Below are 56,497 nucleotides of genomic sequence, written 5' to 3'. Positions count from 1 at the left end.
GTTTACATCACTCAGAAGCGGAAGATTCAAGTCGGCGATAAGATGGCCGGTCGCCACGGGAACAAAGGGACGGTTTCGATCGTCGTGCCCGAAGAAGACATGCCATACTTGCCAGACGGCACGCCGGTTGACATTCTCCTGTCGCCAATGGGTGTGCCATCCCGGATGAACATCGGGCAGGTGCTTGAACTGCATCTGGGGATGGCGGCCCGCAACTTGGGCATCCACGTGGCTACACCAGTCTTTGACGGCGCCAACGATGATGACCTGTGGGCCACCGTCAAGGAAGCCGGCATGGCCAGCGATGGTAAGTCCATCTTGTATGATGGACGCACCGGTGAACCATTCGAAAACCGGGTCTCCGTTGGGGTCATGTACTACATGAAACTCGCGCACATGGTTGACGACAAGATCCATGCCCGTTCCATCGGCCCTTACTCCTTGGTCACGCAGCAGCCGCTGGGTGGTAAAGCTCAGTTTGGTGGCCAGCGCTTCGGGGAAATGGAAGTCTGGGCCTTGGAAGCCTACGGGGCGGCTTACACCCTGCAGGAAATCCTGACCTACAAGTCCGATGACGTCGTGGGCCGGGTCAAGACCTATGAAGCCATCGTCAAGGGCGAACCGATTCCAAAGCCTGGGGTGCCAGAATCCTTCCGCGTGTTGGTGAAGGAACTGCAATCCCTCGGGTTGGACATGAAGGTGCTCGACCAAGATAAGAATGAAATCGAACTGCGCGACATGGACGACGAAGACGATGACATTGTCAGCGTCGACGCCTTGGCGAAATTTGCCGCCGAGCAGGAAGAAAAGAAGGCTCAAGAGGCTGCCGCACAGGCAACCGACAAGCTGGACCCCACCGAGAAAAAATAGGAGGTTAGCCCTTTGATCGATGTCAATAAGTTTGAAAGTATGCAGATCGGTCTCGCCTCGCCTGACAAGATCCGCAGCTGGTCGTATGGGGAAGTTAAAAAGCCCGAAACGATCAACTACCGGACGTTAAAGCCAGAGCGTGACGGACTGTTCGATGAGCGCATCTTCGGGCCAACCAAGGACTGGGAATGTGCTTGCGGGAAGTATAAGCGCATCCGGTATAAGGGAATTGTCTGTGACCGTTGCGGCGTCGAAGTGACGCGCAGCAAGGTGCGCCGTGAGCGCATGGGCCATATCGAATTGGCTGCCCCGGTCACCCACATCTGGTACTTCAAGGGAATCCCAAGCCGCATGGGCCTGGTTCTCGACATGTCCCCACGGGCATTGGAAGAAGTCATCTACTTTGCGTCTTACGTTGTGATTGACCCAGCCGATACCGCGCTGGAGAAGAAGCAACTCTTATCCGAACGCGAATACCGTGAAAAGCGCGAGGAATACGGTCCCGGCTTCGTGGCCAAGATGGGCGCCGAAGCGGTCAAGGAACTGCTTGCCGCCGTTGACCTGCCGAAGGAAGTGGCTGAGCTTAAAGAAGAGCTGCATTCTGCCACTGGCCAAAAGCGGACCCGTGCGATTCGCCGCTTGGACATTTTGGATGCCTTTTACAAGTCCGGCAACGACCCGACTTGGATGGTCATGGACACGATTCCCGTCATTCCACCGGACTTGCGGCCAATGGTGCAGTTGGAAGGCGGCCGGTTTGCGACGTCCGACCTGAACGACTTGTACCGGCGGGTCATCAACCGTAACAACCGGTTGAAGCGCCTGTTGGACCTGAACGCGCCGAACATCATCGTCCAAAACGAAAAGCGGATGCTGCAAGAAGCCGTTGATGCCTTGATCGATAACGGGCGGCGTGGCCGTCCCGTTACCGGCCCAGGTAACCGGCCGCTGAAGTCCCTGAGCCATATGCTCAAGGGGAAGCAAGGCCGCTTCCGTCAGAACCTGCTGGGTAAGCGGGTTGACTATTCTGGCCGTTCCGTTATCGACGTTGGGCCAACGTTGAAGTTCTATCAATGTGGCCTGCCGCGGTCGATGGCGCTTGAATTGTTCAAGCCGTTTGTGATGCGTGAATTGGTGGCCCGCGACATGGCCAGCAACATTAAAAATGCTCGCCGCAAGATCGACCGTGAAGATGACGACATCTGGGATGTGCTCGAAGATGTCATCAAGGAACGTCCGGTTCTGTTAAACCGCGCGCCTACGCTGCACCGTCTAGGGATCCAGGCTTTCGAACCCGTCTTAGTTGATGGTAAGGCGATGCGTCTGCACCCAATCGTGTGTGAAGCTTACAACGCCGATTTTGATGGCGACCAGATGGCCATTCACGTGCCGCTGTCCGATGAGGCCCAGGCCGAAGCGCGCTTGCTGATGCTGGCGGCGCACCATATCTTGGCGCCTAAGGATGGCAAGCCAATCGTAACGCCGTCTCAGGACATCGTGTTAGGGAACTACTACCTGACGATGGAGCAAAAAGGGCGCGAAGGCGAAGGCATGATCTTCAAGGACACCAACGAAGTCTTGATGGCCTTGCAAAATGGCTACGTGCATTTGCACAGCCGCATTGGGATCGCCGTCAACTCCTTCCCGCAGAAGCCGTTTACTGACGACCAACGCGACAAGATCATGGTGACCTCTGTCGGCAAGGTGATTTTCAACGAAATCATGCCGACGGACTTCCCATTCCTGAATGAACCGACCCAAGACAACATCGTCAACGGGGTAGCGCCGAAGTACTTCATCCAAGCTGGTGAAGACATCCACGCCTACCTTAGCGATGCGCCGCTGATCGATCCGTTCAAGAAGGGCTTCTTGTCCGACATCATTGCCGAAGTGTTCAAGGTCTACAAGGTTCAACGCACATCCGACTTGTTGGATGACATGAAGACCCTGGGTTACACTCAAGCCACCACCTCCGGCTTGACCGTTGGGGTAGCCGACGTGCCGACCTTGCCACAAAAGGCTGCCATCGTCGATGAGGCCCATAAGAAGGTCGCGACGGTGTCCAAGCAGTTCCGGCGTGGGTTGATTACCGACGAGGAACGCCATGACCGCGTGATCGCGATTTGGAACGACGCCAAGGACGACATTCAGCAACAGCTGATCGACACTTTCGACGTGAACAACCCAATCTCCATGATGAGTGATTCCGGTGCCCGTGGTAACATCTCGAACTTTACTCAGCTGGCCGGGATGCGTGGCCTGATGGCTGCCCCTAACGGTGGGATGATGGAAGTGCCTGTTCTGTCGAACTTCCGTGAAGGCCTGTCCGTTATGGAAATGTTCATGTCGACCCATGGTGCCCGTAAAGGGATGACCGATACCGCGTTGAAGACGGCCGATTCTGGCTATCTGACTCGGCGGCTGGTCGACGTTGCTCAAGACGTCATCGTGCGTGAAGAAGATTGTGGTACGGATCGCGGGCTTGATGTTTCCGCCATTCGTGAAGGTAACGAAATGATCGAGCCGTTGTATGACCGCTTGGTTGGTCGTTACACCATGAAGAGTGTCTTGGATCCGAAGACCGGCGACGTTCTGGTACCAAAGGACACGCTGATGGATGAAGACATGGCGCAAAAGATTGTCGATGCCGGTGTAGAAACCGTCACGATTCGCTCCGTCTTCACTTGCAACACGAAGCATGGCGTTTGCCAGAAGTGCTACGGCCGGAACATGGCCACTGGCGAAGGCGTTGAAGTCGGCGAAGCCGTCGGGACCGTTGCGGCCCAGTCGATTGGCGAACCCGGCACGCAGCTGACCATGCGTAACTTCCATACCGGCGGTGTTGCCGGCGGCGAAGATATTACCCAAGGGCTGCCTCGTGTTCAGGAAATTTTTGAAGCCCGTAATCCAAAGGGGCTGGCGGTCATCAGTGAGGTCACGGGTGAAATTACCGCGATTGATGAGAACCCTGCCGAGCATACCCGCGAAATTACGGTGCAAGGCGCTACCGATACTCGGACTTACAGCGTGCCATACGCGTCTTCCGTTGCGGTTACCGAAGGTGATCACATTCACCGTGGCGAACGGCTCACGGGCGGCTCGATCGATCCGAAGCAATTGATCAAGGTGCGCGACGTGATGACTACCGAAAACTACCTGCTTAACGAAGTCCAAAAGGTCTATCGTATGCAAGGGGTTGAAATCGGCGATAAGCACGTTGAGGTCATGGTGCGGCAAATGCTGCGCAAGATTCGCGTGATGGATCCAGGCGACACCGACATTTTGCCGGGGACGTTGATGGACATCAGCGAGTTCAAGGATCGTAACACCGATACGCTGATTTCCGGTGGCGTGCCTGCCACTGGTCGCCCAGTTCTGCTGGGGATCACGAAGGCATCGCTGGAAACCAACTCCTTCCTGTCCGCCGCGTCCTTCCAGGAAACGACCCGCGTCCTCACCGACGCCTCGATTCGTGGCAAGAACGATCCGCTGGTCGGCTTGAAGGAAAACGTCATCATCGGGAAGATTATTCCTGCTGGGACGGGGATGGCGACCTATCGCCACATGGAACCAAAGACTGTTGGCACCGTGTCCGAAAATGTTTACTCGATTTCCGATCTCGAGAAGCAAATGAAGGAACAAGACGCCACACCATCGACTCCGGACAAACCGGAGGCGTAATGAAAAAGGGTGAACCCAAGCGGTTCACCCTTTTTTTGCGCGCGTAGAATTTTGGATCTGCCAACAGACCACGCTTGCTTCAATCACTAGGTTTCATGCGCCGACACAGCAGGCAGGCCCCAAGCTTGTTCCCAAATCAAACACTTCCTAGCAAGGCGAATCGCGCAAAGATTTAGATGAGGATGACGACGGCACTAGCGAAAGCTAGGTGCGCCAAGAACGGATAGGTGGCACTTGGCCGCACAAAGGCGTGCAGGAAAGTCGTCCCGCACGCCAGCAACACGAGCCACAGCGCCGGCAGCAGCGCATAGCGGGTGGCAATCACCCCTAGTAACCACACGTCAGCCGACCCTAACCCGCGGGTGACGCGGGCAAACAGGACAAACGCCACCGTCCACACCACTGGCCACCAGCCCGGGTGTAAGGTAAGATAGTCTAGTCCAGCGATCAAGAGACACCAGCTTGTAAACGGCCACGCCGGCACAGAGCGCAGCCGCCAATCCGCGTAGGCAAAGTACGTCAGGCCAATGAAAAAGGCGAGTGTGACCATGGCAATTCCCCCTTTATGGTGATTACGCGATGGCCGAGCGCCACCCCGCGGCGATTTTTGCCCGGAGTTTGCCAAGAAATTGCCTTGACACTGGGGGATTAGAAATAGTACACTATCAAAGGTGCTTTTTTCCAGTAGTGCGGACAAGTGGTCGCGGCTGGTGAAAAAACCTTGCCGCCATCTTGTTGGCCGTTTTTTTAGGCAAAAAAATGAACCGCCTGGATGTGTGGACTTAAAACTAGGAAATCATGGAAGGAGGATCTTTACATGCCAACCATTAACCAATTGGTACGTCAAGGTCGTAAATCTAAGACTACGAAGTCGGACTCCCCAGCCCTGAACTTCGGGTACAACAGTAAGAAGAAGAGTTTAACCAACACCCCTTCGCCGCAAAAGCGTGGGGTTGCCACTCGTGTCGGCACGATGACGCCAAAGAAGCCTAACTCCGCCTTGCGGAAGTATGCTCGTGTGCGTTTGTCTAACCTGATCGAAGTCACGGCTTATATCCCCGGTGAAGGCCATAACCTTCAGGAACATAGTGTCGTCTTGATTCGCGGCGGCCGTGTGAAGGACTTGCCAGGGGTTCGTTATCACATCATCCGTGGTGCGCTCGATACTGCTGGTGTCGACGGCCGGATGCAAAGCCGGTCCAAGTACGGCGCCAAGCGCCCTAAGAAGTAAGCCGTTAGAGTAACGCATGAGTCACTCATGCAAGATTAGAGGAGGCAAATCAGTATGCCACGTAAAGGCAGTGTTTCAAAACGCGACGTCTTACCTGATCCAGTTTACAATTCTAAGCTGGTGACCCGCCTGATCAACCACTTGATGGTCGATGGCAAGCGCGGTAAGGCGCAAACTATTTTGTACGATGCATTCGAGATCATTAAGAAGGATTCCGGTAACGAACCGCTTGAAGTCTTCGAACAGGCCATGAAGAACGTCATGCCTGTCCTTGAAGTCAAGGCCCGGCGGATCGGTGGATCCAACTACCAGGTACCAATCGAAGTGCGGCCAGACCGGCGCACGACGCTTGGCCTACGCTGGCTCGTTCAGTACTCCCGTGCCCGCGGTGAGCACACAATGGACGAACGCCTCGCGCGGGAAATCATGGATGCGGCCAACAACACCGGTGCCGCAGTTAAGAAGCGTGAAGATACCCATAAGATGGCTGACGCCAACCGGGCATTCGCACACTATCGTTGGTAATCAGGGGTTGGCTATGCATCTATTCGGGTACGTAGCCAATTTCTGTATCCAGCACAATTATTCGAGAGGAGTATTACTTTCACATGGCCAATAAACGTGAATTTCCGCTGGACCGGACCCGTAACATCGGGATCATGGCCCATATCGATGCGGGTAAGACCACGACCACTGAACGGATCCTGTACTATACCGGTAAGATCCATAAAATTGGTGAAACCCATGAAGGGGCTTCACAAATGGACTGGATGCCGCAGGAACAGGAACGTGGGATCACGATCACTTCCGCCGCGACCACGGCGTTTTGGAAGGATCACCGAATCAACATCATTGACACGCCAGGGCACGTGGACTTCACCATTGAAGTTGAGCGTTCCTTGCGGGTGCTTGATGGTGCCGTGACGGTGCTTGATGCCCAAGCCGGCGTTGAACCCCAGACTGAAAACGTTTGGCGTCAGGCGACGACTTATTCCGTACCGCGGTTGGTATTCGTCAACAAGATGGACAAAGTCGGCGCGGACTTTAAGTATTCCGTTGAGACGCTGCATGAACGCTTAGGCGCCAATGCTCATGCCGTGCAGCTGCCAATCGGTGCCGAAGACAACTTCGAAGGGGTCATTGACCTGATCGAAATGAAGGCCGACTTGTACGACGAAGACGAACTTGGTTCCGAATGGGATGTTGTTGACATTCCTGACGACTACAAGGAAGAAGCCGAAGCCGCGCATAACGAATTGGTTGAAGCGGTGGCCGACGTCGACGATGCCATCATGGACAAGTACCTGGAAGGCGAAGAGATTTCTAAGGACGAACTGAAGGCTGCGATTCGTAAGGCCACTTTGGCCCTCGAATTCTTCCCAGTCTTTGCCGGTTCCGCCTTCAAGAACAAGGGTGTGCAGATGATGCTTGACGGCGTTGTCGACTACCTGCCATCTCCGCTGGACGTGAAGCCGTACAACGCGACGGATCCTGAAACCGGCGACCCGGTTGAATTGTCTGCCGGCGATGACAAGAACTTTGCTGCCTTGGCCTTTAAGATCGCTACGGACCCATTCGTTGGTCGTTTGACCTTCATTCGGGTATACAGCGGGACATTGGAAGCCGGTTCCTATGTGCTTAACGCCACGAAGAACGTCCGTGAACGTGTCGGTCGTTTGCTGCAGATGCACAGTAACACGCGTCAAGAAATTCCAGAAGTCTTCTCCGGTGATATCGCTGCGGCGATTGGCCTGAAGAACACGACCACTGGGGATTCCTTGACGGATGTTGACCACCCGTTGATCCTCGAATCCCTCGAAGTGCCTGAACCTGTTATCCAGGTGTCCATCGAGCCTGATTCTAAGGAAGACCGCGATAAGCTGGATGTGGCCTTGCAGAAGCTGTCCGAAGAAGACCCAACGTTCCGTGCTGAAACCAACCCTGAAACCGGCGAAACGCTGATTGCCGGGATGGGTGAATTGCATTTGGACATCATGGTTGACCGGATGAAGCGCGAATTCAAGGTTGGCGCCAAGGTCGGTGAACCTCAAGTTGCCTACCGTGAAACCTTCACGAAGCAAGCTTCCGCCCAAGGTAAGTTCATTCGTCAGTCCGGTGGTAAAGGGCAATACGGGGATGTTTGGATTGAATTCACACCGAACGAAGAAGGTAAAGGCTTCGAGTTCGAAGACGCCATCGTTGGTGGGGTTGTGCCACGTGAATACATTCCAGCCGTTGAGCAAGGTCTGAAGGAAGCCATGGCCAATGGTGTTCTGGCCGGCTACCCACTGATCGACGTGAAGGCCAAGCTGTATGACGGGTCTTACCATGAAGTCGATTCCTCTGAAGCCGCCTTTAAGGTTGCCGCTTCTCTGGCCTTGCGCAATGCCTCCAAGGCAGCGGGCGCGGTCATCTTGGAACCGATCATGCACGTTGAAGTCGTCGCTCCTGAAGAATACCTCGGCGATGTCATGGGCCAAGTGACGGCCCGGCGTGGTAAGGTTCAAGCCATGGAAGCCCGCGGTAACGCCCAAGTCGTGAACTCGATGGTACCGCTGGCCGAAATGTTCGGTTACGCGACGACCTTGCGTTCCGCGACTCAGGGCCGTGGGACCTTCACGATGACCTTCGATCACTACGAACCAGTACCGAAGTCCATCCAAGAAGAAATCATCAAGAAAAATGGCGGCGGTGTCGCTACCAAAGAATAAACTAGGACGACCGACGCGAAAACAGCGACTTGCCAATTGGCAGGCCGCTGTTTTTATTTGGCTTAAGGGTGGGGGCTAGGCCGACAGCCAGGCGGTAAGTTGCGCCTGGGCGGCAGCAAAATCGGGTACCGGCAAGGCTAGCAAGCGGGCCACCTCGGGCAAGGTCGCCGTGTACAACGTCAACGCGGCTTGTAGGCTGGTGCGGGTCCCGGCGAGGCTGGCTTGATCATACGTGGCTGCGAGCTGGCGGCGTTCCGCCTCGCGCAGCGTCGGCCAGAGAAATTTGCTGCTGACGCCGGCATCGAATTGACCATTGGTCTTGGCACTGGCGCGCCAGGCCAGCAAGGTGAGCAGCTCGGGGCGGCAATGTTGGTTAAACTGCTCGTTGGCGTATAAGTAGTTTTGGCGCGCCAGACCCTTGCAGACGTTGCCGGCAATCCAATAAAACTCGTTGGCGTGCGCGGTGAACTCGGCACCATCGGGTAAGGGCACCCAATGTGTTTTGGCGCTGGTGGCGCGCGGCGCCAGCCGACCAGCGGCACGGGTCCAAACGATGGCGTTCAGGGTATCGGCTTGCTCATAGGCCGTGGTTTCAGCCGCCGGGGCAATTTTCAAGTCGATGCGCCGCGTGCCGGGAAACCGCGTGAGCCAGGTGTGCCACACATTGGTGCTAGCGGTAAACACGCCGACATTCGCCAGCCGCTGGACGATGGTTGGCGTGCCGAAGTGACCCAGCCACCAGTCACCGGCTTCCGCGGCCGGGTCGGTGGCAAACAAGGTGATGTCGAGATCCTGCCAGGCGTCAGGCGTCGTCGCCGGATTGTTGGTGGCGCCTTCCGTGCCGATGGCCACAATGTTCGGCCGCGTCTGCGCTAAGGTGATAAAGTCGTCGAGTAATGTCATGTTGATGCCTCCTGGAGGGATTATACCGCGCCATTGACATTGGCGGGGAAAATCACCACACTAAGGCCAAGTCATTTTTATTGGAGGCCGTGATGGTTGCATTTGATTTGAATCAGATTCAGACAGATTTTATCCGCTATGCCAAGGTCAACACGCGTTCGGACGCGGGCAGTACCACTGTACCGACGACGCCGGGGCAAACGACGCTGGCCAACATGCTCGTTGGCGAGTTGCAGGCGCTGGGCCTGACCGACGCCGCCTTGAACCCGGCCAACGGCTTCGTGACCGCGACCATTCCTGCCACCACCAGCAAGGCTGTGCCGAGCATCGGCTTCATCGCCCACCTCGACACCGCGGACTACGCGGCAGATGACGTGGCCCCTCAGCTGCACCCCGATTACCAAGGCGCGCCGATTCAGTTTGCCAACGGGTTAGCGCTGACGGTTGAGCAGTTTCCTGGGTTGCGCCGCTATTTTGGCGAGACGCTGATCACGGGTGACGGCACGACGCTACTCGGCGTCGACGACAAGGCGGGGATCGCGGCGGCCATGGCGTTGGCGCGAGTGCTCGTAGCGGAGCCGACGATTGAACACGGTGTCGTCAAGTTGGCGTTTGGCCCCGACGAGGAAATCGGCAAGGGCGCCGACCGCTTCGACGCCAAGGGGTTTGCCACGGATTTTGCCTACACGCTGGATAACGGCGACCTGGGGCAAATCGAGTACGAAACCTTCAACGCGGCCCAAGCCGTGGTCACGTTCACCGGCACCTCGGTGCATCCCGGCGAGGCCAAGGGCAGCCTGGTCAACGCCTTAACGCTGGCCGAGTGCCTGGACGCCGCTTTGCCAACCTATGAGCGGCCGGAGTATACAGCCGACAAGCAGGGCTTCTTCCTATTACTAGAACTCAGTGGGACAATCGGGACGGCGCAGGCCCGCTACATTATCCGCGACTTTGACCGCGCTAACTTTGCCGCGCGGAAGGCCACCTTGGCGCAGGCGGTGGCGAGTCTCAACGCGGGGTTTGCTGAGCCGCGCATCACTTATACGCTTGAGGATCAGTACTACAACATGGCCGACATCATCGCCAAGGACCAGACGCCGCTGCGCCTGGCCGAAGCGGGGATTCGCGCCGTGGGGCTGACGCCGCACACGATTCCGTTTCGCGGCGGCACCGATGGCTCAAAAATCACCTATCAAGGGATCCCAACGCCGAATTTGTTTAATGGCGGCATGAACTTCCACGGTCCCTATGAGGTCGTCTCCACCGAGGCGATGGGGAAGGTGGCAGAGACCTTGTTGGCCATCGTGAAGTTGAACGCCGAGCGTTAAAAAAAGCGCGTCTGCAGTGGCTGCTGCAGGCGCGCTTTGGCGTTACACGACGGTGGCGCCGAGAACGGTTTTGAAGTGATCGAGCGCCCAGTCCTGGCCCCCGGGCTTAAAGGTGGCGACGGCCGCCTCGTGAATCGTCAAGGCATAGTTCAGGTTGTAAGCATCAACGGCGGTGTGCAAGACGCAGATGTCGGTGCACACGCCGACGAGGTGGACGTCGTGAATGTTGCGCTCGCGCAGCCAAAGGTCGAGCGGCGTGCCGGCAAAACTCGAGTAGCGCGTCTTGTCGAACATCGTGACGTTGCTGTCGGCTTGGTGCTCGGCGTACCAGCCGGCCAGTGGCCCATAGAATTCCCGCCCCCAGGAGCCGCGCACATTGTGTGGCGGGAAGAGCTTGCTTTCCGGGTGATACGGGTCGTGCGGCGTGTGCACATCGGTGGGAAGGTAAACAAAGTCACCGGCGGCGCGGTAGGCTTCAGCTAAGTCGACGATGGCAGGGGCGATGGCTTGCGCCGGTTTGCCGGCAGTCAAGGCCCCGGTCGGCGCGACGAAATCGTTGGTATAATCGATAATCAGTAGGGCTTTTGTCATGGGGCTGCTCCTTACAAAATAAGTTTGAGGCAAGCATAGCGATTAGCAGGAAAGGTGTCAAGACAGCCACGGCGAAATCGCTGGCCCAGCAGTTGTGAAAACATCGCGAAAACCCCTTGTCACCGGGGCCATCGTCCTGTATACTAGTTCAAGTGTTGTGTAGTCCGTAGGGTTACTATGCACTTTTGGCCCCGTCATGGGCCAGACAGCGTGGATGTGGGAGATTGCGACACGCCCGGCCGCTTTGCCACGGCGGCGTGATCCGGGAACTTTCACGGAGCTAGTCTACTAACTGATAATAGACGAAGGAGGTAACACAATGGCAAAACAAAAGATTCGGATCCGGTTAAAGGCTTACGAGCATCGGATTCTTGATCAATCTGCAGAGAAGATCGTTGACACCGCGAAGCGGACCGGGGCTGCGATTTCGGGCCCGATCCCTCTGCCAACGGAACGCACTATCTACACGGTGCTGCGTTCCCCGCATAAGTACAAGGATTCGCGTGAACAATTCGAAATGCGCACACACAAGCGCTTGATCGATATTGTCAACCCTACGCCGAAAACGGTCGACGCTTTAATGAAGCTTGACTTGCCGAGTGGCGTCGACATCGAAATCAAACTTTAATCTAGATAGAAATTGGAGGTGTACCCATGGCACGTAAAGGAATCTTAGGTAAGAAAATTGGCATGACGCAAGTCTTCACGGAGAACGGCGAGCTCGTTCCCGTTACCGTCATCGACGTAACGCCTAACGTTGTCCTGCAAGTCAAGACTGTCGAATCCGACGGTTACGAAGCAGTTCAGCTAGGCTACGGTGACAAGCGTGAAGTGCTTAGCAACAAGCCAAGTGTTGGTCACGCCAAGAAGGCGGACACAACCCCTAAGCGCTTCATTAAGGAAATCCGTGATGTAGCGCTTAGCGAGTATGAAGTCGGTAAGGAAGTTAAGGCCGACGAATTTGCAGCAGGCGACATCGTGGATGTCACCGGTACGTCTAAAGGGCACGGCTTTCAAGGGAACATCAAGAAAGACGGTCAATCCCGCGGTCCTATGGCTCACGGGTCTCGTTACCACCGGCGGCCAGGTTCTCTGGGCGCGATTATCAACCGGGTCTTTAAGGGCAAGAAGCTCCCAGGCCGGATGGGTAATCACACCCGCACCATGCAGAATCTGACGGTTGTCTCCACTGATCTCGAGCACAATGTGATCTTGATCAAGGGCAATGTACCAGGTGCTAACAAATCATTCGTTACGATTCGTTCCGCTGTTAAAGCGGCTAAATAAGTCGAAGGGAGGACAATAACTAATGGCTAACGTTACTTTATACAAGCAAGACGGCGCCGAAGCCGGCACGGTTGAGCTCAATGATGCCATCTGGGCAATCGAACCAAATGACAACGTGGTCTTTGACGCAGTTGTGATGCAACGCGCTTCCCTTCGTCAAGGTACCAGCAAGGTTAAGAACCGCCACGAAGTTTCCGGTGGCGGCCGCAAGCCTTGGCGCCAAAAAGGGACTGGCCGGGCTCGTCAAGGGTCCATCCGCTCCCCACAATGGCGTGGCGGTGGGATCGTCTTCGGCCCACACCCACGTTCATACAGTTACACCATCAATAAGAAGGTTCGGCGCTTGGCGATCAAGTCCGTGCTTTCCCAGAAGGTCTTGGACAACGCTTTGGTCGTCGTCGACGGTTTGAACTTCGACGCGCCAAAGACCAAGGACTTCGCTGCCAGCCTGGCAGCCTTGAAGGTGAACGAAAAGGCCTTGGTTGTTCTGGAAGCCGGCAACGACAACGCTGCTTTGGCTGCCCGCAACCTGCCTAACGTGAAAGTGATTCCGGCAGACGGTGTCAATGTATTGGATGTTGTGAACTACAACAAGCTGATCTTGACGCAAGCTGCCTTGCAAAAGGTTGAGGAGGTGCTTGCATAATGGATGCACGCGACATCATTTTGCGGCCTATCGTGACGGAGCAATCCATGAGCGAAATGGACAACCGCAAGTACACCTTCGAAGTTGCGATCAACGCGGAAAAGACCGCTGTGCGCCGTGCCGTTGAAGAAATCTTCGACGTCAAGGTGGCCAACGTCAACATCGCCAACGTTCGTGGCAAGAAGAAGCGCCAAGGTAATTTTGTCGGGTTCACCCGCAAGCGCCGTAAGGCTATCGTGACCCTGACTGCTGATTCCAAAGAAATCAAGATTTTTGAAGATTAGCAACAAACTAATTTAGGAGGGAAAACACGTGGCGATTATTAAGTACAAACCAACCACTAACGGCCGCCGGAACATGTCTGGTTCTGACTTCGCCGAGATCACCAAGACGCGCCCTGAAAAGAGCCTGCTTGAAGATCAAAGCCATACTGCCGGCCGTAACGCTCATGGTCACATCACGGTACGTCACCGTGGCGGTGGTCACAAGCAGTTCTACCGCGTCATCGATTTCAAGCGTCAAAAAGACGGCGTGACCGCAACGGTTAAGGCAATCGAATACGATCCAAACCGCACGGCCAACATCGCGTTGCTTCACTATGATGATGGGGTTAAGAGTTACATCTTAGCACCTAAGGGCCTCAAGGTCGGCGACAAGATTGTCTCCGGCGAAGGCGCCGACATCAAGGTCGGCAACGCCATGGCATTGCGCGACATTCCTGATGGCACGACCATCCATAACATCGAATTGAAGCCTGGCAAGGGCGGCCAATTGGCCCGTTCCGCTGGTGTCTCCGCTCAGCTGTTAGGGAAAAACGATGACGGCAAGTACGTCACGGTGCGCTTGAGTTCCGGTGAAGTCCGCATGGTCTTGGCCGGCAACCGCGCCACGATCGGTGCGGTTGGTAACGAACAGCACGAATTGATCAGCATCGGGAAGGCCGGCCGCAAGCGCTGGTTAGGTTTCCGGCCAACGGTTCGTGGTTCTGTTATGAACCCTAACGATCACCCGCATGGTGGTGGTGAAGGTAAGGCCCCTATCGGTCGCCCGTCACCATTATCCCCATGGGGCAAGAAGACGTTGGGCAAGAAGACTCGTAGCCACAAGGCGAAGTCCGAGAAGTTCATCGTTCGTCATCGTAAGACTAAGTAATCAATTCCGATTAACTAGCTAAAGGAGGTCACACAATGGGTCGCAGTCTTAAAAAAGGACCTTTCGCCGACGCTCATCTGATGAAGAAGATCGAAGCGCAGGCAGACAGCGAAAAGAAGACCGTCATCAAGACCTGGTCTCGTCGCTCCACCATTTTCCCAAGTTTCATCGGCTACACCATCGCGGTATACGATGGTCGCAAGCACGTCCCAGTTTTCATCTCTGAAGACATGGTCGGCCACAAGTTGGGCGAATTCGTGCCAACGCGGACGTTCCGCGGGCACGCAGCTGATGATAAGAAGAGTAAAGCACGCTAGAAAGGAGCACTGAATAATGGCTGAACAAATTACGTCGGCAACGGCAACTGCCAAGACGGTTCGGATCGCTGCTCGCAAGGCGCGCTTAGTCATCGACCTGATTCGGGGCCGTGATGTTGCAGAAGCATTAGCAATTCTGGACTTCACGCCACGTGCGGGTTCTCCGATCGTCGAAAAAGTTCTCAAGTCCGCCATCGCGAACGCAGAACACAACTTTGACCTGGATGCACAAAACCTGTATGTCTCCGAGGCATACGTCAACGAAGGCCCAACCCTGAAGCGGTTCCGTCCTCGGGCCAAGGGTAGCGCATCGCCGATCAACAAGCGAACTAGCCACGTCACAGTGGTTGTGTCCGAGAAAGAAGCTTAAGGAGGGATAACGCGTGGGTCAGAAAATCAATCCTACTGGGTTCCGTGTTGGCGTTATTCGCGACTGGGACGCAAAGTGGTATGCCGATAAGGACTTTGCCACGTTCCTGCACGAAGACATCAAGATTCGTGAATTCATTAATAAGAAGCTCGCGGAAGCCAGCGTTTCGACCATCGAAATCGAACGTGCCGCTAACCGCGTGAACATTTCCATTCATACCGCCAAGCCAGGGATGGTGATTGGTAAGGGTGGTGCGGAAGTGGAAAACTTACGTAAGCAACTCAACGACTTGACTGGCCGTAAGGTACACATCAACATCGTTGAAATCAAGAAGCCAGACTTGGACGCCAAGCTCGTCGGCGAAAGCATCGCCAAGCAGCTTGAAGCCCGTGTCGCATTCCGGCGCGCGATGAAGCAAGCCATGCAACGCACCATGCGGGCAGGCGCCAAGGGCATCAAAACCCAGGCTGCCGGCCGCTTGAACGGGGCTGACATTGCTCGTCGTGAGCACTATACGGATGGCACTGTGCCATTGCATACCCTGCGGGCCGATATCGACTACGCCTGGGAAGAAGCAACGACGACTTATGGTCAAATCGGGATCAAGACCTGGATCAACCGGGGTGAGATCCTCCCAGATGCACCTAAGCACAACTCTGCGAAAGGAGGGAAATAAACATGTTAGTTCCTAAGCGTGTGAAGCACCGTCGCGAATTCCGTGGTAAGATGCGCGGTGCTGCCAAGGGCGGCAAGTCCGTCGCTTTCGGTGAATATGGTTTGCAGTCACTGGAAAGCCACTGGATTTCCAACCGGCAGATTGAAGCCGCTCGTGTTGCCATGACGCGTTACATGAAGCGTGGTGGCCGAGTATGGATTCGCATTTTCCCTCAAAAGTCCTACACCTCTAAGGGTGTCGGCGTCCGGATGGGTAATGGTAAAGGGGCACCAACAGGTTGGGTTGCCGTTGTGAAGCGCGAAAAGGTGATGTTCGAAGTCGCCGGTGTGCCTGAAGAGGTCGCCAAAGAAGCGCTGCGCCTGGCTTCCAACAAACTGCCTGTTCGCACTAAGATCGTGAAACGCGAGGAAGTAGGTGGGCAATCAAATGAAGGCTAAAGAGATTACTGCATTAACCACTGAAGAGATGCTCAACAAGGAAAAGCAGTATAAAGAAGAGCTGTTTAACCTGCGCTTCCAGCAGGCCACAGGGCAGCTTGAAAACACAGCGCGTCTCAAGCAAGTACGCAAAAATATTGCACGGATCAAGACGGTCCTTCGGCAACAATCACTCAATAAATAGCGGAAAGGAGAATCACCTTGGAAGAACGTAATCATCGTAAAGTTTATCAAGGCCGCGTGGTCTCTGACAAAATGGATAAGACCATCACTGTAGAAGTCGCTACCACCAAGACGCATCCTGTCTATGGCAAGCGTGTGAAGTACTCCAAGAAGTACTATGTGCATGATGAAGACAACACCGCTAGCGTTGGCGACCTCGTGCAGATCATGGAAACTCGTCCTTTGTCACGCAATAAGCGCTTCCGTTTATTGAGCATTGTCGAAAAGGCAGTCCGTGTCTAACAAATCGTAGTGACGAAAGGAGGACCAACCCGTGATTCAACAAGAAAGTCGTCTTAAAGTAGCGGATAACTCCGGCGCCCGCGAATTACTGGTGATCAAAGTGCTTGGGGGCTCGTACCGCAAGACTGGGAACATCGGTGACGTCGTTGTGGCAACCGTAAAACAAGCTACACCAGGTGGCGTTGTCAAGAAGGCTGATGTCGTGAAGGCTGTCATCGTGCGCACCAAGTTTGGTACGCACCGGACTGACGGTTCATACATCAAGTTCGACGAAAACGCCGCTGTCATCATCAACGCAGACAAGAGCCCACGGGGCACTCGTATCTTCGGACCAGTGGCGCGTGAATTGCGTGACGGCGATTTCATGAAGATCGTCTCCTTGGCGCCCGAAGTCCTGTAACCGAAGCGAATAGGAGGTGCGCAATTTATGAATATCAAGACTGGTGATAAAGTGCGAGTCATGCGCGGCAAAGATGCCGGCAAGGAAGGCACTGTAACCAAGATCCTGAAGAAGTCTGACAAAGTCATTGTGTCCGGCATCAACATGATCAAGAAACACCAAAAGCCAAACAACGCCAACCCACAAGGTGGCATTATCGACCAGGAAGCCGCAATTCACGTGTCCAACGTGATGTTGCTCGATCCTGAAACCAACAAGCCAACCCGGATCAGCAAAACCGTCGAAGACGGCAAGAAGGTCCGCGTGGCCAAGAAGTCCGGCAAAGCGCTGGCTAACTAATAAGGAAGGGAGGACATAAATTCATGACGAACCGTTTATTAGATCGTTACACGAAAGAAATCGCGCCAAGCATGATGAGCAAGTTCAACTTCACGAGCCCAATGCAGGTGCCGAAGATCGAAAAAATCGTGCTGAACATGGGTGTCGGTGACGCAACGCAAAACGCCAAGAACCTTGACGAAGCCGTTGAAGAGCTGAGCCTGATTTCCGGTCAGCAGCCGCTGATCACCAAGGCCAAGAAGTCCATTGCGAACTTCCGCCTGCGTGAAGGCATGCCAATTGGCGCCAAGGTCACCCTGCGTGGCGAGCGCATGTATGACTTCCTCGACAAGCTGATCAACGTCTCCCTTCCCCGGGTCCGTGATTTTCACGGGATTTCCGCTAAGTCCTTTGATGGCCGCGGGAACTACACGCTCGGTGTTAAGGAACAACTGATCTTCCCCGAAGTTGATTACGATAAGGTTAATCACGTGCGCGGGTTGGATGTTGTGATCGTGACGACAGCGAATACTGATGAAGAAGCTCTCGAATTGCTCACGCAAGTCGGGATGCCATTCGCCAAATAAAGGGGGTCCACTACTTGGCTAAGAAGTCTATGATCGTTAAAAACAGTCGGCCTGCAAAGTACAAGGTGCAGGAATATACGCGTTGCCAACGTTGTGGCCGGCCACATTCCGTTTACCGGAAGTTCAAACTCTGCCGGATTTGCCTTCGTGAATTAGCCCATGCCGGCCAAATTCCTGGTATGAAAAAGGCTAGCTGGTAAATCACTACCCAGTCAAAGGAGGTTAAATCAATGGTCCTGACCGATCCAATCGCAGATTACCTGACTCGGATCCGTAACGCCAACATGGTGCGTCACGAATCCCTCATCGTACCTGCATCTAAGATGAAGAAAGACATTTCCGAGATCCTCAAGCGCGAAGGCTTCATCCGTGACTACGAAGTCATCGATGACGACAAGCAAGGCGTGATCCGGATCTTCCTGAAGTACGGGAAGAACAACGAACGCGTGATTTCCGGCTTGAAGCGGATTTCCAAGCCTGGTTTGCGTTCCTACGTGAAGAGCGACGCTGTGCCAAAGGTCTTAAACGGCCTCGGTATCGCCATCATCTCCACGTCCGAAGGTGTGATCACCGACAAGGAAGCACGCGCAAAGAATGTTGGCGGCGAAGTGCTCGCCTACATCTGGTAATCATCCACAATAAAGGAGGTGCCCACAAGTGAGTCGTATTGGTAATAAAGTGATCACTGTCCCAGCTGGCGTTACGGTCAGCCAAGACGGCGAAAACATCACTGTAAAAGGGCCAAAGGGCGAATTAACCCGCCACTTTGCCCCAGAAATTAAGATGAGTCAAGAAGGCAGCGAAATCACGATGACGCGCCCGGATGATTCCTACAAGGCCATCCACGGGACGTCCCGCGCTAACCTGAACAACATGATCATCGGCGTGACCGAAGGGTTCACAAAGAAGTTGACGTTAGTTGGGGTTGGTTATCGTGCCGCTAAGCAAGGCACGAACCTGGTGTTGAACGTTGGTTACTCTCACCCAGTTGAGATGCCAGCGCCTAAGGGCATCGAAATCGATGTCCCAAGCAACACTGAGATCAACATCAGCGGCATTTCGAAGCAGAAGGTTGGCGAATTTGCCGCCGATGTCCGTGCCGTTCGTTCCCCAGAACCTTATAAGGGTAAGGGGATCCGTTACGTTGACGAATACGTCCGGCGTAAGGAAGGTAAGACTGGGAAGTAATCCTAGTTTTCGTTAATCAAGTCAAAAACAAGAGGTGAACATTGTGATTTCTAAGCCAGATAAGAATAAAACTCGGCAACGGCGTCACGCCCGCGTACGAGGGAAGATTTCTGGTACGAGCGAGCGCCCACGCTTAAACATTTTCCGTTCCAACAAAAACATCTACGCGCAAGTAATTGATGACGTAGCGGGTGTGACGCTAGCAAGTGCCTCCACTCTTGATAAAGAAGTAACGGGTTCCACGAAGACCGAGCAAGCCGCAAGCGTCGGGGCATTAGTTGCCCAACGCGCCGTTGCTGCCGGTCAAAAGGTAGTTGTGTTTGACCGTGGTGGGTACCTCTATCATGGTCGCGTGCAGGCTTTAGCAGAAGCAGCACGTGAAAACGGCCTTGAATTCTAATACAAAGGAGGAATACCCACACATGGCATCGTACATTGATCCAAACCAATTGGACTTAGAAGACCGCGTTGTCGCGATCAACCGGGTCACCAAAGTTGTTAAGGGTGGCCGGCGCCTGCGTTTCGCCGCTATCGCCATCGTTGGTGACAAGCATGGTCACGTCGGCTTCGGGACCGGTAAGGCCCAAGAAGTGCCAGAAGCCATCCGCAAAGCGGTTGACGACGCACAAAAGAACTTGATCGAAGTGCCGATCGTTGGCACGACGATTCCTCATGAAGTGATCGGTCACTTCGGCGCTGGTGAAGTTTTACTGAAGCCAGCCGTTGAAGGGTCCGGGGTGGCAGCTGGTGGCGCCGTTCGTGCCGTCATGGAATTAGCCGGCATCGTTGACGTGACCAGCAAGTCGCTTGGCCGCAACACGCCGATTAACATGATTCGCGCGACGATGGCAGGCCTTGAACAACTCAAGACCAAAGAAGCCGTCGCCGAACTGCGGGGCATTTCTGCTACGCAGCTGCAAGACTAGGAGGGAGTACACAATGGCTCAATTAAAGATTACTTTGACCCGGAGTGCTGCTCACCGCTTGCCTAAGCAACGTAAAATTGTGAAGGAATTCGGTCTTGGCCGGGTTAACAGCACTGTTGTTAAGCCGGACAACGCAGCGACTCGTGGCGTTATCGCGCTTATTTCTCACTTGGTTTCCGTTGAAGAGATCAAGGACTAATTCACTGATAAGGAGGTGTCTCACAGTATGAAGTTGCATGAATTAAAACCATCCGCGGGTTCCCGCTCGAATGCGAAGCGTGTCGGCCGTGGTACTTCTAGCGGCACAGGTAAAACCGCTGGTAAGGGCCAAAAGGGTCAACTGGCTCGCCAAGGCGGCAAGACTCGGCTGGGCTTCGAAGGTGGCCAGATGCCACTGTTCCGGCGCATGCCGAAGCGCGGCTTTAACAACATCAACCGGAAAGTCTACGCTGTTGTTAACATCAGCGACTTGAACCGGTTTGAAGACGGTACTGAAGTGAACGCAGCATTGCTCGTTGAGTCCGGCTTAGTTAAGAAGGAATTGGCTGGCATCAAGCTGCTTGCTAACGGGACGCTGGACAAGAAGCTGACCATCAAGGTGGCCAAGGCTTCGGCAGCTGCTCAAGCAGCAGTCACTGCAGCAGGCGGTTCGATTGAGGTGATCTAATGCTGAAAACCCTCAAAAACGCATTCAAAGTTAAAGAGATTCGCAATAAGATCCTATTTACTTTAGGCGTTTTGCTGGTTTATCGGTTAGGGGCGCAAATCTCTGTTCCGGGCATCAACGCGCACGCGCTGACGCAAATTAGCAAAACGGGGTTAATCCCGTTGCTGGATACCGTGAGCGGTGGGGGGCTTTCTAATTATTCGATCTTCTCAATGGGGGTTTCACCATATATCACCGCGCAGATCATCATTCAACTGCTGCAAATGGACATTGTCCCGAAGTTTGTTGAATGGGGTAAGCAAGGGGAAGTGGGTCGGCGTAAGCTGAACCAAGTCACCCGCTATTTGACCATTGCCTTGGGCTTTTTCCAGGCGATTGGGATTACCGCGGGGTTCCAAACCCTCAGTGCCATGAAGCTGGTGACCGCGCCAACTTGGGAAACCTACGTCACCATCGGGATTATCCTGACCGGTGGCACGATGCTGTTGACCTGGATGGGTGAGCAAATCACCGATAAAGGGATCGGCAATGGGGTGTCGATGATCATCTTCGCTGGGATCATCGCGCGCCTGCCAAGTGGGTTTTACGAGTTATACCGCGACAACATCACGAACAACACCGCCAGCGACCGCTGGCAGGGTTGGTTGTTCCTGATCGCGTTGCTCGTCATCATCGTCTTGGTCGTGACCTTCGTGACTTACGTGCAACAGGCGAACCTCAAGGTGCCGATTCAATACACGCGGCGCGTTGCCGCGTCTGGCACGCAAAGTTACCTGCCGTTAAAGGTGAACGTGGCCGGCGTTATCCCGGTAATCTTCGCCAGTTCCTTGATCGTGACGCCGCAAACTATTTTGATGGCGTTCCAAGGGACCCACAGCGGTGACACGTGGTATCAGGTCATGAACGAAATCTTCAGCATGCAAACCACGACCGGCGTTGTGGTTTACACCGTCTTAATCGTCTTGTTCACGTTCTTCTACGCCTTCGTTCAGGTCAACCCTGAAAAAGTCGCCGAGAACCTGACCAAGCAAGGCAGCTACATCGTTGGCGTGTGGCCCGGTAAGGAAACGGAAAAGTACCTTTCTTCCGTCTTGATCCGGTTGTCCACGGTCGGGGCTTTGTTCCTTGGCCTGATCGCCTTGCTGCCACAACTTGCCAGTAACCTCTGGGGCCTGCCGCAAAGCATCGGCCTCGGCGGCACCAGCCTGTTGATCGTCGTCATGACGGCCATCGAACTGGTTCGACAGTTGGACGGGTTGTTGATGAAGCGCGAATATGTCGGCTTCATCCGCGACGACCTGATTCGTGACTAAGCTGACCGAAAGGGTGAAGAACTGTGAATTTGATTTTAATGGGGTTACCCGGTGCCGGTAAGGGCACGCAGGCCGAACGCATCGAAGCCGCTTTTCCCATCGTGCACATCAGCACTGGCGACATGTTCCGCGCGGCGATGGCCGCCGGCACACCGCTTGGGCTGAAGGCCAAATCCTTCATGGATGCCGGTTCGCTGGTGCCAGATGATGTCACCAATGGCATCGTCAAGGACCGCTTGAGCGAAAGCGACACCGATGCGGGCTACATGCTCGACGGTTTTCCGCGCACCATCGCGCAAGCCGAAGCGCTCGAAACGATTACCGCCGACCTGCACAAGCCGGTTGACGCGGTGATCAACATCGACGTTGAACCGAGCGTCTTGGTGGATCGCCTGTCTGGGCGGTACATCTGCAAGACCTGTGGCGCAACCTACCACAAACTTTATCACCCGACCAAGGTGGCGGGGACGTGTGATCGGTGCGGCGGACACGACTTCTTCCAACGTGAAGATGACAAGCCCGAAACCGTCAAGAACCGCCTCAAGGTCAATCTCGAAATGAATACGCCGCTACTTGATTTCTATGAACAGCGGCACCTGTTGCACAATGTCAACGGCGACCAGGACATCGACCTGGTTTTCGCTGCCATTCAACAGATTCTCACCACGCTCGCCTGACGCCCGAGGCCCGGCGTGGCCGGGACTTCTCAAAGTTACGCAATTATGGTACAATATCGCGGTATGTGCGGTGAGTGCCCTAGGCCTCACCCTTTTCTCGCGTGACACCAGATAAATTTTAGGAGGAAACTCGTGGCAAAAGACGACGTCATCGAAATTCAAGGCACCGTGGTGGATACGTTACCCAACGCGATGTTTAAAGTCGAGCTTGAAAACGGCGCGACGATTTTGGCTCATGTGTCTGGCAAGATTCGGATGCACTACATCCGCATTCTGCCTGGCGATCGGGTCACGGTAGAACTTTCACCGTATGATCTGACCAAGGGCCGGATCACCTACCGCTTCAAGTAACGCGTTGAATCTGCGGACCCACTGGGTTCGGATATATAGGAGGCATCACTCATGAAAGTACGTCCATCTGTTAAAAAGATGTGTGAGCACTGCAAGGTTGTCCGCCGCAAGGGCCGCGTGATGATCATTTGCTCTGCCAACCCAAAGCATAAGCAACGCCAAGGATAATCACTAAACTACAATAGGAGGTGTCAACATGGTTCGTATCGCAGGTGTGGACTTGCCACGTGGTAAGCAAATCGTCATTGCCCTGACCTACATTTTCGGGATTGGCAATACCACTGCAAAAAAGATCTTGGCTGAAGCCGGTGTTCCGGAAAACGTTCGCCAAGACGACCTGACTCCAGATCAGGAAGACAAGATTCGCGCAGCCGTCGACAACTATAAAGTTGAAGGCGACCTGCGCCGTGAAGTCAGCCTGAACATCAAGCGGCTTCAAGAAATCGGTTCTTATCGAGGCATCCGTCATCGTAAGGGCCTTCCAGTTCGCGGTCAAAATACCAAGAACAACGCTCGGACGCGCAAGGGTAAGAAGATTACCATTGCCGGCAAGAAGAAATAAATAAAGGAGGTTTAATCGATGGCAGGAAGAAAGACAACTCGTAAGCGTCGTGTTCGCAAGAACGTCGAAGCCGGTGTGGCACATATCCACTCCACGTTCAACAACACCCTGGTTATGATTACTGATCCTCGTGGTAACGCGATTGCCTGGTCCAGTGCAGGTGCACTTGGGTTCAAGGGTAGCCGTAAGAGTACCCCGTTTGCTGCGCAAATGGCTGCTGAAGCCGCTGCGAAGGAATCCATGGAACATGGCATGAAGTCCGTTGAAGTGGCCGTTAAGGGCCCAGGCTCCGGCCGTGAAGCCGCGATCCGTTCCCTTCAGGCGACTGGCCTTGAAGTAACGGCAATCCGCGACGTGACCCCTGTGCCACATAACGGTTCCCGTCCGCCAAAGCGTCGTCGTGTTTAATTGTTTACCCCCACTAGGTCGGTTAGACAAAACTTCACTTCTCGCTTTGAAAGGGGTACAGATGTATGATCGAATTTGAAAAGCCAAACATCACCAAAGTTGATGAAAGCACCAACTACGGTAAGTTTGTCGTGGAACCACTCGAACGTGGCTATGGGACGACGTTAGGTAACTCGTTGCGGCGGATCCTGTTGTCTAGTTTGCCAGGTGCCGCGGTCTCAAGCATCCAAATCGATGGCGTACTCCATGAGTTCTCCACGATCGACGGCGTGCTCGAAGACGTCACGCAGATCATCCTCAACATCAAGAAGCTCTCGTTGAAGAGCCATTCGGATGATGACCGGGCGATTGAAATCGACGTTGAAGGTCCGGCAACGGTCACCGCTGCTGACATTACCACTGATAGCGACGTTGAGGTGCTTAACCCTGAACAGTACATTTGTACCGTTGCAGAAGGCGGCCACTTCCACGTTCGCATGACGGTGCGCAAGGGTCGCGGTTATGTCGCTGCGGATCAAAACAAGCGCGACGATATGCCGATTGGCGTGTTGGCCATCGACTCGATTTTTACCCCGATCAGTCGGGTGAATTATCAAGTTGAAAGCACTCGCGTCGGCCGGCGCAACGACTTCGACAAGCTGACGTTAGATGTTTGGACGAACGGCTCGATCTCCCCACGTGAGGCGATCAGCTTGGCCGCCAAGATTCTGACTGAACACTTGGATATTTTCGTGAACTTAACCGACGAGGCGAAGAACGCGGAAATCATGGTCGAAAAGGAAGAGACCCATAAGGAAAAGATGCTCGAGATGACCATCGAAGAGCTCGACTTATCCGTGCGGTCCTATAACTGCTTGAAGCGTGCTGGCATCAACACGGTTCAGGAACTGACCAACAAGACAGAAGCCGATATGATGAAAGTCCGCAACCTCGGCCGGAAATCACTTGAAGAAGTGAAAAATAAGTTATCCGACTTGGGCTTGAGCTTGCGTAAAGAAGACTAAATTAAAAAGGAGGCCAACAGTCCATGAGTTACCGGAAATTAGGGCGTACCAGCTCTCAACGTAAGGCATTACTGCGTGATCTGACCACCGATCTGCTCGTTAAGGAGCGCATCGTGACCACTGAAGCACGTGCCAAGGAAATCCGTTCCACGACGGATAAGATGATTAGCCTGGGTAAGCGCGGCGACTTGCATGCCCGGCGTCAAGCCGCAGCATTCCTGCGCAACACGATTGCCAGCATCAAGGAAGTCGACGATGGCGTCGAAGTCCAGAATGCTTTGCAGAAGTTGTTCAGCGACATTGCCCCGCGTTATGCGGAACGCAATGGTGGCTACACGCGGATCCTGAAGACGGCACCTCGGCGCGGCGATGCTGCACCAATGGTGATCATCGAACTGGTTTAATCCACGGCACCATTTAACAAAACCGAATTGGCCCACCGGGTCGATTCACTTTGATCATTTGATCGATGGAGCGTTACGATGTTGGCTACCTTCGTGGTAGGGGGCAACCCCAGGCGTCAGCCTGCCGAGTCTAGCTTGAGAGCACCGGGTAACCGGTGTCTCCATCTCAAATGATTTTTTTGTGTCTTCAAGTGGCTTCGACCCTGTTCACAACGTGTGGACACGAGTCACGAACCGTGAACAAAAACCGGGTTATGCCCAGGGTGTTCTTTAACTAAAAATAGGCCCACAAACGCTGTGATATCGGCGTTTGTGGGCCTTTGCTTGCACTTGGGCTGGCGTGTGTGGTGCACGCCAATGGTGAATGGTTCAGCTCCACAGTGTATGCAACGTTTGAGCGCGTGTCGCCGGCGAGAAAAGCGCGGCTCCCACCATGTGCCCCATCGGCTAGCGCGCGAAAAGAACAGGGTGGGCATTAAACCATAATATGCAGGATTTCACGCGGAGTTGAATGAATTCTCAAAGCGTTGTCATCGCGCATTTTTTGCCGGCTTTAATCCGCCCTACCTGGGCGCATTCGCTGGCGCTGATGCTTGGGGGAGGCGAATGGCGAGCAGCCAACCGACGACGCCCACAGCGGCGAAGGCCAAGAACGTGGCGCGGAACCCGGCCAAGGCGCTACCGGTGGCGGCTTGCACCTGACTCAGAATCAACGTGGCCACGGCGACCCCGGTGGATCCCAGGAGCTGGCGCACCGTGGTGGTCACCGCGGTGCCGTCTGGGATCAACTCGTGTGGCAAGGCGTTGGCGCCAGCGGTCACCGCCGGCATCATGACAAAGGCGTTGCCGGCTTCGGTGATCATGGCCCCAATGATGGCCAGCCACAGCGGTAGGTGGCCCACCAAGAGTCCCAGTAGCAAGAAGCCGATGACGATGAGGCTCATGCCGATGGTGGCCACGGGCCGGGCGCCGAGGCGATCAAGCAGCCGTCCGGCGCGGGGGTTCAACAGGGACAACCCCACCGCAGCCGGGACCAGCGACAGACCGGACACCAGCGGCGACACGTGTAGCACCGTTTGAAAATATAAGGGCATGACGATGGTGGTGACGATCAGGCCGATGTAGGAAATCCCGGTGAGGAGCACCGACTGGGTGAAGACGCCGGTGGCAAAGACGCGCAGTTGCAGCAGCGGCTTGGTAGCGTGCAGCTGCCGCCAGACAAACCACCCGCCGGCGAGCACGGCGACCACCAGCAGGCCAATTAGCGGCGGCGTGAGCCCGCCGTTCGTGGCTGCAGACAACACGTACAGCAGCGCCGGAAAACTCGCCACCAGTACGGCGGACGGCCAGTCGAAGCGACTGGGGGCCAGCGTCATCACGTCGGTAATGGTGCGCCCAGACGCGATCAATACGCCGAGCGCCACCAGAATGAACAAGGTGAATAGCGCGCGCCAGGAGAACCAGGTCAACAACACGCCGGAGATGATTGGGCCCACGGCTAACGCCGAGCCCATGACCAACCCGGCGATGCCCATGGTGGCGCCGCGGTGAGCGGCGTCGGTGATGGTGAGCAGCACCGTCTGGTAGCTAGGAAAAATGACACCGACCGCCACGGCTTCGAGCAGCCGGCCAATCATCAACAACGTGAAGCTTGGCGCCCAGATGCATAAGGCGGTGCCCACGGCGAAGGTGGCGACGACGCCTTGAAACAGGCGTTTAAAGCCGACGTTGGCCAGCAACCACGGCGACACGGGAATCATCAGGCTCATCACCAGCATGAACCCGGTGGTTAGCCAGGCCACCGTGCTGGCCGGCAGGTTGAAGTCGCGCATGAACGCCGGGTAGGCGGTGCTCAACGCAGACTGCGAAATCGACATTGAAAACGTCCCGGTGAGTAACGTCGCGGTAAAGGCGCGCCGGTTGATTGTGACCGCGGCGCTCATTTGCGCGCCTCACCATGCGCGTAGCAGCCGTGCAGACTCCACAGCGAGTCCCCCAGCATGATGAAGGCCATCAGGTACATGGCCGCCATGTTGTGCATGGTCGCAACCAGCCCGATCAACACCAGATTCAGGGCCACCATGACCCACGCGACAGTTTTGGACATTGTGTTCATTTGACTCCACTCCTTATTCGGAAAATGAAATATTTCCTTGGTTTAGTGCGCCCTAACCTTAACACAAACAAGAACCAGTGTTAAACTAGAACTGTTATAAAATAGCGTGACATGGAGGTTACTCATGACGAAACCTATTTATACCGATTACTTCTTCGATGAACCTGCCTATAACACCCACGATGGCGGCTACGTGCCGCTGGAACGGCCGGCGGTGCCCGCCAAGCCGCTGGCGATTCCAGCGTTGCTCAAGCCCGACCGCGAAACGGCCACCGATGTTTACTACACCGTAACGGCGCAGGCCGGGGAGACGCAGATCTTGCCCGGCGCCAAGACCAAGACCTGGGGCTATAACGCCAGCGTGCTGGGGCAAACCATCGTCTTTCCGGTGGGTAAGCACATCCACGTCACCTTGCAAAACCACCTGCCCGAGTTGACCACGTTCCACTGGCACGGCTTGATTGTCAGCGGCCCGTATGTGGACGGTGGCTGTCACGCGCCGGTGTACCCCGGCGAAGAGAAGCATATCGACTTCACGCTTGACCAACCCGCCGCGACGACTTGGCTACACGCGCATCCGTGCCCGTCGACGGCCGAGCAGGTGTGGCACGGCCTGGCGACGATGGTGCTGGTCACCGATGCGCACAGCGCCAGCCTGCCGCTACCCCATGAATATGGCGTCGACGATATCCCGTTAGTCTTGCAGGATCGCCGCTTCCACGAGGATAACCAGCTGGACTATCACGCCGATTACGATCCCGATGGCGTGCAAGGCCCAACGGCGGTGATCAACGGCACGGTGAACCCGTATTTTGACGTCACCACGCAAAAACTGCGGCTGCGGCTGCTGGACGGCGCCAACCGCCGCGAGTGGCGGTTGCACTTCAGCGATGATTTGCCGTTCACCCAGATTGCTGGCGACACCAGCCTATTGCCGACGCCGGTCACCATGACCAAGCTGATGCTGACTTGTGCGGAGCGGGCGGAAATCGTCGTCGACTTTAAGGGCCGCCAGCCCGGCGACAAGGTCACCTTGTTTGCCGATGACGTGCCAATCGTTGAGTTCCGCATTCACGCGTTTCAACCAGACAATACCGCATTGCCGGAGCACCTCTTCACGGTGTCGGCCCCGACGGTCGATCCGGCGTTGCCGGTGCGCAAGGTCGTGATGAGCGGCATGGACGAGCAGGTGATGCTCGACGGCAAGAAGTTTAACATGCAGCGCATCGACGCCAAGCAGCCGGTAGGGCAAGCCGAGTACTGGGACATCACCAACACCAACGAGATGCACGGCGGCATGGTGCATCCCTTCCACATGCACGGCACCTCGTTTCTGGTGATCAGCCGCAACGGCCACGCGCCGTACCCGAATGAAACTGGGTTCAAGGACACGGTCGGGGTCAACCCGGGCGAAACCGTGCGGCTGTTGGTCAAGTTTGATTTGCCAGGCGTCTACATGTACCATTGCCACATCATCGAGCACGAAGACGGTGGGATGATGGCGCAGATTCAAACCTATGAGCCGGGCAAGCCGTTACCCAAGTACAAGCTGATGGACATGGACACGTTGATGAACGCCTTTGCCAAGGAGCGCGGCATCAAGCCAAGCGAGTTGTGGATGGCGGGCATGGAATCTTACGAGAAAATGGGTATGAAGATGTAGCCTTCGTGTCGAAGCGGTCGGGCGGTGCCTGGCCGCTTTTTTGTTGTCGGCGAATATTGGTGGTCGAGGTGGCATTAGGCTGGTATGATACCGGTAATAGGAGGTGAGTGGATGATTGCGTCAGGTCAGGTGATCAAAACGTTTCGCCAGCTGCGCGGGGCGACGCCGAAGCAGGTGTACGATGGCATCATGTCGCGCACCAACTATGCGCGGTTTGAGCGCGGCACCATCGACACGGGCACCGAGAATCTCTACTTGATGTTGCGACGGCTCAACGTCAGCCTGCGCGAATGGTACTACACCTTGCAGCAGGCGGATGAAGCGCAGGCGGCGCTGCTGCGGCAACTGGATGTCTTGGTGGCACAAGGTACGCAAGAAGAGGCGCCCGAACCGTTTCGCCAGGCGGCCAAGTTAACCAGCGACGCCAATGCGCGCTGGCATTTGCCGGGGATGCAGCATCGGCGTTGGTTGTATTTGGCGTATGCCGCGTTTTACGCTCAGCAGCAAGACGTGAACCAGCCCAACGCGTGGTTAGCCAAGCTGGTGACTCTGCTCACCGAAGCGGAAAGCTGGTCCACCGGTGATATCGAGATGCTGTACAATTTGTTGGAAATCGCGCCGCCGGCCACGGCGTTGCAGCTCATTCGCCGGTACTTGGCGCTGATCCAACAGTCGCCGGAGCTGTTGCGCTACGGGTTCATCGCGCCAGGCGACGTGCTCAACGAAGGCATGGTGGCTGCCGTGCGCCAACGCGATTGGGCCATTTTCCAGGCCTTGCTTGACGAGTTTAACCGCCTGCAAATGACGGAATGTCACCCGGCGCCGTTGGTGTTTCGGCGCGTGTGCAACTTGTTTGCGGCTGCGCACACCGGCGATGAGGCGGCCTTGGCGCAACTGCCGGCGGTGCTGACGTTATTGACCACGCTAGATTTGCCGCGGCTGCGTGACGCGTTGACCGAGCAAATTGAGGCGTTGCGCGCGTGGTTAACCCCAGGCGTCAGGTTGGGAGGGGCATCATGAACGAGTTAGGCCCGGCCATCAAACGCCTGCGCGAGTGGCGCGGCTATGCGCCTAAGCAATTGTATGACGGGGTGATGTCGCGCACGAACTACGCGCGGTTTGAACGCGGCATCATCGATACCTCCAGCAGTCACCTGATTGTGTTCTTGCGCCGGCTGGCGCCGACGCTGCGCAACTGGCGGCAACTGGACGCCGCCATGTTGCCGGCGGGCACTGAGGCGCCAGGGGCAGGCGTGGCCCGCCTGCGCCGCCAGCAGGCCGGCGGCAGTCAGTACCAGGCCTTAGCCGCCGTGCTGGCCGCCGACTATCGCCACACCCGCGACCCGGCTCGGCAGCGCGAGCAGTGGCTGGCGCTGGCCTGGGCGCAGCGGCTGAACGAGCCGACGGCGGCCAACCCGTGGCGGCAGCGGTTATTGACCGATTTGTTCCAGCAGTCGCGCTGGTTTGAGGCCGATTTTCAGCTGGCAGACGCCTTGTTTCCGCTGCTGGATGCGCCGACGACTTGGCGGCTAGCCCTACGCGACCTGGCCGCGCGCTCGGACAATTCGGTGGCGGCGTTGAGTAATATCGGGGCCATCCCCACCGGTGACTTATTCGTGAGCTGGTTTGACCGGGCGATTGCCGAGCGCGACTGGCCGGTGTACCAGGCGTTGCTGGCGGCGTTTAACCAGCAGGATTTCAATGAATGGGTGATGCTGCCGCGGGTGATGCGCCACATCTATAACGCCTTTGCGCAAGCGGCCGCCGGCGACCGCCAAACCGTCGCGGCGTTGCCGACCATGATGCAGGCGGTGGCGGCGCTGGGGGAGCCGGCGCTAAGTGCCCCCGCCGAGGCGACCAGCGCAGCGCTGACGGCGTGGTTGCTGCCGGCAACCAACAGTTAATCGAAGCGACGAAAAGCGGGCAGATATGCCCGCTTTTCTGTTGCCCTCTGGATTCTTCGTATACTGCAGGTATGGGAGTGCGAAGTCTGAGGAGGAGTCGATCATGACGAAATTAACCACACAACGCACGGAGCGGATCAAACTTTATAAGGCAGGTAAGCTGTGGCTGGCGGCTGGCTTGGGGACGTTGGTGGTGGGGGCCGCCGCGTTCAGCCAACCAAAGGCCGTTTTGGCGGATGACACCGCCCAAACCACCACCACGACAGCCACCACGCAGGCCAATCACGTGGCCTTGCAGGCTGCGGCGGCGCAACCAACGGGCCACCCGCCTGTCAAAGGCGAGGCGGGGACGGAACAGCCGAGCCTGGCCTTGTATGCCGGGGACCAAACGGTGACCTACACGGCGACGTATCCGGATGATACCACGACTGGTAATCCCAGCGTCACCCAAGACGGCGGCAAGGGCAATCAGGCGTTTCAAGCGGCCTTTGCCATGAAGGCCGGGGATGTGGCGACGATTTTTGTCCCGGATGCCTTAAGCGGCTTGCAGGCGGACGACAAGGCCCAGCAGCTGCACGTGGTGATGACCAAAACGACGCAAAACGGCCTCAGCGGGACGCTGTTCACCTTCACCGCCGCCGAAGACGGGGTGATGGGGCCGACGTTTAGCTTCAGAAAACTAACCGCACCCACCGACCTGTTGACCGCGCACACCGAGAGCTACCCCGTGACCTTGGCCATCAACGGCGAGCAGCAGGCGACGCTGAATTACCAAAACGTGGTGAAGATCGCGCACAAGCATGACACCACCACCCAGCAAACCGTCACGGTGCCGGCCAAGCAAAGTGCGTTGACCCTGGACCAAAACCAGCGTGGGCACGCCAACCTCGTGACGAATCAGCAGTATGTCTATGGGGTGGGGCTCACGAATGAGGACCATGCCGCCCCGCTGTATCTCGGCGCCGGGGAAAACGTGAACGCGTCTGGCAGCATCACGGTGCCGGCGGGGTTTGTCCTCGATGGATCCGGGTTGGTCGCTGAAGACAACCGGGCCGTTGGCGGCGGGATGGCCACACTGGCGGGTGACGAAAATGCGCCGCGCACCGATGATCAGTTGTTGACCCAAACGGGCACGACCTTAACCTTAACGAACGTCGCCTTGCCAGTGAACCAAAACTGGAATGCCATCACCACCTTGATGTTTTGGGGCCACTATACCCAGCCGCTGAGCGCCGAGGCCAATCAATTTACCGTTGATCTGACCTATGCCCAGAAGCAAGCCGAGCGGGCGACCACCGTCACCCAGCCGGATGGGTCGACCACGACGACCCACTATTTGGTGCAGCTCATGCCCACCACGGTGACCGCGGCCATCGCCAAGCCCGTCGCCACGACGCCGGTGGCCACCAGTAGTTTTGGCACCGCCGCCGTCATGGATGTGATGGTGGCTGGACAGCCGGTGACCGCCGTGTACAAGGACGGCCTGGACGCCAACCAAACGATGGCGTCGCAGGACAAGGACCGCATCAACCAGCCCGCCTCCGGCCAACTTGACGCCGGCTACCTCAACACCGGCAACATCGCCCAGCAAAACGCCACGCTGACCTTCGACTATCACGGCGTCAAGGCCGTGCAGTTCACGCTAACTGCCGGCGATTTTGCCAAGCTCACGAGCCTGACAGCCACCTATACGGATGGCACGACGGTGACCAGCGCGCCGGGCCAGGCGTATCTTGGGCTAGATGGGACCAAAGGCGTCGCCACCATCGTCGCCAAGTACGCGACGATTCCTGCGGGCCAAAAGCTCGCGGCCGTGCTTACCAGCAATGGCTGGGCCGACACGCCGCAAGCGCCTGGGACCAGTTTTGACTATAGCGTCAGCTACGTTTCCGATCAGCAGCCCACCGCGTTGACCAAGGCGATTCCCGTGCTGGTGCTGCCATACACGGAGAAGGCCTATGGAGTCGACGTCGACGGCTGGTCGAACAGCAACGGCAAACTGGTGCACATCGGCGCCGACGTTAGCGCCGGTGTGGTGCTGAACCCCGCTTACGCCGGTAAAATCGGGCGGTACGCCTTCACGGTACCGAACAACTTCGCCTTCGATTTGGCCAGCAGCACGGTGACCTTTACCGAAAACGGCCAAGACACGTCGGCACCGCTGGTCAAGTACACCACGCTGCTTGGTCCGGTCGGCCCGAATGGCGAGCTGGTGTATACCCTCGACTTTAGTGATGTGGTGGCCAGCAAGGGTGTGGTCAACCTGGCGCTGACCGTCAAGCAAGACGCCTTACCGGGGAAAATGAACTTTAGCGATTGGTTCGTCCAATACGACGATCCAACCTATACCGCCGACTTCATCACGCGCCATCAGGCCACCATCGGCGGGCAAGCCGTCACGCTTAGCGGCACCGCCTTGCCGCTGACCCCGGAGATTCTGATCCCGGGCCTGTTTGAAAACCGCAACGGCATCGATGACCGCATGACTCCCGATGTGACCTACCTGCGCTACGATGCCGCCAATGGCGCGGCGACCACCGCGCATTTTCTCAAGGCACCGACGAGCAGCGCGACGGCGAGCCTGGACACCAGCACCATGCGCTTGGTGACCATCAATTCCTTCACCGAGGCCTCACCATGGACGCAAAACTTGGTCGTGCTACCGCGTAAGGCCAATGGCGATGCGTTTGACCTCGTGCTTGCCGACGCCGGCAGCATCACCAGCGACTCCACCGATACCGGCGAGCTGCTGTATGCCACCACCGTGCCGACGATTGGCGACGGCCAGCTGGTCCTTACCGACTTTGTGCCGGCCGAGCAAATCAACGATTGGTCCCAAGTCAGAAGCGTCATCCTCACCACTGGGCAACTCGGTGCCAATACCGCAGTAGCCGCCATTTTACCGATTCAGGTGACAGGCATTACTGGGGCCGACGATGGGGCAACGGTGACCTTTGCCTCGACGTTCAAGGGCGTCGATCGCACCGGCAACGTCGCCACGAATGTGCAAACGATGGCCGCCACGGTGATTGCCGCGCAAACCGTCACGGTGCGCTACGTCGCCCAGGCGGACGATGGCACCCAAACGGACATCATTCAACCGCAAACCACCGAGTACCACGTCGGGGATGATTACACCACCAGCGCCTTGCCGACGAATTTGATTCCGGCGGGCTACGCGCTGGTGGCCACGCCGGCAAACGCCAGTGGCGTCGTCGGCGATGCGCCAATCACCGTCACCTATGTCTACGCCAACCCGCAGGCACCAGTCACGACGACGCAAACCAAGGTGGTTCACCAAACAATCGTGTACCAGTTTGCCGATCACACAACAGCGGCGCCGAGTCAAACTGACACAGTCACCTTTACGCGCAGCGTCACCCGGTCCAGCAATGGCGGGGCGGTCATCAGCACGACGCCTTGGCAGTCAACGGCCACCACTTTTGCCGCCAAGCCATCCCCAACCCTGGCCGGGTATCAGCCTGACGTGGCCACGGTGCCGGCGGTGAGCGATTTGACCGTGTACAGCCCTGACCAATACGTCGTGGTCACATACCGGCCGCTGACAGGCACCGTGCCGGACGTGACCGCCGCCGCGTTACACATCGTCCTACAAGATGAGCACGGTAACGCGCTAGGCGGCGATGACCTGCAAAGCGCTATCGGCAACGCGTTTTCGTACGCGGCCCCAACGCTAGGCGGCTACACCTACCGCGACGCCATGCTGCCGGATGGTACGACGACCACGGTCAGCACGTTCACCGGCACGCTGACGGCGCCGACGCAAACCTTGACGCTGATCTACCGGCAAAACGCCGGCCAAGTGCCGACGGAAACGGCGGCAACGCTGCACATTGTCCTACAAGATGAGCACGGCAACGCGCTGGGCAGTGACGACTTGCAGGCGTTTATCGGCAATGCGTATGCGTACGCGGCCCTAACGCTAGGCGGCTACACCTACCGCGACGCCACGCTGCCGGATGGCACGACGACCACAGCCAGCACGTTCACCGGCACGCTGACGGCGCCGGCGCAGACCTTGACGCTAATCTACCGGCAAAACGCCGGGGAAGTACCGACGGAAACGCCGGCAACTTTACACATCGTTCTGCAAGATGAACACGGTAATGCTTTGGGCAGTGACGACCTGCAAAGCGCTATCGGCAACGCGTATTCGTACGCGGCCCCGACGCTAGGCGGCTACACCTATCGCGACGCGACGCTACCGGATGACACGCTGACCGCGGCCAGCACGTTCATCGGCACCCTGACGGCGCCTGCACAGACCTTAACGCTGATCTACCAGCAAAACGCTGGGGAAGTACCAGCGGAGACGCCGGCGACGCTGCACATCGTTCTGCAGGATGAGCACGGCAACGCTTTGGGCACCGATGACCTGCGAAGCGCGATCGGCAACGCGTATTCCTACGCGGCCCCGACGCTGGGCGGCTACACCTATCGCGACGCCACACTGCCGGATGGTACGACGACCGCGGCCAGCACGTTCACCGGCACGTTGACGGCGCCAACCCAGACCTTGACGCTGATCTACCGGCAAAACGCCGGGGAAGTGCCTACAGAGACGCCGGCGACGCTGCACATCGTTTTGCAGGATGAGCACGGCAACTTACTGGGGAAGAATGAACTTGAAGGCGCCATTGGCAACGGGTATCACTACGTCGCCCCGACCCTTGATGGGTATGCCTATCGTGATGCGACGCTACCGGATGGCGCCACCACCCTGGCGCGCGCCTTCACCGGCACGCTCACGCTACCGGACCAGACACTGGTGCTGACTTATGTGAAGCACCAGCCCTCTACACCGAGCCAACCAGGGACGCCGACGACGCCAACGCAGCCGACCTCGACGCCAGAAGCGACACCGGGCTCACCAACGGCCGCGCCACAGCCTGCACCGGCCACAGGCAAAACGTTGCCGACGACCGGCGACCTCAGCGGGCAAACCGCCATGGTCAGTGGTATGCTTCTGCTGGCCCTAATCGGCGGCACCGCGGCATGGCACCGCAAGCGTCAAGCCTAACCGTGAACCAAAACAAGGCACCAGCGAATTTTCGCTGGTGCCTTGTTGGCGTTATTGGGGAAACTCTTTGGCGATAATATGCTCGCCGACGCGCCCCATGATGCGTAGCAACTCGCGGGTGTCGGCCTCACCGAGAATCTCCACCCAGCCGTAAAACCGTTTGTGAATCGTGGTGTTCAGCCGGTGGGTGACGATGGCTCCGTGATTAGTCAAGCGCAAGTGGTAGCGCCGGTGGTCCGTGGTGTCGCGTTCCTGGGTGATGACGCCGCGCTCCAGCAGCTGCTTCAGCTGCCGGGAAACGGCTGCGTTGGTGACGCGGCGTTTGCGCGCGATGGCCGACAGGTTCAACTCGTGGCCGGCGTCCAGGTCGCGCATGATCATGAATTGTTCAAAGGACAATTTGTCGGCCTTCATCGGTGCCGAAATCAAATCGCCGATGTACTTAAAGGCGGTAAAGTAAACGTCGATATAAGCGTCGAGCAAGTCACCATCTGCCATCGCGGGCCTCCGTTAGTCTGTTGGGGAAGTGGTAGATTGGGGATCACGCAGTTTGGCGGCGGGGAGCATCAACGCGAGGCTCAGCAAGGCGACCACCACCAGCAACATGACGCTGATGGCGACGGTATCGCCGGCAATCCCGCCGGAAATGGCATCCCGGTAGCCGTTAATGGCGTAGGTCATCGGCAGGAACTTCTGCGTGCTTTCATACAGCGGGCTGATGGTTTCGGCCGGGAATAAGCCGCCGGATCCGCTGAGCGTCAACAGCCCTAACGCGATGAAAATGCCGACGCGGTTAAAGGCGATGTTGAGCATTTGCGTGAGGTACATCGCCGATAGCGCAAAGAGAATCGTAATGGCGTAAAAGGCGCCAACGTGGGCCACCGGTAAGTGGCTGATGAGGATGATCAAGGTTGCCTCGGTGAACCCGGCGGCCACGGCCACCAGCGTGCCCATCAGGACCTTGCCGCCGAGCCATTGCAACAACGACTGGTCGTCTGCGTCCTTGCGCTTCATCGGATAAGCAAAGTTGAAGATGATGATCGCGATGAACAGGGCCAAGGCGAGCACATAAGGGGCCAGCGCCGCGCCATAGTTTTTCACCGTGGTGTACTTCAGTTGGACGTCCTTAGACGGCGCGGCAAACATCTTGGCGGTGAGCTTCGTCAGCTTCGTGGCGGACAGCTGTTGATAGCCATCGGCCAAGCCGGTGGCCAGTTGGTCCGTGCCGTCGTTGAGCTTGGCGTTGTTGGCCGTGAGCTTCGTCGTTCCGTCCTTCAGCTGGGTCACGCCGCTCGCCAGTGTCGGCACCTTGCCGTTGAGCTGGTTCAAGCCGGTGGCGAGCTGGCCGGATCCCGTATACAACTGGGAGACGCCAGAGGTCAGCGCCGGGACGTTACCTTGCAGTTGGTTCAACCCGCCGGCCAATTGCGTGGAGCCGGTGTAGAGTTGGTTGACGCCAGAAGTTAATGCCGGGACCTTCGAGTTAAGTTGATTGAGACCGGCTTGTAATTGGGTGATAGCCTGGCTCAGACTCGGTGTGCCGGTTTTCTTCGACACGTTAACTGCGTCGTTGAGTTGAGCCATGCCGACAACCAACTTATTGACGGCGTCTGCATACGCCTCGTGACCGCTGGTTTTTGAATTACTCAGTTCGTTGTTCAAGTTCGTGAGGTTCTCGTCGAACAAGGCAACAGCTTTTTGGAGCCCGAGCGGGGTACCATTCGCTTGAGTGTCTGTTCGCGTGATGCTGGTCTTGGCAAACTTCAGGTAGTTCTTAGTGGTAGCGTAAGCATCGGCGTTCGCCGTTTTTTCTTGGGTGTAGGCGGTCTTGAATTCCTCGAGCGCCTTTTTTGCCGCCGCATCGCCGGTCGCGGATACGGCTGTTTCGAGCGCGGTAAGCTTCTGATCTGCCGCGGCGGTAGTGGTACGTTGGGCGTTCTCGTAGTGAATGAGTGGCCATACCTGAGAGTCTGCAGTAATCCCGAGCTGGGCCATATCGTCCGCGGTCATTCCGGCAACGCTAGGTTTAACTGGAATGTCGAATTGTAAGAAGACCTTGTTAATCAGACTTGCTTGGTGATCCACTGCTGCGCGTAACGTCACCATGCCAGCCTGGAGCTGACTCACCGCAGTCGGCAACGGCGGGGCAGTGAACGTGGTTTCATCTACAGTATTTTCTGCTTGCCGATTCTCCAAGGTGTAATGCTTCAACAGTTTAATGCCATCGTTGAGTTGCTTAATTCCGTTGGCAAGCGTGCCGGGTTTGCCGCTGCCGGTGATTTTCGCGGAGAGCTGGTTGGCGCCGTCACTGAGCTTGCCAACACCACTGGCTAGGGCAGGCGTCTGGTTCTTCAGTTGTCCTAGTCCGGTTTGCAGCTGGCCGCCGCCGTTGTTCAACTGGTTGACGCCGCTGGCCAAGGTCGGCACCTGACTGTAGAGCGTACCAAGCCCAGCGTTGAGCTGATTGCCCCCGGTAGCGAGTTGCTGAACGCCGGAGGAAAGCGCGGGTACGTTGGCGTTGAGCTGGCTGAGGCCGTCGTCGACCTGCGTGACGCCATCGGTGTACTGGCCGACGCCATCCTTCAGTTGAGCCGAGCCGTCCGCGGCGGTTTTGAGCTGCGTGCCCATGCCGTTGATCTTGGCGAAGAGCTGATTCAAAAAGGCGGTGGTGACCTTTTCCTTGATTTGGCTGTTCAGCTTATCTGCCCCGACTTGGCTGATAATCTCAGAAACATAGTTCAGCGAGCCGTTGGTTTGGTAGGTGAGCTTCATCTGCTTGGGGTGGGCGTTAAGCGCCGTTGCCGCGTGCGCGGAGAAGTTCTTGGGAATCGTGACGACGGTGTAGTAGTCGTTGTTCTTCATCCCGGCCTTCGCCTTGGCGGCAGAAACGAAGTGCCACTCGAGCTGGTCGTCGTTGCGCAGGTTGTGCACTGTGTCGGCGCCGGCGGTAATTTTCGTGCCTTGAAGCTCCGCGGGCTGGTCGAGGTTGACGACGGCGACGGGAATCTTGCCGGTGTTACCGTAAGGATCCCAGGCGCTGGTCAGAAAACAAAACGAGTAGAAAAATGGAATCAGGATAATCGCGACCATCGTCAGCATTAACCCCTTATGCTGAGTCAAGGTGGAGAATTCTTTTCGAATCATGTGGTGTCCACTCCTTCAAAGTCGGCGGTGCAAACAATTGCATGCCCTATATTGTTAATGCCATTTAGCACATGCCGTAAATATCCGCTCTTTGCCAAAATTTGTCAAGCAAAACGGTGCGCAGCCTGGCGCAAATGACATCCGCATCCGGATACTTTGGGCCAGAAACGACACCTGAGAACCTGTTTGTTGATTCACGAAGTCGCCCGGAAGCACTATAATGAAGGCGGATACAAAATTGACCGTGAAGGAGTGTTGATAATGTCAATCGTCAACAATGATTTTACTGATGTGATGACGAACCGCCATTCGATTCGCCAGTTCGACCCGAGTGTGACCATCGATCATGATGAGGTGAAGGCGATGATCAAGGAGGCGACCACCGCGCCGTCTGCCTGCAATCTGCAATCGTGGCACTTTGTTGTCATCGATACACCAGCCGCTAAGGAAAAGTTGAAGGAAGCGGCGATGAAGTTCAATTATCCACAAATTGATACCGCCAGCACGATTATTTACATCGCCGGGGATACGCAATCGCACAAGGTTTATCGCGAATTGTGGAATAAGGTTTACGAAGCCGGCGACATCACGAAAGAAAAGCTGGAATCGATTTTTAATACCTTCCTGCCCCTGTATGAGCATGCCGATCGCAACTTCTTGACCTTGGACGCCACCCTGGATGGCGCCATGGTCGGGATGCAGTTGTTGTTGGCCGCGCGGGCGCATGGCTATGAGGCTAACCCGTGGTCGGGCTACGACTTCAAGAAGATCCTCCCGGCGGTTGGCCTGGATCCGGCGCGCTACGTCCCGGTGATGGCCGTGTCTATCGGCAAGCCGGCGGAAAAGCCGATTGCCAGTCCGCGTTACGATGTGGATCAGCTCATTGAATTTCGTGACTAGTCCCATGACCTCGGCCTAACCGCCGAGGTTTTTTTGGCACCGGCGCACACTTACGCTTATAATGAGTAAGGAGAGAAGGGGTAACACATGACAAATGTATTGATTTTAGGTGCCCACGGGCAAATCGCGCGGTTAGCCACTAGCCAGTTGTTGCAGGAAACCGACCACCACTTGCGGTTATTTCTGCGGCAGCCTGAACGGCTCACAATCACCGACCAGGCCCGCGAGGAAGTCGTCGACGGGGATGTCCTCGATTCGGCGGCCTTGACCAAGGCCATGGCCGGGATCGATGTCGTTTACGCCAACTTGGGTAATGCCAAAATCGAAGCGCAGGCTAAAAGCGTCGTTGCGGCGATGACCAAAGCCGGCGTCAAGCGCCTGATTTGGATTTCGACGCTGGGAATTTACGACGAGGTGCCCGGCGCGTTTGGCCAATGGAACCACCAGATGCTGGATGGCGGCTACCTCGAGACCTACGCCGCGGCAGCCAAGGTGATTGAACAAAGCGGCTTGGCGTACACGATTATTCGCCCGGCGTGGCTCAGTAACGCCGACACGGTCAGCTACGAGTTGACGCAAAAAGGTGAGCCGTTCAAGGGCACCGAGGTGTCGCGCAAGAGTATCGCGGATTTGGTCGTGAAGCTGATCAACGATCCGCAGCAGCACATCGGCGAATCGCTTGGGGTGAACCAGCCAGGCACAGACGGCGATAAGCCATCGTTTTACTAGTATCAAAAAGCGGCACCAGCATGTTTTGCTGGTGCCGCTTTGGCGTTAATGCACGGCGGTGGTGAAGCCGGCCGCGTAGTCGTGAATTTGTTGTTGCTGCTTGTCGTTGAAGTCCGGCTTGTTTGGCATCATGCCATGGAGGAACAAGCTGGGTTCTTCGCGAGGAATGCCTTGTTGTTCGAGGAGCTCGGCGAGTTTGTGCTCGCCGGACATTTGGCTGCCGGCCGTGCCGAAGAGGCTGACTTTGCCCACCTGCTTCGGGTCAAGCGATTTCACGTAGTTCAAGGCGTCCTTGTTGGGCCGCGTCATGTAGACGCCACCGCCGCCGTAAAGCAACAGGTCAACGTGGGCGGGCAGGGGCTCGCTGATTGGCTTGGCAGTGATGCCGAGTTGGTCGCCGATGAGTTTGGCGACCGCCGCGGTGTTACCGGTTTTGCTGAAGTAACGAATTTCAATAGTCATAAACCTGCCTCCAATAAATTAGAATGATTCTCAAGACGAGTATAGCACAATCGTTGTAAACGGTTAAATTTTGTGATTGATTCTGCGAATTTTAGTTTGTGAGCGTTTTTCCGCTTCGTGGTAGACGTAACTGGTGGACGTGAACCCGAATTGGTCATCGGCAAGCGGTGGGTTTTGCTTGCCCCTGTTCAATCACGCCTCCCACTGATAAAATATACGGGTATAACATTTCGTACCTGGAAAGGAAGCCGTGACGTGACGCAGGCCATTGAAATCGCGCACCTGAATTATCAATATCCGGATACCCCGCGCCCGGCGCTGCGGGATGTGTCGCTGAGCGTGGCCAGTGGCGAGTGGGTGGCCATCATCGGCCATAACGGCAGCGGCAAAAGCACGCTGGCCAAAAACATCAACGGCTTGCTGGCGCCTGGCAGCGGCACGGTGACCGTGGGCGGCGAGCTGCTGACCGAGGAATCCGTGTGGGACATTCGCGCCAAGGTCGGCATCGTGTTCCAGAATCCTGACAATCAATTCGTCGGCGCCACGGTGGCCGACGATGTCGCGTTTGGGCTGGAGAACCGCGGGATGCCGCGGCCGGAAATGATCAAGCGCGTCGATTCCGCGCTCGCGGCGGTGAACATGACCGAGTTCGCCACGCGGGAGCCGGCGCGCCTATCCGGTGGGCAAAAGCAGCGCGTGGCCATCGCCGGCATCGTGGCGCAAACCCCAGACATCATTATCCTCGACGAGGCGACGTCGATGCTGGATCCCGCCGGCCGGCAAGAAATCCTGAGCCTGATTCGGGAGTTGCGCGCGGCGCGGCCGCTGACGGTGGTGTCGATCACGCATGACATCGACGAGGCGGCGTTAGCCGATCGCATCGTGTTGTTAAACGATGGCGAAATCGTCGAAACCGGCACGCCGGCGGAGATTTTTCGCCATGGTGAGGAACTGATCGATTTGGGGCTGGATGTGCCATACGCCGGCCGACTCAAGGCGGCGTTGGCGCAGCGCGGCGTGGCGGTACCGGCAGCGTATCTGGATGCGGAAGGGTTGGTGGATTACCTGTGGACATTACATTCGACCATGTAAGCTACACCTATCAAGCCGGCACTCCGTTTGCCGGTGAAGGCTTGCAGGATATCTCGGTGACCATTCACGACGGCAGCTACACGGCCATCATCGGGCATACCGGCAGTGGCAAGTCGACGCTTTTGCAGCATTTGAATGCGTTGCTCAAGCCCACTAGCGGCACGGTGACCATCGGCGACCGCCAGATCACCAGCGAAACCAGCAACAAAAACCTCAAGCCGCTGCGCCAGCAGGTGGGGATGGTGTTCCAATTCGCCGAGAATCAACTCTTCGAGCAAACCGTCGCCCGCGACATCGCCTTTGGCCCGAAGAATTTTGGGGTGCCCGAGGCCAAGGCCAATGCCTTGGCCGAGCAAATGGTGACGCTGGTCGGCTTGCCGGCCAGCGTCTTGAGCCAGTCGCCGTTTGATCTGTCCGGCGGGCAAATGCGCCGCGTCGCCATTGCCGGGGTCTTGGCCATGCAGCCGTCGGTGTTGGTGCTGGACGAACCCACCGCTGGGTTGGATCCCGCCGGTCGTCGCGACATGATGCAGCTGTTTGCCAAGCTTCACCGCGAGCAGCACCTCACCGTCGTGTTAGTTACGCACCAAATGGACGACGTGGCGGACTACGCCGACCACGTGTTAGTGATGGACCACGGCCGCTTGGTGAAAACCGGTACGCCGCGGGAAATTTTTGCCGACCCGGTGTGGCTCACCGCCAATCAGCTGGGCCTGCCGAAAACCACGCAAATGGCCATGGCGTTGCAGCGCCGCGGCTTCAAGTTTGCCGAGCTGCCGTTAACCACTTCTGCCTTGGCCGCGGCGTTATTGCCGCAGCTGCCGGTAAAGGCGGGTGAGCGCGATGAATAAACTGATTATCGGGCGCTACCTGCCGGGCAATTCCTGGGTGCATCAACTCGACCCGCGCACTAAGTTGCTGGCCAGTTTTTACTTCATCGCCATCGTCTTCATGGCCAACACCTGGCTGAGTTACCTAGTGATGTTTGCCGGCGTGATGGTGATGATCGCCGCCAGCCGCATTCGCATCGGCTTTTTCCTCCGCGGGGTGCGGCCGATGATTTGGCTGATTCTGTTTACCGTCGGCCTGCAGATCTTTTTCACCACCGGCGGGCACGTGTATTGGCAGTGGGGGTGGCTACACGTCACGCACTACGGGTTGATCAACGGGGCGTATATTTTCTGCCGCTTCGTGTTGATCATCTTCGTGTCGACGTTACTGACGCTGACCACCCAGCCGCTGTCGCTGGCGGATGCGGTGGAGTCGCTGCTGCGGCCGCTGCGCTACCTTCACGTGCCGGTGACCGAGCTGGCCTTGGTGTTACAAATCGCCTTGCGCTTCGTGCCGACGTTGATGGATCAAACTACTAAGATCATGAACGCCCAGCGTGCCCGTGGGGTGGACTTCGGCACCGGCGGCTTGTTCCAGCAAATGAAGGCGGTCGTGCCGCTGTTGATTCCGTTATTCGTCGACAGCTTCGGCATTGCCGAAGACCTGGCCACGGCGATGGATGCGCGCGGCTACCGAGGCGGGGATGGGCGCAGCAAGTTTCGGGTGCTGGCGTATCACTCGCGCGACTGGGTCGCCGGCGGCAGTATGATCGTGCTCACGGCGTTATTGTTGCTTACCCGACGTTAAAAGGAGTCTCATGACGCAATACAAAGTCACCTTGGCCTATGATGGCACGAATTTTGCCGGCTATCAGGTGCAGCCGCACCAGCGCACCGTGCAAGGCGTGATTCAAGCTGCCTTGGCGAAAATGACGAAGCAGCCAACCTTTCATATCGACGGCTCCGGTCGCACCGACTCTGGCGTGCACGCGTTAGGCCAGGTGATTTCCTTTGCGTATCCCGGCCGCTTGGCGCCGGCCAGCATGTTGGCGGCGCTGAACTCGCTGATGCCGCTGGACATCGAGATTCTAGATGTCGCCATCGTCGCCGATTCGTTTCACGCGCGCTATTCGGCGCGCGGCAAGCGGTACTTGTACCGCGTGGCGCTAGGCAAGTACACCGATCCCTTTAAGCGGCTGTACACCGGGCACTATCCGTACCGGCTTGACGTGGCCCGCATTCGCGTGGCCCTGGCGGATTTGGTCGGGACGCATGACTTCACCAGTTTTGCGGCCAGCGGCGGGGTGATTACGGATAAGGTGCGGACGATTTACGAAGCGACCGTCACGGAGGACGCCGCCAATCACGAGTTGCGCTTTGAATTTTACGGTAACGGCTTCTTGTACAACATGGTGCGCATCCTTGTCGCGACCTTGCTAGAAATCGGCAACGGGCGCCGGCCGGAACACGATTTTCTTCGGCTGTTTGCCGTCAAGGACCGCCAGCAGGCCCGCGGCACGGCACCGGCGAGCGGCCTGTATCTAAAAACCGTTTATTATCCAGAAGATGATGAGTAACAGGGGCGCAATGACGCACCCTGTTTTTTTGTGGAGGAAAATTGTCCACAAACTAGACGCGCACAACCATTCATGATATGCTGAGCTTGTGAAACCGCTATCAAGAATGGAGACGAAAAGATGAAGATTATTGTTGTAGGCGCCACCCACGCCGGCACCTTTGCCACCCAGCAGATCCTGACCAATTATCCTGATGCCGCGGTGACGGTTTACGAGACGAATGACACCTTGTCCTTCCTGTCTTGCGGCATCGCCTTGTGGGTGGGCGGCCACGTTGCCGCGCCCGAGAAGATGTTTTATTCCAGCCCCGAAGCGCTAACCAAGCTTGGCGCCACGATGAAGATGCGCCACACCGTGACCGCCATCGACGCGGCCACCAAGACGGTGCAAGTGCGTAACCTCACGACCGGTGCCACCTTTGCCGACCGCTACGACAAGCTGGTGTTCACGCCGGGGTCGGCGCCCATCGTGCCGGCACTGCCCGGCATTGACAGCAAGCGGTTGTATCTGTGTAAGAGTTGGGATGACGCGAAGCGCCTGCAGGCCAACCCACCAGCCGGGTCGGTGATTGTCATCGGTGCTGGGTACATCGGCGCAGAACTCGCGGAACAATACGCTTTAGCCGGCCGGCAGGTGACATTGATCGATGCGCTGCCGCGGGTATTGGCGAAAAACTTCGACGCGCCAATCACCGACCGCGTCGAGACGCTATACCGTGAGCATGGGGCCACCTTGGCGCTGGGCGAAACGGTCACCGGCTTTGCGGAAACCGCCGAGCAGCTGACCGTGACCACCGATCAAGGCAGCTACACCGCAGACATGGCGGTGTTGGCCATCGGCTTTCGGCCGCACACCGAATTGTTGCAAGGCCAAGTCGACATGTTGCCGAACGGGGCAATTTTGGCTAACGACTACATGCAAAGCAGCGACCCGGCAATTTTTGTTGCCGGCGACAGCGCGGCAGTGCATTACAACCCCACCGGTCAGGCCGATTACATTCCGCTGGCGACCAACGCCGTGCGGCAAGGATTATTGGTTGGCCAAAACATCGTGACGCCGACGCAGGCTTACCTCGGGACCCAAGCCACCAGTGCCGTTGAACTCTTTGGTCATTGCATCGCGGCCAGTGGGCTCACGGCCGCAGGGGCGGCCGCCCGCGGGGTGAGCGTGGCCACCGTCACCATCGAGCAGGATTACCGGCCGGACTTTATGCCAACGACGACCCCGGTGCAGGTGAGCCTAACCTGGGATCCGGCAACGCGACGCGTGCTGGGCGGCGCGGTGTACAGTCAACACGATGTTTCGATGTCGGCCAACGTCTTGTCCATGGCCATCCAAACGCAAATGACCATCGATACTTTGGCGATGGTGGATTTCTTTTTCCAGCCGAACTTCGACCAGCCGGTGAACTGGGTCAACGCGGCGGCCATGGCCGCCGTTGCCGAGGCCAATCGCCAATAGCAAAAAAACCGGGCGTGACTGCAGTCACGCCCGGTTGCTGTAAGGTGAAAAGTTAGTTGCTGTAGCCGGATCGCACGGCGCCAAAGATGGCGGCGCCGATAACGACGAAGAAGATGATGTAAATGGCGATCACCGAGCAGAAGATGATGAATTGCACGAGGCCGGCGCGGTTCCAAGTTTTTTGCACGGCCATGAAGGTTTCGACATCCTTGTAGTCGCCTTTTTCCCAGGCCCATTCGTTCCCCTTGGCGCCACAGAAGAAGATCCAGACCAGGTTGAAGACTGGGATGAGACATAATAATGGCAGGTAAGACTTGTTCCCAATCCCCCAGATCCAGTTGAACATAAAGGCACCCCAGTTCCAGTGCTTGATTTCCTCAGGTGTGTTCATTTGATATTCCTCCAATGAATTATTCTAATGCTTTATCATCATACGGAAAACGTGGGTTAAATACAAGGTAACAGGTCACTCCTCAGCAGGATTAGTGGCAAATTTTCCGCCGCTCGCTTTCATTGACAAGACACCCGAAGAAGGGGAAAATTAAGCCCATGTTGCTGGGTGTCTTGACACCTGGCGTGGAGGAGGACGTCAAGATGGAATCGACAAAACAACCGGGGTTGTTGGCGCATGCGCGGCTGATCACCGGCGTTGGGGTGGCGTGGTTATTCGATGCGATGGACGTGGGGATGTTGTCCTTCGTCATCGCTGCGGTGCACGAGGAATGGGCGTTATCGCCGGTGCAAATGGGGTGGATTGGTAGCATCGGGAGCATCGGCATGGCCATCGGCGCCGTGCTCTTTGGCATGTTGGCCGACCGCATTGGCCGCAAAACGGTGTTGATCGTGACGCTACTGATTTTTTCGATTGGCTCTGCCTTGTCGGCGCTAGCCACCGGTTACGCCATGTTCATGGTGCTGCGGCTGTTGATTGGCATGGGGCTAGGCGGTGAGTTGCCTGTGGCGTCGACGCTGGTGTCTGAAAGCGTCGGGGTCGCGCACCGAGGCCGCTCCGTGGTGTTGTTGGAAAGCTTCTGGGCGGCGGGCTGGCTCGCCGCCGCGGTGATTTCGTACTTTGTCATCCCCACTTGGGGTTGGCGCGTCGCAATGGTCTTGACAGGCCTTACTGCGATTTATGCCTTGTACTTCCGCGAAGGCGTCAAGGAGTCGCCATTGTTTTTGGCCCGCCAGCATCAGCGCAAGCCACGGTTTTGGCCAACGCTCATGGCCTTGTGGCACGGGCAGTACCTCCGCGCCACGTTGATGTTATGGATCGTGTGGTTCATGGTGGTCTTCTCTTACTATGGCATGTTTCTGTGGTTGCCGAGCGTGATGGTGCTGAAGGGCTTTTCCTTGATCAACTCGTTTGGCTACGTGTTGGTCATGACCCTCGCGCAGTTGCCGGGGTATTTTGTCAGCGCGTGGCTCATTGAAAAATGGGGCCGCAAACCGGTCCTTGCGACGTTTTTAACCGGGACGGCGGTGGCGGCGCTCGGGTTTGGGCTGGCGACTAGTTTGCCGTTGCTGCTGACGGCGGGGATGTTGCTGTCCTTCTTCAACCTCGGCGCCTGGGGAGCACTGTATGCCTATTCACCCGAACAATATCCGAGCGTGATTCGCAGCAGCGGGTCCGGCTTGGCTGCCGGTGTCGGTCGCGTCGGTGGCATCGTCGGACCGCTGTTGGTGGGTAGCCTGATTGCCGCCAAGGTGAGCTTCGGCATGATCTTCGGAATTTTTACGGCGGCTGTGTTGATTGCCGTTGTCGCCGTGCTGGCCTTGGGTCGCGAGACGATGGGGCAGCCCCTCGACTAGTCGGGTTACTTGTATTCTCCTAGTATAAAGTTTTTAATAGATATTATTCTAAATATTAGGGAGAAATAAGTTAATGCACATTAAGCATCAATGGGGTGTCGTCGTGGGGGCGATGGCACTCGGCTTTACGCTGGCCTTTGCCGCCCCGAAACCGGCGGCGGTCCATGCGCAAAGTTATTCGCGTTACGCCACTGTGACCAAGAAGGGCTACGTGATGTGGTCCAGTCTACGGTTTAACCACCGCAAGACGAACACGACGAACTATTATCACCAAACCTTGCGCGTTAAGGCGCGGTATCGTCACGGGCGGTCGCAATATTTGTCCTTGTACAATCGCTATGGTCACTGGCTAGGCTATGTGAATGCCCGTGCCGTGAAGGTGACCACTAGCAAACAAGGGGTGGCAATCGGCGCGCATCACTACGTCAGCTTGACGCGAGCCTATCCGATTTGGAATAACTTCGGCTTTCACAGTGTCCGCCATTGGGCCAAGAACTATTACGCCCGGACCTACCTGGTGAAGGCCCAGTATCACCATTTCAATGGTAGCTGGTACAATTCAATGTATGATCATTCCGGCCGGTGGTTCGGCTACCTTAGCGCTACCGGGGCGAAAACGACCAGTGCGCAAGGCATCGGTGTCGCCACGAACCGGTACGTGCAGGTGACGGCCAGCCGCTATACGCAGTGGCAAAGCTTTGCGTTCAACCGCGGCTACACGATGAATGGTAGCGGTAATCACCCACTCTTTGCGGCCAAGCGGATTTACTACCACTATAATGGCAGTACTTATTATTCGCTGTATACGGCCGCGGCCTGGGCCGGCTACATCAACACGAGTGCAACGCGGACCGTGTCCTCAACAACATACGCGAACCAGGCGCGGTACTTCGCCACGGTGGACAACAATAAAGTGGCGCTGTAAGGCGAACGCCTGTTGGCTGCGACTAAATTGTTGACGAGAAAAACGCTGTCATGCTAACATGATGTCAGACAAGTCAATGTATCGTTGGGTGGGGTCATACGTAGGGCCACTGCATTCCCGCGGTAAGACGACTAGTTGCCTACTGGTACGGGTAACGCCCGCACCGGGCTAGTGGCCCTCCACAGCCGAAGCTTACGGCCCTAAAACTGGGGCACACCAGGGGGAGAAGGCACGGCCAACAGTGAGAACTCGCGGCAGGCGGCAACGCCAGGTCCAGCGCAACGCTGAAGTCCCGAGGCAACTTGGGCACCGTAACTGAGCGCATCGCCAGTAATGGCGACAGGTGGCACCGGCCTTGGGCTCGTCCACCCGCTGCGGGGCAACCCGCAGGCAATCACGCCAAGGACGCTGAGGGGCCACCCAGAGGCGTCCTTGGTGTGTTGTTGTGCCGCGGTTAGGGTGACGGCGACTGCAAGTAAGAAATCCGGCGGCGATGATTGACTTCGCCGCCGGATTTTGCTATGTTAGTAGCTGGTATTGTTTGCCCCACGATAAGCCCCGGAAACTTAACGTGTCAAACTCTCACTGAACACAATGGAGGAAACAAATCGTGCGTACTACATTTTTGGCAAAACCAGGCGAGATCGAACGTAACTGGGTGCTCATCGACGCGACTGACATCAGTCTTGGCCGGTTGGCATCGACAGTTGCCAGCATCCTGCGTGGCAAGAACAAGCCAACTTATACCCCTAGCGTCGATGTCGGTGATCATGTCATCGTCATCAATGCCGGCAAGTTGAAGTTAACGGGCAAGAAAGCCTCTGATAAGATTTACTATCACCACAGCCAACACCCAGGTGGTTTGAAGCATGAAGTGGCTGGCGACTTGTTGCGAGACAACCCAGCCCGCTTGGTTGAATACGCGGTGAAGAAGATGCTGCCGAACAAGAACACGCTTGGCAAGCAACAATTCATGAAGCTGCATGTGTACGCTGGGGAGGAACACCCACATACTGCACAGCAACCGCAAGTACTCGACATCAAGAACTTAATCTAGGGAGGAAACAACTGTGGCTCAAGTATCTTACAGCGGCACTGGTCGTCGCAAAAACTCTGTTGCCCGGGTCCGCTTGGTTCCTGGGACTGGCAAGATCATCATGAACGGCAAAGACGTTCATGATTACCTGCCATACGAAAATCTGATTCTCGATATGACTCAGCCCTTCGATATCACTGAAACCAAGGGCAGCTACGACGCATTGGTCAACGTCAATGGCGGCGGCTTCACCGGTCAAACCGGTGCGACCCGTCACGGCATTTCCCGGGCGTTGTTGAGTGTTGATCCAGACTTCCGCGGCCCGCTTAAGCGCGCCGGCATGCTCACCCGTGACCCACGGATGAAGGAACGGAAGAAGTACGGTCTGAAGAAGGCCCGTAAGGCTAGCCAGTTCTCCAAGCGTTAATCTTGGCGATGGCAGCGACAGAAGCGATTGGACGGTTTTCCGTTCAATCGCTTTTTTTGCTGGAATGATCGCGGTAGTGCGCAACTTTAATAGAAGGACTTGCCTTAAAGCCCACTTTAAGGTGTATTGTGACGACATCAGGTGATGTTAGGGCAACTATTGCCAACACTCGAAGGAGGAAGACAATGAAAGCAGCAATTTTCGTTGAACCAGGAAAGATGGTAACGCGCGAATTACCCAAGCCAAAGGTGGAATTCCCAACGGATGCGGTGATTCGCATCGTGCGTGCCTGCGTATGTGGGTCCGACCTGTGGTGGTACCGCGGCATTGCCAAGCGGCCCGCCAACGAGCCGGTTGGGCACGAGGCCATCGGCGTGGTTGAAAGTGTCGGTGACGCGGTGACCGACGTGGAGCCCGGTGATTTCGTCATCGTCCCGTTCACTCATGGTTGCGGTCACTGTGCGGCGTGCCTTGCCGGTTTTGACGGTGACTGCCTCACGTTCAAGCATCAAGGAAGCCCAGTTGGCTATCAAGCCGAATACCTGCGCTATGAAAATGCGAACTGGGCGCTGGTCAAGGTGCCTGGTCAGCCTAGCGACTACACGGATGAGCAACTCAATGACTTGCTGGCGCTAGCAGATGTCATGGCGACTGGGTATCATGCCGCCAAGTCCGCCGAGGTGCATCGCGGCGATACCGTGGTCGTCATGGGGGATGGCGCCGTGGGCTTGAGCGGGGTCTTGTCTGCCAAGCTACTCGGGGCCAAACGGATCATTGCGATGAGTCGCCACGAGGACCGGCAGGCGGTCGCCCGCGAATTTGGGGCTACTGATATCGTGCCGGAACGGGGCGATGAGGCAGTGGCGAAAGTCATGGCCCTCACCAATGGCTCGGGGGCTGATGCCGTGCTGGAATGCGTCGGTAACGAACAATCCGTGGCCACGGCCGTGCAGGTCGGCCGGCCAGGGGCGATTGTCGGCCGGGTCGGTATTCCGCAAAAGCCAGAGATGAATACGAACGACTTATTCTGGCGCAATATCGGCTTGCGCGGTGGCATCGCTGCGGTGACCACGCATGATCGTGGCGGCTTGTTGCAGGCGGTTTTGAACGGTGAGATTCATCCCGGAAAGGTCTTTACCAAGCGCTTTGATCTTGATCACATCCAAGACGCGTATGCGGCGATGGATCAGCGGACCGCGATTAAGTCTCTGCTGATTGTGAGCGAATAACCCAACCTCAACAACTTTTTTCGCTACGGTGAAAAAAGTTGTTTTTATTTGCAAAAGGGCCTTGCCTTAGAGTGCACTTTAAGGCTTAAGCTAGGTTCATCGATTGAACAAAATGCCGTCATATCGGCGTTTACATGAAACTTAGCTTGGAGGCTGTCATGCAAAACCATAAATTCGGATTGGTGTTACCAATCATCCTGATCAGTTACTTAATGATCCTTTTAGATAATTCCATCGTGTTTACCAGCACGGTTAAAATCGCCGCAGACTTGCACATGGATGCGCAAAATCTGGCTTGGGTGACGAACGCCTACGCGCTGACGTTTGGCGGGTTGCTGATGCTCGGGGGTCGCGCGGGAGACATCATTGGCCGCAGGCGGGTGTTTATCAGTGGCCTGACCATATTCACGATTGGGTCCTTGCTTGTGGGACTGGCACAAAGCGGCCCCATGATCATTGGCATGCGTGCACTGCAAGGGGTGGGTTCGGCGATTCTGGCACCCACCACGCTGGCATTATTGATGGACAACTATACCGGAAGCATGCGCACCCGTGCGATCGCGTCTTACGGGGCCACCGCAGGCATCGGTGCGAGCTTCGGCCTGGTGATTGGTGGTTTGATTGCCAGCTACTTCTCATGGCGTGATGGTTTTCTGCTGAATGTGCCGGTAGGGATTATCCTGCTGATATTGACGCTAAAAGTGGTGCCGCGGGTTAACGGGCAAGGCGGGCGGCTCGATTGGGTTGGCGCCATCACGTCGGTTATCGGCTTTGCGGGATTGATTTATAGCATCAACGGGGCATATGGCCGCTTGTTGGCCAGCATTATCGCGGTCGTTTTTCTCGGATTATTTGTCTGGGCAGAGTCGCGGACCAAGAACCCGTTGATGCCACTGCGGTTGTTTGCCGATAACGAGCGAAGCAGCGCCTACATCGCGCGCTTCTTCTACCTTGGCGCCATGATCTCATACTTTTTCCTGGTGCCTCAGGCGATGCAACACGTCTACGGGTACACGCCACTACTGGCGGCGCTGGGCTTTTTGCCTGAAACGATTCCGCAGTTTATCTCTGCGACTGTGTTGGCTCGGCTCAATAACCGGTTCACGAACAATCAATTATTGGTGACAGGGGTTGTCATCACGCTTGTGGGGCTGGCTTCAGGCGCTGTGGTTGGTATTCACGGCGGCTACTTCTGGGCGCTAGCGGTGCCGATGGTTGTCATCGGAATTGGCCAGGGCCTGAGTTTGAGCCCGTTGACCGTGGCTGGAGTCGCTCACACCGATCCCGCCATTGCAGGCGCGGCTTCTGGGGTGGTCAATACCGCACACCAAATCGGTGGGTCGTTTGGCTTGTCCGTGATCGTGGCGTTGACCAGCGGCTTCACTAAAGCGGCGGTGAGTTATGACCACGCAGCGGTGCTGATGGCAGGCTTCATGCTCATCGCGTTGCTGGCAACGCTGAACATTTTACGCAACTCGAGGAGGTAATCTGATGAAAATCATGTTGATTGGCGCCACAGGTTCGTTGGGCCAGGTGACCCGGCAAGCATTACTTGTGAATACTGATGCCGAACTGGTGCTGGTTTCTCGCCACGCAAGCAGCCTGACCATTGACCCTACCAGAGAACAGGCAAAGAGCATCAACGTGTTGGACCAAGCGCCATTAGTCAAAGCCCTGGCTGGTGTGGATGCCGTTTTTGCCGCCCTCAGTGGTAACATAGCGGCGATGGCGCGCAGTATTGTCGGCGCGATGACTGTGGCAGGGGTGTCGCGGCTGGTGTTTATCTCTTCGATGGGCATATATAATGAAATTCCCGCCCAAGTTGGGGTCCAGGGCAACCTGACGTATAACCCGCTGTTGCGACCATACCGAGACGCAGCGGATATCGTTGTGGCGTCGGGCCTCAATTACACTGTGATTCGGCCTGGCTGGTTCGACAATGGCAGTGATGATTATGAGATCACGCGTGAAGGCGAACCGTTTGGTGGCCACGATGTTTCCCGCCGTGCGATCGCCAAATTGGCGGTTGCCACCCTGACCGATGCGCGACGTTATAGTCAGGAAAGCATCGGCATCAATCGGCCAGAATAACTGATTGGCTGGTTCGCTAACAACAGTGAACTGAGCGATAATTAAACTAGAAATTAAAGCAGAAAGGAGCCAGTTCGATGAACATCAAAGAAGCCAGTACCCGCACGGGAGTCCCCGCGGCAACGATTCGCTACTACGAAAAAGAGGGACTGATTCCCAGCATTGATCGCTCGGCGGCCGGCGTGCGCGAAATTGACGATCGAATCATTCGGCGGATCAACTTTGCCAAGCTGATGCGTAGCGCGGGGATGAGTATTGAAGCCTTGCAGCGTTACATTCACTTGTTCGATGCGCAGGAAAATAATCTGACGGAACAACGCGCGCTATTGGCTGAACAAGTTGCCATCATGGAGGAGAAGCGCGACGACCTCCAGGCAGCCATTGACCATTTGCACTGGAAGTTAGATCACTTTGACGACCATATGGTGACAACGGAAGCGGAGTTGCGGAGTTTGGAGCAACAACACTCAGAGGGCAAGCTGAGCGATTAGGTGAGTTCAGCCTGATCAAGCGCTGGGTGACGCATGAATGTCGAATTGACGCGCTTTATGAAAAATTTGATTAACAAATACTCTGGCTGCGTTCTGCTTTATCCTTTGGAACCGCCAGTCAGCGTATTGGTCGTCAAGCGCCAGCGTAAACTGACGCTTTTATTGTTCTTAGGCGCCAAAACCAAATAAAAATTTTTAGTAGCTAAATTGAAGTTTATCTATATATAAAGGAAAAAGGTGGTAATATAAAGGCGTGAAAAAAGAGCACCAAAAGGGGGATTCAACATGCGTGGAAAGCATTCAGAACCAGTACGTCGGGTTAAACTGTATAAGAAACGTAAGCTATGGGTCGCGCTTGGCATCTTTGGCGCGTTTGCCATTAGTTTGCAAACTGGCGCGATTGCGCCGGCGAACGCTGCTGCCGGTGCCGCGCCGACCATCACGACCAGCGAGACGGCGACCGATCAGGCGACAATTGTGGTGCAGTTCCGTGCACCATCGGGGATTCTGACGGACTACACGCAGACCAAAACTGTGCCGGCAGGGTACACGGGGAAGTTTCCGATTGATTATAATGCCGTCATTGCGCAACTACGGACAAAAGGTTACACCTACGCGACTGGTGCGCCAGCCGCTCCAAGCAGTTATGAGGCTGGCAAGACTTACACATACATCGTTGGCGTGAGCGATTTGACGGCGAAGGTTACGCACACCGATCCGAAGCAGGCGGGGGACATCGCCGTTCCGGCATATAATACCCCATTTCCAGAATCCGTTGGGGACAAGCTGAGTCAGTCGGCGATGAACCAAACGGTGACCCAAACGATTCATTATCGCTATTCTGATGGGACCACCGCCGCACCGGACGCAACGCAATCCATTACCGTTTATCGGGATGTCAAGTCCGTCGATTTGGCCACAGGAGCTGTCACCTATAATCCCTGGGTCACCGTTGCCCCTGCAACCACCGCGTCGCCGACGGATATTGTCGGCTACGACCCAGACCAGAAGACGGTCACGCTCGCCAAGCAAAATGACCCTACCGAGGTCACGGTGAAGTACTCGCCAAGCGTACGACTTCAGCAGATTAATTTTGTCGACGATGATGCCAACGGGCAGACGGTTAAGGGTGGGTACACGAAGCGAGGCGTCTCGAATGTTCCGGCCACCTATGACGTAACCTCCTCGATTCCGGCTGGGTACGTCTTAGCTGACGGCCAAAGTGCAAGCGGCACGATTCACTTCACCACCACTGACCCGGCGCCGATCGTGATCCACCTGAAGCATGGCACCCGGGTGATCCCAGCCACCGGCCCGTATACCGACGAGGCCACTCAGGCTGACTTGAATCGCGCCTTCACGCAAACCGTTCATTTTGTCTATGTGAACGGGGCCAAGGCCGCCGATGACAAGGTGCAGACGGCACCATCCACGCGCACCGCGACCGTCGATGCCATCACCGGGAAGCGCCTGAGTTACAGCGACTGGACGAATGGTGACTTTGCTGCCGTGAAGGCACCAAAGATTCCAGGCTACACGCCTGATGTCGCCGAAGTACCGGAGGCAAAAAATGTCGACGCCAATGCTGAAACGAAGGTCACCTACACACCAAATTCACAGTCCACGACGGTGCAGTTTATCGATGACGATGCAGCTAAGCAGCCAGTTGGCAATCCCATCAATGTCGCCGGCGTGACGGATGGGACGTCGCCGTATGACGTCACCAGCCAGATTCCGGCCGGGTACGTTTTGGCGGCTAGCAACAGTGCGACGGGTAGCGTGCACTTTACGGCTACTGGGGCTGACCCAATCGAGATTCACCTTAAGCACGGGACCACGGTGATTGGTTCTGCCGACCAAGATGCCACCGCGGTGAAACCGAGTGATTTGACCCAGAACTACACGCAAACCATTCATTATCAATACGCGGACAACTACAAGCCGACTGCAGATGTGACGCAAACCGCAACTTCCACTCGCACGGCGACGGTCGATAACGTGACCGGCCAAGTGGTCAGCTACAGCGACTGGATTAACGGCAACTATGCTGCCGTGGCCACGCCAGCCGTTGCGGGTTACACTGCCGATGTTCCCGAAGTA

Annotated in this window: 64 protein-coding genes (1 of these 64 cut by a window edge); 55 read left to right on the top strand and 9 right to left on the bottom strand. The window is 56.5% G+C overall.

Annotated elements, in window-relative coordinates; genetic code table 11:
* Together rpoB and rpoC are read left to right on the top strand one after the other, a co-directional pair.
* A protein-coding gene (gene rpoB / locus FD02_RS09205; RefSeq protein ID WP_056951886.1) for a DNA-directed RNA polymerase subunit beta crosses the window boundary here: on the top strand, positions 1–870 show its end. The gene continues 2,721 nt to the left of window position 1, outside the view; 870 of the gene's 3,591 nt are visible here — the last part of the coding sequence; its start codon lies beyond the left edge, outside the window; the stop codon is at positions 868–870.
* A gap of 12 nt (positions 871–882) precedes the next feature.
* Positions 883–4,551 carry a DNA-directed RNA polymerase subunit beta' gene (rpoC, locus tag FD02_RS09200; RefSeq protein WP_056951884.1) on the top strand — a complete coding sequence of 1,223 codons (3,669 nt, stop codon included), beginning with the start codon at positions 883–885 and terminating at the stop codon, positions 4,549–4,551.
* 172 nt (positions 4,552–4,723) lie between these two features.
* Here rpoC and FD02_RS09195 read toward each other — a convergent pair whose 3' ends face one another.
* Positions 4,724–5,101 carry a hypothetical protein gene (locus FD02_RS09195; protein ID WP_054722385.1) on the bottom strand — a complete coding sequence of 126 codons (378 nt, stop codon included), beginning with the start codon at positions 5,099–5,101 and terminating at the stop codon, positions 4,724–4,726.
* 267 nt (positions 5,102–5,368) lie between these two features.
* On the opposite strand from FD02_RS09195, the gene rpsL reads away from it, so the two are divergent.
* The 3 genes from rpsL to fusA all read left to right on the top strand — a co-directional run bounded on the left by rpsL (position 5,369) and on the right by fusA (position 8,493).
* Positions 5,369–5,782 (top strand): 30S ribosomal protein S12, encoded by a 414-nt coding sequence (gene rpsL, locus FD02_RS09190; protein WP_056951882.1) that lies wholly within the window; start codon positions 5,369–5,371, stop codon positions 5,780–5,782.
* A 54-nt stretch (positions 5,783–5,836) separates the two neighbouring features.
* Positions 5,837–6,307: a 30S ribosomal protein S7 gene (gene rpsG, locus FD02_RS09185; RefSeq protein WP_054722390.1), complete on the top strand. Its 471-nt coding sequence runs from the start codon at positions 5,837–5,839 to the stop codon at positions 6,305–6,307.
* 83 nt (positions 6,308–6,390) lie between these two features.
* A complete protein-coding gene (gene fusA / locus FD02_RS09180) occupies positions 6,391–8,493 on the top strand; it encodes an elongation factor G (RefSeq protein WP_056951881.1) in 2,103 nt (700 codons plus the stop codon).
* Positions 8,494–8,568: 75 nt separating this feature from the next.
* On the opposite strand, the gene FD02_RS09175 is transcribed toward fusA, so the two are convergent.
* Positions 8,569–9,396 (bottom strand): aminoglycoside 6-adenylyltransferase, encoded by an 828-nt coding sequence (locus tag FD02_RS09175; protein WP_054722391.1) that lies wholly within the window; start codon positions 9,394–9,396, stop codon positions 8,569–8,571.
* Between the two features lie 89 nt (positions 9,397–9,485).
* Here FD02_RS09175 and pepT point away from each other — a divergent pair, with 89 nt between their 5' ends.
* On the top strand, positions 9,486–10,724 hold the full coding sequence (pepT, locus tag FD02_RS09170; RefSeq protein ID WP_056951880.1) for a peptidase T: 1,239 nt from the start codon (positions 9,486–9,488) through the stop codon (positions 10,722–10,724).
* Between the two features lie 42 nt (positions 10,725–10,766).
* Here pepT and FD02_RS09165 read toward each other — a convergent pair whose 3' ends face one another.
* A complete protein-coding gene (locus tag FD02_RS09165) occupies positions 10,767–11,315 on the bottom strand; it encodes a cysteine hydrolase family protein (RefSeq protein WP_056951879.1) in 549 nt (182 codons plus the stop codon).
* A 319-nt stretch (positions 11,316–11,634) separates the two neighbouring features.
* On the opposite strand from FD02_RS09165, the gene rpsJ reads away from it, so the two are divergent.
* From rpsJ to rplQ, 29 genes are all read left to right on the top strand, one after another.
* A complete protein-coding gene (gene rpsJ, locus FD02_RS09160; RefSeq protein WP_054722395.1) occupies positions 11,635–11,943 on the top strand; it encodes a 30S ribosomal protein S10 in 309 nt (102 codons plus the stop codon).
* 26 nt (positions 11,944–11,969) lie between these two features.
* Complete coding sequence (gene rplC, locus FD02_RS09155) at positions 11,970–12,602, top strand: 50S ribosomal protein L3 (protein ID WP_054722397.1); 633 nt, start codon at positions 11,970–11,972, stop codon at positions 12,600–12,602.
* Between the two features lie 22 nt (positions 12,603–12,624).
* Complete coding sequence (gene rplD, locus FD02_RS09150) at positions 12,625–13,248, top strand: 50S ribosomal protein L4 (RefSeq protein WP_056951877.1); 624 nt, start codon at positions 12,625–12,627, stop codon at positions 13,246–13,248.
* The gene (rplW, locus tag FD02_RS09145) at positions 13,248–13,532 is read left to right on the top strand and encodes a 50S ribosomal protein L23 (protein ID WP_054722399.1); all 285 of its coding nucleotides are present in this window, start codon (positions 13,248–13,250) and stop codon (positions 13,530–13,532) included. Before rplD ends, rplW begins: the two co-directional genes overlap by 1 nt.
* A gap of 28 nt (positions 13,533–13,560) precedes the next feature.
* Positions 13,561–14,400 carry a 50S ribosomal protein L2 gene (gene rplB, locus FD02_RS09140; protein WP_056951875.1) on the top strand — a complete coding sequence of 280 codons (840 nt, stop codon included), beginning with the start codon at positions 13,561–13,563 and terminating at the stop codon, positions 14,398–14,400.
* 35 nt (positions 14,401–14,435) lie between these two features.
* Entirely contained in the window at positions 14,436–14,717 is a 282-nt protein-coding gene (gene rpsS, locus FD02_RS09135) for a 30S ribosomal protein S19 (protein WP_056951873.1), read from the top strand.
* Between the two features lie 16 nt (positions 14,718–14,733).
* Positions 14,734–15,087 (top strand): 50S ribosomal protein L22, encoded by a 354-nt coding sequence (rplV, locus tag FD02_RS09130; protein ID WP_056951871.1) that lies wholly within the window; start codon positions 14,734–14,736, stop codon positions 15,085–15,087.
* A gap of 13 nt (positions 15,088–15,100) precedes the next feature.
* Complete coding sequence (gene rpsC / locus FD02_RS09125) at positions 15,101–15,763, top strand: 30S ribosomal protein S3 (protein ID WP_054722403.1); 663 nt, start codon at positions 15,101–15,103, stop codon at positions 15,761–15,763.
* 2 nt (positions 15,764–15,765) lie between these two features.
* On the top strand, positions 15,766–16,200 hold the full coding sequence (gene rplP / locus FD02_RS09120; RefSeq protein WP_054722405.1) for a 50S ribosomal protein L16: 435 nt from the start codon (positions 15,766–15,768) through the stop codon (positions 16,198–16,200).
* Entirely contained in the window at positions 16,190–16,384 is a 195-nt protein-coding gene (gene rpmC / locus FD02_RS09115; protein WP_054722407.1) for a 50S ribosomal protein L29, read from the top strand. The genes rplP and rpmC overlap by 11 nt, the downstream gene beginning before the upstream one ends.
* 17 nt (positions 16,385–16,401) lie before the next feature.
* A complete protein-coding gene (gene rpsQ / locus FD02_RS09110) occupies positions 16,402–16,665 on the top strand; it encodes a 30S ribosomal protein S17 (protein ID WP_056951869.1) in 264 nt (87 codons plus the stop codon).
* A 31-nt stretch (positions 16,666–16,696) separates the two neighbouring features.
* The gene (gene rplN, locus FD02_RS09105; RefSeq protein WP_054722410.1) at positions 16,697–17,065 is read left to right on the top strand and encodes a 50S ribosomal protein L14; all 369 of its coding nucleotides are present in this window, start codon (positions 16,697–16,699) and stop codon (positions 17,063–17,065) included.
* Positions 17,066–17,092: 27 nt separating this feature from the next.
* Entirely contained in the window at positions 17,093–17,404 is a 312-nt protein-coding gene (rplX, locus tag FD02_RS09100; RefSeq protein ID WP_054722412.1) for a 50S ribosomal protein L24, read from the top strand.
* 23 nt (positions 17,405–17,427) lie between these two features.
* Positions 17,428–17,970, top strand: coding sequence for a 50S ribosomal protein L5 (gene rplE / locus FD02_RS09095; protein WP_054722414.1), 543 nt, complete (start codon positions 17,428–17,430; stop codon positions 17,968–17,970).
* A 14-nt stretch (positions 17,971–17,984) separates the two neighbouring features.
* The gene (locus tag FD02_RS11100; protein ID WP_082603370.1) at positions 17,985–18,170 is read left to right on the top strand and encodes a type Z 30S ribosomal protein S14; all 186 of its coding nucleotides are present in this window, start codon (positions 17,985–17,987) and stop codon (positions 18,168–18,170) included.
* A 30-nt stretch (positions 18,171–18,200) separates the two neighbouring features.
* Entirely contained in the window at positions 18,201–18,599 is a 399-nt protein-coding gene (rpsH, locus tag FD02_RS09090; protein WP_054722416.1) for a 30S ribosomal protein S8, read from the top strand.
* 28 nt (positions 18,600–18,627) lie between these two features.
* Positions 18,628–19,158 (top strand): 50S ribosomal protein L6, encoded by a 531-nt coding sequence (rplF, locus tag FD02_RS09085; RefSeq protein WP_054722418.1) that lies wholly within the window; start codon positions 18,628–18,630, stop codon positions 19,156–19,158.
* A 34-nt stretch (positions 19,159–19,192) separates the two neighbouring features.
* A complete protein-coding gene (gene rplR, locus FD02_RS09080) occupies positions 19,193–19,558 on the top strand; it encodes a 50S ribosomal protein L18 (RefSeq protein ID WP_054722421.1) in 366 nt (121 codons plus the stop codon).
* A gap of 22 nt (positions 19,559–19,580) precedes the next feature.
* Entirely contained in the window at positions 19,581–20,084 is a 504-nt protein-coding gene (gene rpsE / locus FD02_RS09075; protein WP_054722423.1) for a 30S ribosomal protein S5, read from the top strand.
* Between the two features lie 13 nt (positions 20,085–20,097).
* Positions 20,098–20,283: a 50S ribosomal protein L30 gene (gene rpmD, locus FD02_RS09070; RefSeq protein WP_054722425.1), complete on the top strand. Its 186-nt coding sequence runs from the start codon at positions 20,098–20,100 to the stop codon at positions 20,281–20,283.
* Between the two features lie 27 nt (positions 20,284–20,310).
* Positions 20,311–20,751, top strand: a complete 441-nt coding sequence (gene rplO, locus FD02_RS09065; protein WP_054722427.1) for a 50S ribosomal protein L15 — start codon at positions 20,311–20,313, stop codon at positions 20,749–20,751.
* Positions 20,751–22,064, top strand: a complete 1,314-nt coding sequence (gene secY / locus FD02_RS09060) for a preprotein translocase subunit SecY (RefSeq protein ID WP_054722429.1) — start codon at positions 20,751–20,753, stop codon at positions 22,062–22,064. The genes rplO and secY overlap by 1 nt, the downstream gene beginning before the upstream one ends.
* A gap of 23 nt (positions 22,065–22,087) precedes the next feature.
* Positions 22,088–22,741, top strand: a complete 654-nt coding sequence (locus FD02_RS09055; RefSeq protein WP_054722431.1) for an adenylate kinase — start codon at positions 22,088–22,090, stop codon at positions 22,739–22,741.
* A 132-nt stretch (positions 22,742–22,873) separates the two neighbouring features.
* Positions 22,874–23,092, top strand: a complete 219-nt coding sequence (gene infA / locus FD02_RS09050) for a translation initiation factor IF-1 (protein ID WP_054717703.1) — start codon at positions 22,874–22,876, stop codon at positions 23,090–23,092.
* Between the two features lie 51 nt (positions 23,093–23,143).
* Complete coding sequence (gene rpmJ / locus FD02_RS11095) at positions 23,144–23,260, top strand: 50S ribosomal protein L36 (RefSeq protein ID WP_003567518.1); 117 nt, start codon at positions 23,144–23,146, stop codon at positions 23,258–23,260.
* Positions 23,261–23,288: 28 nt separating this feature from the next.
* Positions 23,289–23,654 (top strand): 30S ribosomal protein S13, encoded by a 366-nt coding sequence (gene rpsM / locus FD02_RS09045; RefSeq protein ID WP_054722433.1) that lies wholly within the window; start codon positions 23,289–23,291, stop codon positions 23,652–23,654.
* 18 nt (positions 23,655–23,672) lie between these two features.
* Positions 23,673–24,062, top strand: a complete 390-nt coding sequence (rpsK, locus tag FD02_RS09040) for a 30S ribosomal protein S11 (protein ID WP_056951868.1) — start codon at positions 23,673–23,675, stop codon at positions 24,060–24,062.
* Positions 24,063–24,127: 65 nt separating this feature from the next.
* Entirely contained in the window at positions 24,128–25,066 is a 939-nt protein-coding gene (locus tag FD02_RS09035) for a DNA-directed RNA polymerase subunit alpha (RefSeq protein ID WP_054722437.1), read from the top strand.
* 23 nt (positions 25,067–25,089) lie between these two features.
* A complete protein-coding gene (gene rplQ / locus FD02_RS09030) occupies positions 25,090–25,470 on the top strand; it encodes a 50S ribosomal protein L17 (RefSeq protein ID WP_056951866.1) in 381 nt (126 codons plus the stop codon).
* Positions 25,471–26,033: 563 nt separating this feature from the next.
* Here rplQ and FD02_RS09025 read toward each other — a convergent pair.
* Positions 26,034–27,413, bottom strand: a complete 1,380-nt coding sequence (locus FD02_RS09025; RefSeq protein ID WP_056951864.1) for an MFS transporter — start codon at positions 27,411–27,413, stop codon at positions 26,034–26,036.
* Complete coding sequence (locus FD02_RS11380; protein WP_175265128.1) at positions 27,410–27,586, bottom strand: hypothetical protein; 177 nt, start codon at positions 27,584–27,586, stop codon at positions 27,410–27,412. The genes FD02_RS09025 and FD02_RS11380 overlap by 4 nt, the downstream gene beginning before the upstream one ends.
* Before the next feature lie 124 nt (positions 27,587–27,710).
* Between FD02_RS11380 and FD02_RS09020 the strand changes: the two genes are divergently transcribed.
* From FD02_RS09020 to FD02_RS09005, 4 genes are all read left to right on the top strand, one after another.
* Complete coding sequence (locus tag FD02_RS09020) at positions 27,711–29,249, top strand: multicopper oxidase family protein (protein ID WP_054722441.1); 1,539 nt, start codon at positions 27,711–27,713, stop codon at positions 29,247–29,249.
* 111 nt (positions 29,250–29,360) lie between these two features.
* Positions 29,361–30,269: a helix-turn-helix domain-containing protein gene (locus tag FD02_RS09015; protein WP_056951860.1), complete on the top strand. Its 909-nt coding sequence runs from the start codon at positions 29,361–29,363 to the stop codon at positions 30,267–30,269.
* Positions 30,266–31,153 carry a hypothetical protein gene (locus tag FD02_RS09010; protein WP_056951858.1) on the top strand — a complete coding sequence of 296 codons (888 nt, stop codon included), beginning with the start codon at positions 30,266–30,268 and terminating at the stop codon, positions 31,151–31,153. Before FD02_RS09015 ends, FD02_RS09010 begins: the two co-directional genes overlap by 4 nt.
* A gap of 103 nt (positions 31,154–31,256) precedes the next feature.
* Positions 31,257–36,194, top strand: a complete 4,938-nt coding sequence (locus tag FD02_RS09005) for a MucBP domain-containing protein (RefSeq protein WP_056951856.1) — start codon at positions 31,257–31,259, stop codon at positions 36,192–36,194.
* Positions 36,195–36,245: 51 nt separating this feature from the next.
* Here the strand turns inward: FD02_RS09005 and FD02_RS09000 are convergent, their stop codons facing one another.
* Together FD02_RS09000 and FD02_RS08995 are read right to left on the bottom strand one after the other, a co-directional pair.
* Positions 36,246–36,692, bottom strand: coding sequence for a MarR family winged helix-turn-helix transcriptional regulator (locus tag FD02_RS09000; RefSeq protein WP_056951854.1), 447 nt, complete (start codon positions 36,690–36,692; stop codon positions 36,246–36,248).
* A gap of 12 nt (positions 36,693–36,704) precedes the next feature.
* Positions 36,705–39,338 carry a YhgE/Pip family protein gene (locus FD02_RS08995; RefSeq protein ID WP_056951852.1) on the bottom strand — a complete coding sequence of 878 codons (2,634 nt, stop codon included), beginning with the start codon at positions 39,336–39,338 and terminating at the stop codon, positions 36,705–36,707.
* A 261-nt stretch (positions 39,339–39,599) separates the two neighbouring features.
* On the opposite strand from FD02_RS08995, the gene FD02_RS08990 reads away from it, so the two are divergent.
* A complete protein-coding gene (locus FD02_RS08990; RefSeq protein WP_054722492.1) occupies positions 39,600–40,238 on the top strand; it encodes a nitroreductase family protein in 639 nt (212 codons plus the stop codon).
* Positions 40,239–40,325: 87 nt separating this feature from the next.
* Positions 40,326–40,967 (top strand): SDR family oxidoreductase, encoded by a 642-nt coding sequence (locus tag FD02_RS08985; RefSeq protein WP_054722494.1) that lies wholly within the window; start codon positions 40,326–40,328, stop codon positions 40,965–40,967.
* A 45-nt stretch (positions 40,968–41,012) separates the two neighbouring features.
* Here the strand turns inward: FD02_RS08985 and FD02_RS08980 are convergent, their stop codons facing one another.
* The gene (locus FD02_RS08980) at positions 41,013–41,429 is read right to left on the bottom strand and encodes a flavodoxin family protein (protein ID WP_056951850.1); all 417 of its coding nucleotides are present in this window, start codon (positions 41,427–41,429) and stop codon (positions 41,013–41,015) included.
* A 255-nt stretch (positions 41,430–41,684) separates the two neighbouring features.
* Between FD02_RS08980 and FD02_RS08975 the strand changes: the two genes are divergently transcribed.
* The 5 genes from FD02_RS08975 (at position 41,685) to FD02_RS08955 (ending at position 46,389) form a co-directional block, all read left to right on the top strand.
* On the top strand, positions 41,685–42,521 hold the full coding sequence (locus FD02_RS08975) for an energy-coupling factor ABC transporter ATP-binding protein (protein ID WP_056951848.1): 837 nt from the start codon (positions 41,685–41,687) through the stop codon (positions 42,519–42,521).
* Entirely contained in the window at positions 42,497–43,372 is an 876-nt protein-coding gene (locus tag FD02_RS08970) for an energy-coupling factor ABC transporter ATP-binding protein (protein WP_056951846.1), read from the top strand. The genes FD02_RS08975 and FD02_RS08970 overlap by 25 nt, the downstream gene beginning before the upstream one ends.
* Positions 43,365–44,159 carry an energy-coupling factor transporter transmembrane component T family protein gene (locus FD02_RS08965; protein ID WP_054722498.1) on the top strand — a complete coding sequence of 265 codons (795 nt, stop codon included), beginning with the start codon at positions 43,365–43,367 and terminating at the stop codon, positions 44,157–44,159. Before FD02_RS08970 ends, FD02_RS08965 begins: the two co-directional genes overlap by 8 nt.
* Before the next feature lie 10 nt (positions 44,160–44,169).
* Positions 44,170–44,928: a tRNA pseudouridine(38-40) synthase TruA gene (gene truA / locus FD02_RS08960; protein ID WP_054722500.1), complete on the top strand. Its 759-nt coding sequence runs from the start codon at positions 44,170–44,172 to the stop codon at positions 44,926–44,928.
* A 120-nt stretch (positions 44,929–45,048) separates the two neighbouring features.
* Positions 45,049–46,389 (top strand): FAD-dependent oxidoreductase, encoded by a 1,341-nt coding sequence (locus tag FD02_RS08955; RefSeq protein ID WP_054722502.1) that lies wholly within the window; start codon positions 45,049–45,051, stop codon positions 46,387–46,389.
* A gap of 52 nt (positions 46,390–46,441) precedes the next feature.
* On the opposite strand, the gene FD02_RS08950 is transcribed toward FD02_RS08955, so the two are convergent.
* A complete protein-coding gene (locus FD02_RS08950; RefSeq protein ID WP_082603368.1) occupies positions 46,442–46,795 on the bottom strand; it encodes a ribonuclease G in 354 nt (117 codons plus the stop codon).
* 188 nt (positions 46,796–46,983) lie between these two features.
* Here FD02_RS08950 and FD02_RS08945 point away from each other — a divergent pair, with 188 nt between their 5' ends.
* The 9 genes from FD02_RS08945 to FD02_RS08905 all read left to right on the top strand — a co-directional run.
* A complete protein-coding gene (locus FD02_RS08945) occupies positions 46,984–48,198 on the top strand; it encodes an MFS transporter (protein WP_056951842.1) in 1,215 nt (404 codons plus the stop codon).
* 73 nt (positions 48,199–48,271) lie between these two features.
* Positions 48,272–49,123 (top strand): hypothetical protein, encoded by an 852-nt coding sequence (locus FD02_RS08940; RefSeq protein WP_054722504.1) that lies wholly within the window; start codon positions 48,272–48,274, stop codon positions 49,121–49,123.
* A 610-nt stretch (positions 49,124–49,733) separates the two neighbouring features.
* A complete protein-coding gene (gene rplM, locus FD02_RS08935) occupies positions 49,734–50,180 on the top strand; it encodes a 50S ribosomal protein L13 (protein WP_054722506.1) in 447 nt (148 codons plus the stop codon).
* 13 nt (positions 50,181–50,193) lie between these two features.
* On the top strand, positions 50,194–50,586 hold the full coding sequence (rpsI, locus tag FD02_RS08930; protein WP_054722508.1) for a 30S ribosomal protein S9: 393 nt from the start codon (positions 50,194–50,196) through the stop codon (positions 50,584–50,586).
* A 185-nt stretch (positions 50,587–50,771) separates the two neighbouring features.
* On the top strand, positions 50,772–51,815 hold the full coding sequence (locus FD02_RS08925) for a zinc-dependent alcohol dehydrogenase family protein (RefSeq protein ID WP_056951841.1): 1,044 nt from the start codon (positions 50,772–50,774) through the stop codon (positions 51,813–51,815).
* A 158-nt stretch (positions 51,816–51,973) separates the two neighbouring features.
* A complete protein-coding gene (locus FD02_RS08920; RefSeq protein WP_054722510.1) occupies positions 51,974–53,302 on the top strand; it encodes an MFS transporter in 1,329 nt (442 codons plus the stop codon).
* 1 nt (position 53,303) lies between these two features.
* The gene (locus FD02_RS08915; RefSeq protein WP_156408285.1) at positions 53,304–53,906 is read left to right on the top strand and encodes an NAD(P)H-binding protein; all 603 of its coding nucleotides are present in this window, start codon (positions 53,304–53,306) and stop codon (positions 53,904–53,906) included.
* 77 nt (positions 53,907–53,983) lie between these two features.
* Complete coding sequence (locus tag FD02_RS08910) at positions 53,984–54,397, top strand: MerR family transcriptional regulator (protein WP_054722514.1); 414 nt, start codon at positions 53,984–53,986, stop codon at positions 54,395–54,397.
* Positions 54,398–54,682: 285 nt separating this feature from the next.
* The coding region (locus FD02_RS08905) for a mucin-binding protein (protein WP_202812902.1) at positions 54,683–56,497 on the top strand (1,815 nt) is incomplete at its 3' end.

The sequence above is a fragment of the Lacticaseibacillus nasuensis JCM 17158 genome, assembly GCF_001434705.1.
Classification (GTDB): domain Bacteria; phylum Bacillota; class Bacilli; order Lactobacillales; family Lactobacillaceae; genus Lacticaseibacillus; species Lacticaseibacillus nasuensis.
This window is presented reverse-complemented; position numbering and strand designations above follow the sequence as displayed.

Excerpts from the sequence above, each read along its gene's own strand:
- rpsJ (WP_054722395.1), top strand. The coding sequence starts at position 11,635 with ATGGCAAAACAAAAGATTCGGATCCGGTTAAAGGCTTACGAGCATCGG.
- FD02_RS11380 (WP_175265128.1), bottom strand. The coding sequence starts at position 27,586 with ATGAACACAATGTCCAAAACTGTCGCGTGGGTCATGGTGGCCCTGAAT.
- FD02_RS08940 (WP_054722504.1), top strand. The coding sequence starts at position 48,272 with ATGCACATTAAGCATCAATGGGGTGTCGTCGTGGGGGCGATGGCACTC.
- rplQ (WP_056951866.1), top strand. The coding sequence starts at position 25,090 with ATGAGTTACCGGAAATTAGGGCGTACCAGCTCTCAACGTAAGGCATTA.
- rplP (WP_054722405.1), top strand. The coding sequence starts at position 15,766 with ATGTTAGTTCCTAAGCGTGTGAAGCACCGTCGCGAATTCCGTGGTAAG.
- rplO (WP_054722427.1), top strand. The coding sequence starts at position 20,311 with ATGAAGTTGCATGAATTAAAACCATCCGCGGGTTCCCGCTCGAATGCG.
- truA (WP_054722500.1), top strand. The coding sequence starts at position 44,170 with ATGACGCAATACAAAGTCACCTTGGCCTATGATGGCACGAATTTTGCC.
- FD02_RS08925 (WP_056951841.1), top strand. The coding sequence starts at position 50,772 with ATGAAAGCAGCAATTTTCGTTGAACCAGGAAAGATGGTAACGCGCGAA.
- rpsL (WP_056951882.1), top strand. The coding sequence starts at position 5,369 with ATGCCAACCATTAACCAATTGGTACGTCAAGGTCGTAAATCTAAGACT.
- rpmD (WP_054722425.1), top strand. The coding sequence starts at position 20,098 with ATGGCTCAATTAAAGATTACTTTGACCCGGAGTGCTGCTCACCGCTTG.
- FD02_RS08920 (WP_054722510.1), top strand. The coding sequence starts at position 51,974 with ATGCAAAACCATAAATTCGGATTGGTGTTACCAATCATCCTGATCAGT.
- secY (WP_054722429.1), top strand. The coding sequence starts at position 20,751 with ATGCTGAAAACCCTCAAAAACGCATTCAAAGTTAAAGAGATTCGCAAT.
- FD02_RS09165 (WP_056951879.1), bottom strand. The coding sequence starts at position 11,315 with ATGACAAAAGCCCTACTGATTATCGATTATACCAACGATTTCGTCGCG.
- rplV (WP_056951871.1), top strand. The coding sequence starts at position 14,734 with ATGGCTGAACAAATTACGTCGGCAACGGCAACTGCCAAGACGGTTCGG.
- FD02_RS09195 (WP_054722385.1), bottom strand. The coding sequence starts at position 5,101 with ATGGTCACACTCGCCTTTTTCATTGGCCTGACGTACTTTGCCTACGCG.
- FD02_RS08980 (WP_056951850.1), bottom strand. The coding sequence starts at position 41,429 with ATGACTATTGAAATTCGTTACTTCAGCAAAACCGGTAACACCGCGGCG.
- FD02_RS08965 (WP_054722498.1), top strand. The coding sequence starts at position 43,365 with ATGAATAAACTGATTATCGGGCGCTACCTGCCGGGCAATTCCTGGGTG.
- rplW (WP_054722399.1), top strand. The coding sequence starts at position 13,248 with ATGGATGCACGCGACATCATTTTGCGGCCTATCGTGACGGAGCAATCC.
- rplX (WP_054722412.1), top strand. The coding sequence starts at position 17,093 with ATGAATATCAAGACTGGTGATAAAGTGCGAGTCATGCGCGGCAAAGAT.
- rpsM (WP_054722433.1), top strand. The coding sequence starts at position 23,289 with ATGGTTCGTATCGCAGGTGTGGACTTGCCACGTGGTAAGCAAATCGTC.
- FD02_RS08910 (WP_054722514.1), top strand. The coding sequence starts at position 53,984 with ATGAACATCAAAGAAGCCAGTACCCGCACGGGAGTCCCCGCGGCAACG.
- rplD (WP_056951877.1), top strand. The coding sequence starts at position 12,625 with ATGGCTAACGTTACTTTATACAAGCAAGACGGCGCCGAAGCCGGCACG.
- FD02_RS09175 (WP_054722391.1), bottom strand. The coding sequence starts at position 9,396 with ATGACATTACTCGACGACTTTATCACCTTAGCGCAGACGCGGCCGAAC.
- FD02_RS09025 (WP_056951864.1), bottom strand. The coding sequence starts at position 27,413 with ATGAGCGCCGCGGTCACAATCAACCGGCGCGCCTTTACCGCGACGTTA.
- FD02_RS08945 (WP_056951842.1), top strand. The coding sequence starts at position 46,984 with ATGGAATCGACAAAACAACCGGGGTTGTTGGCGCATGCGCGGCTGATC.
- FD02_RS09000 (WP_056951854.1), bottom strand. The coding sequence starts at position 36,692 with ATGGCAGATGGTGACTTGCTCGACGCTTATATCGACGTTTACTTTACC.
- rpsG (WP_054722390.1), top strand. The coding sequence starts at position 5,837 with ATGCCACGTAAAGGCAGTGTTTCAAAACGCGACGTCTTACCTGATCCA.
- rpmC (WP_054722407.1), top strand. The coding sequence starts at position 16,190 with ATGAAGGCTAAAGAGATTACTGCATTAACCACTGAAGAGATGCTCAAC.
- FD02_RS09020 (WP_054722441.1), top strand. The coding sequence starts at position 27,711 with ATGACGAAACCTATTTATACCGATTACTTCTTCGATGAACCTGCCTAT.
- rpsK (WP_056951868.1), top strand. The coding sequence starts at position 23,673 with ATGGCAGGAAGAAAGACAACTCGTAAGCGTCGTGTTCGCAAGAACGTC.
- FD02_RS09010 (WP_056951858.1), top strand. The coding sequence starts at position 30,266 with ATGAACGAGTTAGGCCCGGCCATCAAACGCCTGCGCGAGTGGCGCGGC.
- FD02_RS09035 (WP_054722437.1), top strand. The coding sequence starts at position 24,128 with ATGATCGAATTTGAAAAGCCAAACATCACCAAAGTTGATGAAAGCACC.
- rpmJ (WP_003567518.1), top strand. The coding sequence starts at position 23,144 with ATGAAAGTACGTCCATCTGTTAAAAAGATGTGTGAGCACTGCAAGGTT.
- rpsE (WP_054722423.1), top strand. The coding sequence starts at position 19,581 with ATGGCATCGTACATTGATCCAAACCAATTGGACTTAGAAGACCGCGTT.
- FD02_RS08985 (WP_054722494.1), top strand. The coding sequence starts at position 40,326 with ATGACAAATGTATTGATTTTAGGTGCCCACGGGCAAATCGCGCGGTTA.
- rpsH (WP_054722416.1), top strand. The coding sequence starts at position 18,201 with ATGGTCCTGACCGATCCAATCGCAGATTACCTGACTCGGATCCGTAAC.
- FD02_RS08995 (WP_056951852.1), bottom strand. The coding sequence starts at position 39,338 with ATGATTCGAAAAGAATTCTCCACCTTGACTCAGCATAAGGGGTTAATG.
- FD02_RS09005 (WP_056951856.1), top strand. The coding sequence starts at position 31,257 with ATGACGAAATTAACCACACAACGCACGGAGCGGATCAAACTTTATAAG.
- FD02_RS09015 (WP_056951860.1), top strand. The coding sequence starts at position 29,361 with ATGATTGCGTCAGGTCAGGTGATCAAAACGTTTCGCCAGCTGCGCGGG.
- rpsS (WP_056951873.1), top strand. The coding sequence starts at position 14,436 with ATGGGTCGCAGTCTTAAAAAAGGACCTTTCGCCGACGCTCATCTGATG.
- FD02_RS08955 (WP_054722502.1), top strand. The coding sequence starts at position 45,049 with ATGAAGATTATTGTTGTAGGCGCCACCCACGCCGGCACCTTTGCCACC.
- rplC (WP_054722397.1), top strand. The coding sequence starts at position 11,970 with ATGGCACGTAAAGGAATCTTAGGTAAGAAAATTGGCATGACGCAAGTC.
- rplE (WP_054722414.1), top strand. The coding sequence starts at position 17,428 with ATGACGAACCGTTTATTAGATCGTTACACGAAAGAAATCGCGCCAAGC.
- FD02_RS08990 (WP_054722492.1), top strand. The coding sequence starts at position 39,600 with ATGTCAATCGTCAACAATGATTTTACTGATGTGATGACGAACCGCCAT.
- fusA (WP_056951881.1), top strand. The coding sequence starts at position 6,391 with ATGGCCAATAAACGTGAATTTCCGCTGGACCGGACCCGTAACATCGGG.